Source organism: Epibacterium sp. ABV4_022 (assembly GCF_056159345.1).
Map to the genome: position 1 here is coordinate 57303 of NZ_JBSWVA010000004.1, position 46894 is coordinate 104196.

General features: G+C 62.7%; 47 protein-coding genes (1 of these 47 running past the window's edge). 20 read left to right on the forward strand and 27 right to left on the reverse strand.

From position 1 onward, the window contains the following. The 6 genes in view from ACXAF5_RS20565 to ACXAF5_RS20590 are tightly spaced (each overlapping or abutting the next) and all read left to right on the forward strand, a layout consistent with a single transcriptional unit that may run on beyond the window. Positions 1-472 carry the end of a sugar ABC transporter ATP-binding protein gene (locus tag ACXAF5_RS20565; protein WP_474948029.1) on the forward strand. It extends 1034 nt beyond the left edge of the window, so 472 of the gene's 1506 nt are visible here — the last part of the coding sequence; its start codon lies beyond the left edge, outside the window; it ends in the stop codon at positions 470-472. After that, positions 465-1457, forward strand: coding sequence for an ABC transporter permease (locus ACXAF5_RS20570; protein WP_474948030.1), 993 nt, complete (start codon positions 465-467; stop codon positions 1455-1457). The genes ACXAF5_RS20565 and ACXAF5_RS20570 overlap by 8 nt, the downstream gene beginning before the upstream one ends. After that, positions 1454-2464, forward strand: a complete 1011-nt coding sequence (locus tag ACXAF5_RS20575) for an ABC transporter permease (protein ID WP_474948031.1) — start codon at positions 1454-1456, stop codon at positions 2462-2464. Before ACXAF5_RS20570 ends, ACXAF5_RS20575 begins: the two co-directional genes overlap by 4 nt. Further along, positions 2464-3312 carry a sugar phosphate isomerase/epimerase family protein gene (locus ACXAF5_RS20580; protein ID WP_474948032.1) on the forward strand — a complete coding sequence of 283 codons (849 nt, stop codon included), beginning with the start codon at positions 2464-2466 and terminating at the stop codon, positions 3310-3312. Before ACXAF5_RS20575 ends, ACXAF5_RS20580 begins: the two co-directional genes overlap by 1 nt. Next, the gene (locus ACXAF5_RS20585; protein ID WP_474948033.1) at positions 3312-3965 is read left to right on the forward strand and encodes a nucleoside/nucleotide kinase family protein; all 654 of its coding nucleotides are present in this window, start codon (positions 3312-3314) and stop codon (positions 3963-3965) included. Before ACXAF5_RS20580 ends, ACXAF5_RS20585 begins: the two co-directional genes overlap by 1 nt. Next, entirely contained in the window at positions 3962-5581 is a 1620-nt protein-coding gene (locus ACXAF5_RS20590; RefSeq protein WP_474948034.1) for an FGGY-family carbohydrate kinase, read from the forward strand. Before ACXAF5_RS20585 ends, ACXAF5_RS20590 begins: the two co-directional genes overlap by 4 nt. Before the next feature lie 16 nt (positions 5582-5597). Here the strand turns inward: ACXAF5_RS20590 and bla are convergent, their stop codons facing one another. Next, entirely contained in the window at positions 5598-6482 is an 885-nt protein-coding gene (gene bla / locus ACXAF5_RS20595; RefSeq protein WP_474948035.1) for a class A beta-lactamase, read from the reverse strand. A gap of 183 nt (positions 6483-6665) precedes the next feature. On the opposite strand from bla, the gene ACXAF5_RS20600 reads away from it, so the two are divergent. Beyond that, on the forward strand, positions 6666-7535 hold the full coding sequence (locus ACXAF5_RS20600) for a LysR family transcriptional regulator (RefSeq protein ID WP_474948036.1): 870 nt from the start codon (positions 6666-6668) through the stop codon (positions 7533-7535). A gap of 176 nt (positions 7536-7711) precedes the next feature. Here the strand turns inward: ACXAF5_RS20600 and ACXAF5_RS20605 are convergent, their stop codons facing one another. From ACXAF5_RS20605 to ACXAF5_RS20625, 5 genes are read right to left on the reverse strand one after another with little or no spacing between them, the layout of a single operon-like run. Further along, entirely contained in the window at positions 7712-9244 is a 1533-nt protein-coding gene (locus ACXAF5_RS20605; protein WP_474948037.1) for a polyamine aminopropyltransferase, read from the reverse strand. Further along, positions 9241-9465, reverse strand: coding sequence for a DUF350 domain-containing protein (locus ACXAF5_RS20610; protein ID WP_239325256.1), 225 nt, complete (start codon positions 9463-9465; stop codon positions 9241-9243). Before ACXAF5_RS20610 ends, ACXAF5_RS20605 begins: the two co-directional genes overlap by 4 nt. Before the next feature lie 26 nt (positions 9466-9491). Further along, positions 9492-9656, reverse strand: coding sequence for a hypothetical protein (locus ACXAF5_RS20615; RefSeq protein ID WP_239368425.1), 165 nt, complete (start codon positions 9654-9656; stop codon positions 9492-9494). A 6-nt stretch (positions 9657-9662) separates the two neighbouring features. Then, on the reverse strand, positions 9663-10949 hold the full coding sequence (locus ACXAF5_RS20620) for a DUF4178 domain-containing protein (RefSeq protein WP_474948038.1): 1287 nt from the start codon (positions 10947-10949) through the stop codon (positions 9663-9665). Next, a complete protein-coding gene (locus ACXAF5_RS20625; RefSeq protein ID WP_474948039.1) occupies positions 10946-11581 on the reverse strand; it encodes a DUF4178 domain-containing protein in 636 nt (211 codons plus the stop codon). The genes ACXAF5_RS20620 and ACXAF5_RS20625 overlap by 4 nt, the downstream gene beginning before the upstream one ends. Positions 11582-11864: 283 nt before the next feature. Between ACXAF5_RS20625 and ACXAF5_RS20630 the strand changes: the two genes are divergently transcribed. Continuing rightward, positions 11865-12893 (forward strand): zinc-binding alcohol dehydrogenase family protein, encoded by a 1029-nt coding sequence (locus ACXAF5_RS20630; protein ID WP_474948040.1) that lies wholly within the window; start codon positions 11865-11867, stop codon positions 12891-12893. A 101-nt stretch (positions 12894-12994) separates the two neighbouring features. Here ACXAF5_RS20630 and ACXAF5_RS20635 read toward each other — a convergent pair whose 3' ends face one another. The 8 genes from ACXAF5_RS20635 to ACXAF5_RS20670 all read right to left on the reverse strand — a co-directional run bounded on the left by ACXAF5_RS20635 (position 12995) and on the right by ACXAF5_RS20670 (position 20403). Then, on the reverse strand, positions 12995-13720 hold the full coding sequence (locus ACXAF5_RS20635) for an SDR family oxidoreductase (RefSeq protein ID WP_474948041.1): 726 nt from the start codon (positions 13718-13720) through the stop codon (positions 12995-12997). A gap of 55 nt (positions 13721-13775) precedes the next feature. Next, complete coding sequence (locus ACXAF5_RS20640; protein WP_474948042.1) at positions 13776-14507, reverse strand: SDR family oxidoreductase; 732 nt, start codon at positions 14505-14507, stop codon at positions 13776-13778. Between the two features lie 80 nt (positions 14508-14587). Further along, positions 14588-15565 carry an ABC transporter permease gene (locus ACXAF5_RS20645; protein WP_065328229.1) on the reverse strand — a complete coding sequence of 326 codons (978 nt, stop codon included), beginning with the start codon at positions 15563-15565 and terminating at the stop codon, positions 14588-14590. Continuing rightward, entirely contained in the window at positions 15555-17057 is a 1503-nt protein-coding gene (locus tag ACXAF5_RS20650) for a sugar ABC transporter ATP-binding protein (RefSeq protein ID WP_474948043.1), read from the reverse strand. The genes ACXAF5_RS20645 and ACXAF5_RS20650 overlap by 11 nt, the downstream gene beginning before the upstream one ends. 68 nt (positions 17058-17125) lie before the next feature. Beyond that, positions 17126-18037, reverse strand: coding sequence for an ABC transporter substrate-binding protein (locus tag ACXAF5_RS20655; RefSeq protein ID WP_474948044.1), 912 nt, complete (start codon positions 18035-18037; stop codon positions 17126-17128). 96 nt (positions 18038-18133) lie between these two features. Next, positions 18134-19018, reverse strand: a complete 885-nt coding sequence (locus tag ACXAF5_RS20660) for an AraC family transcriptional regulator (protein WP_239325277.1) — start codon at positions 19016-19018, stop codon at positions 18134-18136. 167 nt (positions 19019-19185) lie between these two features. After that, positions 19186-19329 (reverse strand): hypothetical protein, encoded by a 144-nt coding sequence (locus tag ACXAF5_RS20665; RefSeq protein ID WP_474948045.1) that lies wholly within the window; start codon positions 19327-19329, stop codon positions 19186-19188. A 36-nt stretch (positions 19330-19365) separates the two neighbouring features. After that, positions 19366-20403, reverse strand: a complete 1038-nt coding sequence (locus tag ACXAF5_RS20670; protein WP_474948046.1) for an NAD(P)-dependent alcohol dehydrogenase — start codon at positions 20401-20403, stop codon at positions 19366-19368. Between the two features lie 495 nt (positions 20404-20898). On the opposite strand from ACXAF5_RS20670, the gene ACXAF5_RS20675 reads away from it, so the two are divergent. From ACXAF5_RS20675 to ACXAF5_RS20700, 6 genes are all read left to right on the forward strand, one after another. Next, a complete protein-coding gene (locus ACXAF5_RS20675) occupies positions 20899-21867 on the forward strand; it encodes a LysR family transcriptional regulator (protein ID WP_474948047.1) in 969 nt (322 codons plus the stop codon). A gap of 71 nt (positions 21868-21938) precedes the next feature. Next, positions 21939-22412, forward strand: a complete 474-nt coding sequence (gene tsaA / locus ACXAF5_RS20680; RefSeq protein ID WP_239325283.1) for a tRNA (N6-threonylcarbamoyladenosine(37)-N6)-methyltransferase TrmO — start codon at positions 21939-21941, stop codon at positions 22410-22412. 34 nt (positions 22413-22446) lie between these two features. After that, complete coding sequence (locus ACXAF5_RS20685) at positions 22447-24015, forward strand: ABC transporter substrate-binding protein (RefSeq protein ID WP_474948048.1); 1569 nt, start codon at positions 22447-22449, stop codon at positions 24013-24015. Positions 24016-24023: 8 nt separating this feature from the next. Beyond that, positions 24024-25049 carry an ABC transporter permease gene (locus ACXAF5_RS20690; RefSeq protein ID WP_474948049.1) on the forward strand — a complete coding sequence of 342 codons (1026 nt, stop codon included), beginning with the start codon at positions 24024-24026 and terminating at the stop codon, positions 25047-25049. 5 nt (positions 25050-25054) lie between these two features. After that, positions 25055-25912, forward strand: a complete 858-nt coding sequence (locus ACXAF5_RS20695; RefSeq protein ID WP_474948050.1) for an ABC transporter permease — start codon at positions 25055-25057, stop codon at positions 25910-25912. Then, complete coding sequence (locus ACXAF5_RS20700) at positions 25909-27450, forward strand: ABC transporter ATP-binding protein (protein ID WP_474948051.1); 1542 nt, start codon at positions 25909-25911, stop codon at positions 27448-27450. Before ACXAF5_RS20695 ends, ACXAF5_RS20700 begins: the two co-directional genes overlap by 4 nt. Before the next feature lie 53 nt (positions 27451-27503). Here ACXAF5_RS20700 and ACXAF5_RS20705 read toward each other — a convergent pair whose 3' ends face one another. Continuing rightward, positions 27504-28520, reverse strand: a complete 1017-nt coding sequence (locus tag ACXAF5_RS20705) for an NAD(P)H-binding protein (protein ID WP_474948052.1) — start codon at positions 28518-28520, stop codon at positions 27504-27506. A 222-nt stretch (positions 28521-28742) separates the two neighbouring features. Between ACXAF5_RS20705 and ACXAF5_RS20710 the strand changes: the two genes are divergently transcribed. Further along, positions 28743-30671, forward strand: a complete 1929-nt coding sequence (locus ACXAF5_RS20710; RefSeq protein ID WP_474948053.1) for a MaoC/PaaZ C-terminal domain-containing protein — start codon at positions 28743-28745, stop codon at positions 30669-30671. 41 nt (positions 30672-30712) lie between these two features. Then, positions 30713-31288: a flavoprotein gene (locus ACXAF5_RS20715; protein ID WP_474948054.1), complete on the forward strand. Its 576-nt coding sequence runs from the start codon at positions 30713-30715 to the stop codon at positions 31286-31288. A 289-nt stretch (positions 31289-31577) separates the two neighbouring features. On the opposite strand, the gene ACXAF5_RS20720 is transcribed toward ACXAF5_RS20715, so the two are convergent. The 12 genes from ACXAF5_RS20720 to gntR all read right to left on the reverse strand — a co-directional run bounded on the left by ACXAF5_RS20720 (position 31578) and on the right by gntR (position 43169). Further along, positions 31578-32111 (reverse strand): DUF2938 domain-containing protein, encoded by a 534-nt coding sequence (locus tag ACXAF5_RS20720; protein WP_474948055.1) that lies wholly within the window; start codon positions 32109-32111, stop codon positions 31578-31580. 105 nt (positions 32112-32216) lie between these two features. After that, a complete protein-coding gene (locus tag ACXAF5_RS20725; protein WP_474948056.1) occupies positions 32217-33512 on the reverse strand; it encodes a vanadium-dependent haloperoxidase in 1296 nt (431 codons plus the stop codon). Between the two features lie 124 nt (positions 33513-33636). Beyond that, the gene (locus ACXAF5_RS20730) at positions 33637-35079 is read right to left on the reverse strand and encodes an SLC13 family permease (RefSeq protein ID WP_474948057.1); all 1443 of its coding nucleotides are present in this window, start codon (positions 35077-35079) and stop codon (positions 33637-33639) included. 232 nt (positions 35080-35311) lie between these two features. Further along, positions 35312-35854 (reverse strand): gamma-glutamylcyclotransferase, encoded by a 543-nt coding sequence (locus tag ACXAF5_RS20735; protein WP_474948058.1) that lies wholly within the window; start codon positions 35852-35854, stop codon positions 35312-35314. Between the two features lie 30 nt (positions 35855-35884). Beyond that, positions 35885-36553, reverse strand: coding sequence for a M23 family metallopeptidase (locus ACXAF5_RS20740; RefSeq protein ID WP_474948059.1), 669 nt, complete (start codon positions 36551-36553; stop codon positions 35885-35887). After that, positions 36543-37109, reverse strand: coding sequence for a hypothetical protein (locus ACXAF5_RS20745; protein ID WP_474948060.1), 567 nt, complete (start codon positions 37107-37109; stop codon positions 36543-36545). Before ACXAF5_RS20745 ends, ACXAF5_RS20740 begins: the two co-directional genes overlap by 11 nt. Before the next feature lie 41 nt (positions 37110-37150). Next, entirely contained in the window at positions 37151-38341 is a 1191-nt protein-coding gene (locus ACXAF5_RS20750) for an acyl-CoA dehydrogenase family protein (RefSeq protein WP_474948061.1), read from the reverse strand. 44 nt (positions 38342-38385) lie between these two features. Further along, positions 38386-38802, reverse strand: coding sequence for an acyl-CoA thioesterase (locus tag ACXAF5_RS20755; RefSeq protein ID WP_239368373.1), 417 nt, complete (start codon positions 38800-38802; stop codon positions 38386-38388). Beyond that, entirely contained in the window at positions 38783-39436 is a 654-nt protein-coding gene (locus ACXAF5_RS20760; protein ID WP_474948062.1) for a prephenate dehydratase, read from the reverse strand. Before ACXAF5_RS20760 ends, ACXAF5_RS20755 begins: the two co-directional genes overlap by 20 nt. Positions 39437-39787: 351 nt before the next feature. Then, positions 39788-40471, reverse strand: a complete 684-nt coding sequence (locus ACXAF5_RS20765) for a glutathione S-transferase N-terminal domain-containing protein (RefSeq protein ID WP_474948063.1) — start codon at positions 40469-40471, stop codon at positions 39788-39790. Between the two features lie 255 nt (positions 40472-40726). Further along, positions 40727-41644: a LysR family transcriptional regulator gene (locus ACXAF5_RS20770; RefSeq protein WP_474948064.1), complete on the reverse strand. Its 918-nt coding sequence runs from the start codon at positions 41642-41644 to the stop codon at positions 40727-40729. Between the two features lie 496 nt (positions 41645-42140). Continuing rightward, positions 42141-43169, reverse strand: coding sequence for an HTH-type transcriptional regulator GntR (gene gntR, locus ACXAF5_RS20775; RefSeq protein WP_474948065.1), 1029 nt, complete (start codon positions 43167-43169; stop codon positions 42141-42143). Between the two features lie 126 nt (positions 43170-43295). On the opposite strand from gntR, the gene ACXAF5_RS20780 reads away from it, so the two are divergent. The 4 genes from ACXAF5_RS20780 to ACXAF5_RS20795 all read left to right on the forward strand — a co-directional run bounded on the left by ACXAF5_RS20780 (position 43296) and on the right by ACXAF5_RS20795 (position 46806). Further along, positions 43296-43802 carry a gluconokinase gene (locus ACXAF5_RS20780; protein WP_474948066.1) on the forward strand — a complete coding sequence of 169 codons (507 nt, stop codon included), beginning with the start codon at positions 43296-43298 and terminating at the stop codon, positions 43800-43802. 39 nt (positions 43803-43841) lie between these two features. Continuing rightward, positions 43842-44852 carry a TRAP transporter substrate-binding protein gene (locus ACXAF5_RS20785; protein WP_474948067.1) on the forward strand — a complete coding sequence of 337 codons (1011 nt, stop codon included), beginning with the start codon at positions 43842-43844 and terminating at the stop codon, positions 44850-44852. Between the two features lie 65 nt (positions 44853-44917). Continuing rightward, positions 44918-45490, forward strand: coding sequence for a TRAP transporter small permease subunit (locus ACXAF5_RS20790; RefSeq protein WP_474948068.1), 573 nt, complete (start codon positions 44918-44920; stop codon positions 45488-45490). Continuing rightward, positions 45487-46806, forward strand: a complete 1320-nt coding sequence (locus ACXAF5_RS20795) for a TRAP transporter large permease (RefSeq protein ID WP_239325325.1) — start codon at positions 45487-45489, stop codon at positions 46804-46806. Before ACXAF5_RS20790 ends, ACXAF5_RS20795 begins: the two co-directional genes overlap by 4 nt. Positions 46807-46894: the final 88 nt, after the last annotated feature.

A 46894-nucleotide genomic window follows, 5' to 3' on the forward strand; every position in this document is an offset into this window, starting at 1 on the left:
GTCGCTTGGTCTTCTTCAGAAACAATCGATTGCCGACAATACGGTGATTTCGATTTTGCAAAAGCTGACCACGGCAACCGGGCTGATCTCGGATCGCGACAAAGCGGCGACGGTCGGGCACTGGATCCGTGAATTGGGCGTCAAGATTGGCACGCCCGAAGATGCAATCTCGACTCTGTCCGGCGGCAATCAGCAGAAGGTGGTTCTCGCCAAATGGCTGGCCACGGAACCGCGCCTGTTGATCCTCGACAGCCCCACCGTGGGGGTCGATGTCGGCGCGCGCGCGGGGATTTTCCGCATCGTTCGCGCCTTGGCGGAAGAGGGGCTGGCGATCCTGTTGATCTCGGATGAGGTCACCGAGGTCATGTATCATTCCGACCGCATCCTGCACATGGCGGATGGCCGCATTCGCCAGACCTATGACCCGCGTGACATCACTGTCCCCCAACTTGAGGAGCGGATCTATGCGTGATCTCTTGCGACCCTATAAGATCGAGCTTCGGCTGGCCGTGGTGCTGGCGCTCATCTGTATCGCGCTGGCCGTGGCCGCGCCGCAATTTGCCACCCTGCCCAACCTGACCTCGCTCCTGAACAACAGCGCCGTGAACCTGATCTGGGCGGTTGGGCTGCTGGTCGTTCTGATTGCCGGCGGGATTGATATCTCTTTTGCGGTGGCCTCCTCGGTGGTGCAGTACATCGCCGCCAAGCTGTTGATCAGTGTCGGCGGCGGCAACTGGGTGCTGGGGTTCCTGTTTTGCGGTTCACTCGGCATCCTGCTTGGGCTGCTCAATGCGTGGCTGATCCACGGTTTCCGCATCATCTCGATCGTGGTGACCATCGCCACATTCAACGCCTTCTTCGGCCTGCTGATGTTCTTCAGCGGTGGACGCAACATCTACGATCTGCCCGATTGGTGGACCGCACGCATCTTCATCTTCGAGCATGAAAACGCGCAAGGCATCTGGTCTGAGCTGACACTGTCGGTCGCGGTGATGATCGGCTGCGTGATCGCCACCTGGGGCTTGATCCAGCGCAGTAATATTGGCCGTCAGCTTTATGCCTTTGGCGACAATCCCGAAGGTGCGCGCCGTGCCGGCGTCAATATCGCCGTGATGCAAGGGGTCGCCTTTGGCTGGATGGGGTTGATGGCGGGCATCGCCGGTCTCTGTCAGGTCAATATCGTAAAGGAGGTGGTGCCCAATGCGCTCTATGGCCGCGAGCTGGAGGTCCTGGCTGCGGTTGTTCTGGGGGGCGCTCGGCTGGGCGGCGGCAAGGGGACCATTTTGGGCTGCATCCTCGGCGTCATGTTTGTCGCCATCACGCAAAACGGGCTGAACCTGCTCGGGGTGTCGCCCTTTGCCTTCCAGATGATTATTGGCGCCGCCATCCTGATCGCCATTTCAACATCCAATATCGATCTGTCGCTGCGGCCACGTCGCAAGGAGGCCCGCTCATGACCGCGCTGTTGTCACGCATGTCCCGGATCAAAACCGGACCGAATGGAGAAAACCTCGGGTTGTTGGCTCTGCTGGGGCTGCTGGTGTTGCTCTTCTCACTGGCCTCGCCGCGGTTCCTGAGCGGCGCCAACCTGGGGTCGATGGGATTTCAGATGCCGCTCTTGGGCCTGCTGACCCTGGCGATGCTGGCGCCGATCCTGTCGGGGGGCCTGAACCTCGCCATCGTGTTTACCGCAAATATCTGCGGGCTGACGCTGGCGTGGACCATCATGCAGTTCGGTGGTGCCGAAGCGGGCATCGGGGCCTTTATACTCGGGGGCGCGCTTGCCTTGCTGGTCGGAGCGTTGGCCGGCGCTGCGATGGGGGCGGTGGTCGCCTATGTGGGCGCGCATCCGATCCTTGTGTCGCTTGCGATGATGATCTTTCTACGGGGGCTGGGCGAGTTCCTGACCCGCGGCGGCGACATATCCGGCTTTCCCGATTACATGCGTGTTCTGGGCCATGGCTCCCTGATCGGTATTCCCGTGCCGCTGATCCTGTTTGGCCTGATCGCGCTTGGATGGCATGTGTTGCTGCGCCGCACGCCACATGGGTTTTCGGTCTATATGACCGGCTCCAACATGCGGGCGGCGGAGTATGCAGGCCTCAATGCCAAGCGCACGCTGGTGCTGATCTACACGCTTTCCGGGGTGCTATGCGCGATCGCGGGTATCCTGATGGCGGCGCGATTCAATTCGGTGCGCGTGGGCCACGGTGAGGCCATGCTGCTGATCACGGTGCTGGCCTGTTTCCTCGGCGGGATCGATCCCTTTGGCGGGCATGGCCGCGTTGCCCCCGTCATCATCGCGCTGGTGATCCTTCAGGTGCTGTCTTCGGGCCTCAATCTGATCGGCGCCAATCAACATCTCGCAACGGCCGTATGGGGCCTGTTTCTGACCGCCGTCATGGTTCTGCGATCCGGCCGCCTGCGGCAAATATTCGACGTATTCTCCGGAAAGGATAAGTAATGCAAGGCTTTGGCGTACATACCAGCATGTGGACAATGAACTGGGATCGCGACGGCGCAGAGCGCGCGGTCGCAGGGGCAGAGGCCTATAGGGTCGATTTCATCGAAATCCCGATGCTGCGCCCCGCAGAGGTCGACACCGCCCATACTGCGGGCCTGCTGGACCGCAGCGGTCTGCGGGCGGTTTGCTCCCTCGGGTTGCCGGAACAATACTGGGCGTCGGTCAATCCCGAGGGTGCGACCGAGTATCTGAGGCTCGCCATCGACAAGACCAAGGCCTGCGGCGCCGAGGCCCTGTCCGGGGTGACGTTTGGCGGGATCGGGCAGCGCACCGGCACCTATCCGACCGAAGGGGAATACGACAACATCGCCCGCGTGCTGGAGGCCTCGGCGGCCTATGCGAAATCGGTCGGGCTGCTGTTTGGTATCGAGCCGGTGAACCGCTACGAGAACCATCTGATCAACACCGGCTGGCAGGCGCGCGACCTGATCGAGCGGGTGGGCTCGGACAACATCTTTATTCACCTCGACACCTATCACATGAACATCGAGGAAAAAGGCGCCGCGAACGGCATTCTCGATGCGCGGGAGTATCTGCGCTACATCCACCTGTCCGAAAGTGACCGTGGCACCCCGGGAGAGGGATGCTGCGATTGGGACGAAGTCTTTGCCACCTTGAAAGCGATTGATTTCAAAGGCGGGCTGGCGATGGAGAGCTTTATCAATATGCCGCCCGAGGTGGGGTTTGGTCTGGCCGTCTGGCGGCCGGTGGCGCGGGACCATGACGAGGTCATGTCCAAGGGCCTGCCGTTCCTGCGCAACAAGGCTGCGCAATACCGGCTGATCTGATGGCGCATGTGGTCGATATGCAGGGGCTCTGTGCCGAGGCGCTCGCTCTGATGACGACACCGGAGCGGCGGTTTCTGGCGATTGCCGGGGCGCCGGGCTCTGGCAAGAGCACCACCGCGGCGAGGCTGCATGCGTGGCTGGAGACCCAGCGCCCCGGCGAGAGCGCCGTGCTGCCGATGGACGGGTTCCATTTTGACGATGCCGTTCTGGAAGCAATGGGGCGGCGGCCGTCGAAGGGCGCGCCCGATACGTTCGATGTCGGCGGCCTGCATGCGATCTTGCGGCGGCTTCGGGACGATCACGAAGACAGGGTCGCCGTGCCGGTGTTTGATCGCGATCTGGAAATTTCACGCGGCTCGGCGCGTCTGATCGATCAACGGGCCCGGCTGGTGATCGTGGAGGGCAACTACCTGCTTCTTCGCCAATCCCCTTGGGATCGGGTGCAGGCCCTCTTTGACAGAACCGTGCTGATCGAGGTGCCAGAGCCTGTGCTGGCGGCAAGACTGCGGCAGCGTTGGCAGAGCTATCGGCTGAGCGACACCCAGATCCAACAGAAACTGGAGGCAAACGACTTGCCCAACGGGCGACTGGTGATCGCCCGGAGCGGGGCACCGGATCTGGTGTTCCGGGAGGAGGAAGAGGAAACCGTATGACCAAAGGCGACAGGATGCAGTATTTCGTCGGCGTGGATGTGGGCACGGGATCGGCCCGCGCGGGTGTTTTTGATGCCCTGGGTCATTTGCTCGGGAGCGCGAAACGCGAACTCGACATGTATCGCTCTGATGCGGGGCATTTCGAACAATCCAGCGCCCAGGTCTGGCAAGCGGTCTGTGACAGCGCGCGCGCGGCCGTGGCCGAAGCGGCGGTCGATCCGGATCTGATCGCAGGCATCGGGTTTGACGCCACCTGTTCGCTGGTGGTGCAGGGGGCGGTGTCCGGGGTCGGCCACCCCCGTCATCCGGAGCGCGACATTATCGTCTGGTCCGACCATCGCGCCCGTGCCCAGGCGGAGCGGATCAATGCCGGCGGTCATGCTGTGCTGGATTATGTCGGTGGTCGCATTTCCCCGGAGATGCAGACGCCCAAGCTGCTCTGGCTGCGCGAAAACCGGCCCGAGGTCTATGTGTCTGCGGCGCATTTCTTTGATCTGACGGATTTCCTGACCTGGAAAGCCAGCGGCGCAACCGACCGTTCGATCTGTACCGTGACCTGCAAATGGACCTATCTGGCACACGAGAACCGCTGGGACGCGACGTATTTCCAAAGCATCGGGCTTGGGGATCTGGCAGATCAGGGGTTTGCCCGGATCGGTACCGAGGTGGTGCCCGCGGGCACGTCGCTGGGCACCGGTCTGACGCCCGAGGCGGCGCGGGAAATGGGGCTGCGGCCGGGGATCGCGGTCGCTGCCGGCTTGATCGATGCGCATGCAGGGGGGGTGGGCACTGTCGGGGCCAGTGGCACTCCGAATGCCGCGCAGGACACCATGGCCTATGTGTTTGGCACCTCGTCCTGCACCATGACGTCCAGTGCGACGGCATGTTTCGTGCCCGGGGTCTGGGGGCCCTATCAGTCCGCGATGGTCCCGGGATTGTGGCTCAACGAGGGCGGCCAGTCGGCCGCGGGCGCGGCGCTGGATCAGCTGACAGCCTCGCACCCTGCAAGTGCCGAAGCCGCCCAACGTGCGGCGGAGCGCGGCATGGGGCTGACGCAGTGGCTGGCCGACGCGGCGCTGAGCAAGGTGGCGCATCCTGGCGATGCGGTCTCGCTGGCGCGCGGGCTGCATGTGGTGCCGGAATACCGGGGGAACCGGGCGCCCTTCGCCGATCCCGGTCGCCGCGCCGTTGTGGCGGGGCTGGGGTTGCAGCGAGGCGTCGATAGTCTTGTTGCGCTTTATGTCGCCGGGCTGTGCGGGTTGGCCTACGGGCTGCGCCAGATCCTCGACGCCCAGTCCGCCCAGGGCCTGGAGGTCAGCGCGCTGTCGGTGTCGGGCGGTGCGGGCACGCACCCGCTGTCCTGTCAGGTGCTGGCGGATGCCACCGGGCTGCCGGTGGATGTCACCGAAAGCGCAGAGCCGGTCTTGCTGGGGTCGGCCATGCTGGCGGCGGTTGCGGCAGGACGATATGGCGCTTTGGCAGATGCGATGCCGCAGATGTCGCGGGTGGCCCGGCGGGCGCTGCCCGATGCCGCGCGCGTCCGGATCCACCAGGACCGCTATGATGCCTTTGCAAGGCTGCAAGCGACGGCGGCAGAGCTGACACCGCAGAGTTGACGCCGCCGCCGGGCGGTCAGCGGCTTTGCAACAGGGTGGCGACCGCTTTGGACAGGTCGATCATCGCCGCGTTGCGGGTTTCAAATGGTGCCTGGGCGTCGGCCAGGTAAATGGCGATGAAATAGGGTTCATCCGCCGCGGGGGTGACCATGGCGATCAGGTTGCGGGTGGTGTCGCCACTGCCGGATTTGTCCGCCACCTGCCACGTGCCCGGAACGTAGGATCGCAACAGGGCGCCGGTCACGCCGCCATCGCTCATCCAGGTTCGGAGCTGCGCCTGCGATGCTCGGGACAACACGTCACCGGTGATCAGGGTCTGCAGCATTGCGGCCATGGCTGCGGGGGTCGAAGTGTCCTGCAGCCCGTCTTTGGCGGGGGTATTCAGCTCCGGTTCACGGCGGTCGAGCCGCCCGACAGTGTCGCCGCTGTCGCGTAAGAAGCGCGTCAACGCCGCCGGCCCGCCGATGCGGTCAAGCAGCAGGTTCGCGGCGGTATTGTCGCTCATGTCCAGCGTCGCCTGGCACAGCTCCGCCAGTGACATCTCCTGGCCGACCCGCGCCTGGGTGACGGGCGCATAGGAGAGAAGATCCTGTTCTGTAACGGGTACGGTGTCTTCCAGCTCCATCACTCCGTCATCGACGTCCTTCAGGACCTTGGCACACAACAACACCTTGAACGTACTGTTGAGCAGAACCCGGTCCTCCGCCCGATGGCGCCAGCGCCACTCCGAGCCGCTGTCCCGGATCACCAGCCCGATCCTTGCGTCCAGCTGCTGCTCTATGCGCCGCACGGTGTCGCTCAGTTCCGCCTCGGGGGTCTGTGCCGCGACGGGCGAAGCCGCCAGAAGAGCAAGGGCCAGGGCCGGGAGGGCCGGATGTCGCAGGGTTCGGAGAAGATGCATGTCTTGGGTTCCTTCGTGTCACGCGCAGGGCCGCACTCTGGCCGCGACGGCGGCCAGGGGCAGAGATGGATCTGCGGATTTTGTGGATGCGACATCACTTGATGTCATGGCAATGAGCTATAGAAAGCCGAAATGCATCACAAACGACAAATTATCACAGATGCCATAAGCTGAGGTAATGCCATGGACCGTCCGGATCTGCCCTTGAACGCGCTGCGGGTTTTTGAAGTGGCAATGCGACAGGGCAACTTTACGCGCGCGGCGATCATGTTGCGGGTGTCGCAGGCCGCCGTCAGCCATCAGATCGCGCGGCTCGAAGATCGGCTTGGCACCGCGCTGTTCTTGCGCACATCGGCAGGGCTGGTGGCCACGGACGAAGGCCGCGCCCTGTTCCCCGTGGTCGAACATGCGCTGGACACCATGGGGCGGGCCTTGGACCGCATCACCGGTCAGCACAATGTCGAAGTGCTGAAGCTGGGTGTGGTGACCACCTTTGCCGTTGGCTGGCTGCTGCCGCGGTTGACCGAGTTTCACCGACACCATCCGGATATTGAGGTGCGGGTTTCGACGCATAACAACCGGGTCGAGATCCTGCGCGAGGGTCTGGATATGGCGATCCGGTTTGGCGCGGGGCAGTGGACGGGGCTGGACAGTGTGCCGCTGTTGCAGACGCCGTTGGCACCGCTTTGTGCCCCCGAGATTGCAGCGCGCCTGCAGAGGCCCGAGGATCTGGGTCGTGCACCGCTGCTGCGCAGCTACCGGAGCGATGAGTGGCCACAGTGGTTTGCGACCGCGGGTCTGGCCTGTCCGGCGCTCACCGGGCCGACGCTGGATTCTTCTGTCGCTTTGGCGGATCTTGCGGAACGCGGTGACGGTGTCGCGTTGCTGCCTGTCGAAATGTTCCGCCAGCGTATTGACGCCCGGCGCCTGGTCCAGCCCTTCAATGCGACTGTATCAACGGGGCGCTATTTCCTCAGCTGGCCAAGTGATCGGCCGTTGACCCCGGCGATGAGTGTCTTCACGCGCTGGATCAGACAGATGTGCGAGGCCTGAGACGCCTGTCTCCCGCTTTGTGCGCCTATGGCGGAGGGCTGCCGGTCGTAGGCCCTCTGGCGGCACACCGCACCTTACAGCCTTACCGACAATTGGCGCTGCTCTTTTATTAACATAACTAAGATTATGTGGGTGCATGCATCCTGTGCAATTTGCGACCCTCCGGCGGTCTGCGCCTAGTCGAACCACTCGCTCCAACCGGCCAGATAATATTCCAGCAAGCGATGCGTTTGCAGGCTGTTCGCGGCCACGTCAACCGGACCGGTGTCAGCGCCAAAGGTCTGCGCCGCGGTCCAGACCTCTGGCGTCAGGTAGCCAAGCCCATCCGGAAAACGGAGTGACCGAGGCCGTTGTGGCTGAGGTGTCGCAAGCACGAAGCCCCAAGCGCCAAAGCTTGGCACATACGTGTGATACGGCAGGACATGAAGCCCGTCGCCGGGAGACTGCGGGTTGCGCGTGGTCCGAAGGGTCTTTACCACCGACCAGAACGCATCGCGTGCAAACAGGGGCGAGCCAGCCTGCGTGACCAGAACACCCTGCCCGCTCAGCCGTTCGACCAGAAGACCGTAGAACTGGCGCGAATAGAGACGCGACAACGCCAGAGACTTTGGATCCGGAAGGTCGAGGATCACCACATCAAAAATCTGGGTAGTGTCTTCGATAAATTGCCACGCATCCTGATTGACAACCGTCACACGGGAATCCGCGAAAGCGTGGCTGTTGAGTGCCGCCAGATGGGGTTGGGTGCTGAAGATTTCGGTGACCCGGGGGTCCAGATCCACCAGGGTGACGGCCTCCACATCCCGGTGGCGCAGGACCTCGCGCAGCGCCATGCCATCGCCGCCACCAAGAACAAGCACCTGATTGCGGCGCGGCGCCATCCCCATGGCGGGGTGGACCAGCGGTTCGTGATAGCGATGTTCGTCCATACTGTCGAACTGGATCGAATAATCCAGAAACAGCCGCGTGCGGTCCCGGAAACGGGTGACCGTGATCTGCTGATAGGGCGTCGCCTCGGAGAAGATCACGTCATCCTCGAACAGCTCCGCTTCGGTCAGCGTCACCATGCGATCCGCATGAAACAATGCGACCAGGGTCACCGCGAAGGCCACTACCCAGGCCGCAAGCTGGCCGATGTTGAGATGGGATCGGAACAGCCAGATTGAAAATCCCGCCACCGCCAGGTTCAGCGCGCCAAAGGCGAGGCTGGCCGCCATCAACCCCAGATGCGGAATGACAAAGAACGGAAAGGCCAGAGACGCCACCAGCGCGCCGATATAGTCGACACTCAGAACGTTCTCGAAGCGGAATTTGGCGGCGCCTGTGTGCTCCAGCACGCGGGCGATCAGCGGGATTTCCATGCCGGAAAACACCCCCGCCAACCCCAGCAGCGTATAGAGCGGCACCGCCACGTCACCGGACCACGCATAGGTGAAGAACAGAACCGGCGCCATGAAACCGCCGCAGATCCCAAGCAGGATCTGCACCCAGACAAAGGCGCGAAAGGCGTTGTCAAAGTAGCGCGACATCCACGCGCCAAGGCCCATGGCGGAGAGGAACAGGCCAATGACGATCGAGAACTGCCGCACGCTGTCGCCCAGCAGATAGCTCGACAAGGTGGCGGCGATCAGCTCGTAGATCAGGCCGGCGGCCGCGATCAGGAAGGTGGCAACAAGAAGCCAGATCTCGCGCCCGCGGGCCAGCGTCATGAGACCAGCACGGCCGCGATGATGATGGCCACGGCGATGAACAGCAGACCGATCAGGATGGCCAGTGCGATGTTCTGATCCTCCTCGATTTCCTTGATGATCGGGAAGGGTGTCAGCCAGTCGATGCATTTCCAGACCAGCCCCATCAGCGCGACACCGAGAATGGTGTAGAAGATGGTGCTGATCACTTCGGTGATCTGGATGGCAGAGAGATAATCCATGGCGGCCTCGCTGGAGTTACTGGGCGTCACTTGACGCGGGAATTGGCAGAATATCCGCCCCCGAAGGAGCCAATGCGGACGGAGCGGTCGAGATCGCGGCTCTCGCCACCGTAGCCCCAGTAGCCGACATAGGCAGAGGCGGACACGGCGGTGGCCACAAAGAGAAGGGCGATCAATCGGATCGGGGTCATGGCAGGTCAGTCCTCGTCGGTCCAGTCGCATCCTTGCCAGCGCCGCACATGGTGCAGAACCTGGCGCGCGGTCATCAGCGCAAACAATGCGACAAAAAACAGTCCGCTCCTCAGCGCCCAACTGCCGCTTGTCAGCCCCTCTCGCACTGTGAGCGATACCTCTCGGATCGGAGTGCCGGGCGCTGTGGCGGGCCAGTTGCCGGCCTCTGACAGGTCGAGGAACAGCGCATGTGTTCCCGAGGTCTCCGGTCGGAACCGGACGCGGGCGGTTCGGTTGCCCTCGCTCCATCTGCCGTCCTTGTCGCTGCCGGTGTAGTATTCGATGCCGCGCCCGATCCCGAACAGCGGGTCTTCCTCCGGTCCGGTCACTTCCATGTCGAAATAGGCCCAGCTGTTGTTGACGGGGCCGGAAAGTTTGATTTCCACCAACTGATCAGCGGTCGCAACCGCAAAGGGCACTTCCACGGGCAGGTCATTCACCGCATAGGTTGTGTTGAGCACGGTACTGCCGCGCCCCCCGCTGAGAAACAGGGTCAGCAGCAGGCAGAGGCCGGCACCCCAGAGCCAGAGACGACGCAGGAAGTCGTGGTTGGGTCCCTTGCGCAAGGGCTGTTCCGGGTGCACCCCGGAGGAGCGCAGTCCGAGATCGGTGCCAAAGGCGTCATTGGCCTCGGCGGGGGTTACGTAGGTGCTGATTTCGACCTCGTCCTCCTGCCCGGTGCGGCTGAAGTGCAATGCAGCCCGCGCGGCCACGACGGTCACGGTGGTCACCCGATCCGCGATTTGCGGCCGGTAGGAGAATTCCCCGGCCACATAGATCGCCTCGCTGGTGGAGGTTTCATAGTATTTGAACCACATGCCGCGAAATTTCAGCCGAGGTTGCGCATGCGCCCGCTCCACCTCGGCGGGGGTCAGCATCCGTGATGTGCGCACGCGGCGGCTCAGCGTCAGGTGGTCGTTTTCCAGCGTCAGCCAGACATAGCCATGGGTCGGCGAATAGAGTTGGAAATCCACCCAGAGCGCGCTTTGACCGGCCCAGCGTTCGTACTGCTCGATCAGGCCGATCACGGTATAGTCGACGCCGTGGAGGTGGCAGCGCATGCCGATCTCGATCGGCGTCGTGGTCTGGCGTTTGCGATCATGCTGGCCGAGGAGCTTGTAATTGTCCTGCGCGTTCAATGTGCTGCCGCAATAGGGGCAGATGTGAACCTCCACACGCCCACCGCCCAACACATCGAGCCCTGCCCCGCAGCAGGTGCAGTTGATCGCCACAAGCGCGGCACTGCGAGTCATGCGCCGGCCTCCCGGATCTGGAGCTCGAACGGATCGATCCAGCAGCCGACGAACCAGGCTTCTCCGCCGGGCCAGAATTCGGCTGACAGCAGGTTGCCATCGGGCCCCTGGGCATTCACGAAGTCATGCGCGTCCTGACATCGCAGCGCCTCGTCGAAACTGCCGCGCAGCGCTTCGCAGGTGGCTGTTTCGGCCTCCACAACGCGATACCGGCTGCCGTCCAGTGTCAGGTGCTCGCCCAGTTGAAACGGCGGGCGGTGCCGGGGGCGTTTCGCCGGCGCCAGCGGCCATTGCAGGACCAGATCGCCCTCGTCCACAGACAGCCAGCAGGAGCTGCCCTCCCCGTCCAGGCCCCAGAACTCGTCCCAGAAGCCGCGGCCATAGGAAAACCGGGCATGGCCCAAGACCTGCATTCTATAGCTGTGCCCCTTTTCCCAGTTGGGGAGGATCAGCTGCGCGCCCAATCCAAACATCATCGGTGCCGCGTGCATGTCGCCACCTGTCCCCAAGGGGGTGACGCCCGGCCCATCAAGAACGAGCGTTGTCCCACAGTGGGTACAGTTGGTCATCTTGATGAGCGCCAGTCGCACCGCAACCGATGATCCGCAATTGGGGCAGCTAAACTCTGTCATGGGCGCAACTTGCGCGATTGGTGCTGAATATCAAGTCTCCATTTGGCTGCGCTGGGGGGGGTGAGATCCGGCCGCGATGGCAAGCGCTGTTCCCCGACCACGACACCGGCCAGAACGCCGGGTTTGGCTGGCCCGGGTTGCTGTATTCGGAAGGGGCGAATTATCCCTTCAAGAATGGGTGCATTATCAGATGTGAAGTAATCACCAAATGTCTCCGTGCCGGGCGTGCTGGCGCTGACCAAGGACGCTTGAACCGGCGTCGCACCAACAAGAGACATATATCATGACGCTTATCAAACGCACCAAAGCCGTGGCCCTGACCCGCTATCTGCCTGCCGATGACCCCGATGCCTTTTTCGATACGGAATTGCCGGTGACGGCGCCGACGGGACGCGAGGTGCTGGTCGAAGTGAAGGCCATCTCCGTCAATCCGGTGGACACCAAGGTCCGCGCGCCAAAGGACAAGGTGGAAACGACCCCCCGGGTGCTGGGCTGGGATGCCTCCGGTGTTGTGGTGGCAACCGGCCCGGAGGCGACGCTGTTTCAACCCGGGGATGAGGTCTACTACGCCGGAGACATCACCCGCCCGGGCTGCAACCAGCACTATCATCGCGTGGACGAGAGAATTGTGGGACACAAGCCCCGCAGCCTGACCCACGCCGAAGCCGCCGCCCTGCCCCTGACCACGATCACCGCCTACGAGGCCCTGTTTGACCGGCTGGGGATCGACCGCGACGGTGCGGATGCGGGCCAGTCGGTCCTGCTGATCGGAGGCGCCGGTGGCGTCGGTTCGGTGGCGATCCAGTTGGCGAAACGCGCGGGATTGACGGTGATCGCCAGCGCCTCGCGCCCGGAAACCATCGCCTGGGTGCAGGACATGGGAGCCGATCACACGGTCAATCATCACGAAGACATGGTGGCGCAGACCCGGGCGCTCGGGTTCCATCACGTCGATCACATCGCGATCTTCAACGATATGCGCCATTGGGACACGGCGGTGGAACTGATCCGCCCGCAAGGGGGGATCGTGTCGATCGATGACACCGACCTGCCAATGCCGATGGCGGGCCTGAAGACCAAGGCGGCCTCCCTGCACTGGGAGTTCATGTTCGCCCGCGCCATGCATCAGACCGCAGATATGATCGAACAGCATAGATTGCTGAGTTTCGTCGCTGCCGAGATCGATGCCGGACGCCTGCGCAGCACGGTGGCGGAGATCCTGACACCGATCAATGCCGACACCTTGCGGCAGGCGCATCAGGCGATCGAGACCGGTTCTGCCAAAGGCAAGATTGTCCTGAGCGGGTTCTGATCCCGACAGAACGTCACCTCAACCGGCCGGGAGGCGGGGGACGCCTCTCCCCCTCGCCTTCGGGCTGGTGTGCGCGGGGCCTGGGGCGGCCTTGCGCCGCCTCAAACGGCGAGAAACCCGCCATCCACCGGCAGGACCGCGCCGGTGATCATGGCAGATCCCTCTGACAGCAGCAAAGCAACGCTGGCTGCGACCTCCTCCACCTCGGCAAAGCGACCGACAGGATGGCGGACCATCATGGGCTGGGATTTTTCCGGCGCGGACCATGCCTCCACCGCAAGGTCCGTAAGGGTGATGGTCGGCGCGATGCAATTGACGCGAATGCCGTGAGGGCCAAATTCCCTGGCCATGACCCGGCTGGCACCTTCCAGCCCGGCTTTTGAAGCCGCATAGCACAGGTGTTCGGCAAACCCCCGATGCCCCGCGATCGAGGTGATATTGACGATCGCGCCGCCCCCACCGGCGGCCACACGCGCGCGCGCAAACGCCTGACAGGTGATCAGGGCTGCCCGCAGGTTGATGCCCAGCACCGCCTCATAGCCCGCATCGGTCATGTCGAAACTGCTCTCCAGCACGTTGATGCCCGCGCTGTTGATCAGGAAATCTGCGGGCCCTGCCTCTGCCATCGCATCACGTGCGGCCTGCGGGTCAGACAGGTCGGCCTGCACCGTTCGGCAGCCGATTTCGGCGGCGAGGCTTGAGAGGTCGGCCTGCGTGCGGCTGATCGCGATAACGCGCGCGCCCTGCCCCGCCAGATAGAGGGCGCAGGCCCGGCCAATGCCCTTGCCCGCGCCGGTAATGATGACGCTTTTGCCGTCAAAACTCATAACTCTTCCTCCGCTTGATTGAGGTCACCTGTCCGCATTGTCCGTGGTTTGGGCGTTACATGCGCTCAAACGCGGTCGGCATCACGATCACATCGCGCACCGTGACTTGCCGCTTGCGGGTCAGCATGAATTCCAATGCATCGGCCACCTCTTCGGGGTCCATCAGCGCCCCGGCCTCTTTGGCCTTGCGCAGGTTTTCCTCGGGCCAATCGGCCAGCAACGCCGAGACCACAGGGCCGGGCGACACCTGCGCGACCTTCACGCCATACGGGATCATCTGGCGGCGAATGCCCTGCATAAAGCTGGTGATCGCCCATTTAGAGCCTGAATAGACCGGCTCCCAATAGGCCGGGTAATGTCCGGCAATCGAGTTTGTCACCACGATGTCGCCGCTCTTGCGCTGCATCATATGGGGCAACACCGCCTGAATGTTCTTCATCACCGCATTGACGTTGAGGTTCAGCATCCGGTCGATGGCCGCCGGATCGCTCTGCCACAGGTCGCCGCCGATATACGCGCCGGCATTGCAATATAGGATGTCGATCTGACCCACCTTGGCGAGGATCTCGGGCACCATCGCATTGCAGCTGTCCGCATCCAGCAGGTCGGTCACCTGCGCCACGGCGTGATCGCCATATTGTGCAACCAGATCCGCCAGCGCGGCGGCATTCCGGTCCACCATCACGACCTTGCAGTCATTCCTGAGAAGCATCTCGACGGCGGCCAGACCGATACCGGAGGCCGCACCGGTCACTACGGCGACCTTGCCCTTGAGCGATTGAGACATTCGCGAATTCTCCTGATTTTTGTTTTGGGGGAGATTTTGTGCAGAGGGAGCGGGCGACTACGCAGGGCCGCCCGAAGGACCTACCATTCGCGCCCGATGTAGATGGCGAGAAGGATGATAAGGCCCTTGATGACGTCCTGAAGGTAGGGGTTGATCCCCATCAGGTTGAGGCCGTTGTTGAGGATGCCCAAAAGCACCGCACCGATCAGCGTGCCGAGGATCAGCCCGCGTCCACCGGCAATCGCGGTTCCGCCCAGCACCACAGCCGCAATCGCATCCAGTTCAAAGCCAACGCCTGCGTTTGGCTGACCGGACATCAAGCGCCCGGTGAGGATGAGCGCCGCAAACGCCGAGGTCAGTCCGGAAATACCGTAGACCGTGAGCTTGATGAATTGGGTTTTCACGCCCGAGAGCTTGGCCGCGAGTTCATTGCCACCAATGGCATAGACGTGACGCCCAAAGGCCGTGCGCTGCAACAATACCCAAGCCAGGGCGTAGATCACCACCATGGCGATCACCGGAACGGGCACGATCCCGATGCGACCAATGCCAAACCAGGAAATCCACGACGGGATACCAGAGATGGGATAGCCGCCCGAATACAGAAGGCCCAACCCGCGCGCGATGCCCATGGTTGCAAGTGTCACGATGATCGCAGGCATGCGTCCCCATGCAACCATGGCACCGTTGAACAGACCAAGGCCGACACCAACGCCCAGCCCCGCCAGGAGCCCGACCCAACCGGGCATCGCCATATTGACCATCAGCCCGGCTGCCAATGTGCCCGACAACGCCATGACCGCGCCGACGGAGAGGTCGATCCCGCCGGTCAGAATGACAAAGGTCATGCCAACCGCGAGGATGCCGACAATCGACACCTGCCTGAGCACATTCATGATGTTTGAAACGGAAAAGAAGTTCTCGGAGGCAAATCCCATCAGGATGGACACCACGATCAGCCCGATCAGCGGCAGTGCCAGCGGTGAGTGCAAAATCCGGCGCAGATTGAAGGCGCGACCTGCGCGACCGGCCTCGGCCGTAGTGGTGTTATGCGACATGTCGAACCCTCCCCGTGGTGGCATGTGTCATGATGTCTTCTGAGGTTATGGCCGCGCCCTCGACAGTGGCGACGATGCCGCCCTGCCGGAACACGCAGACCCGGTCGGACATGCCGATCACCTCGGGTAGTTCCGAAGAGATCATGATGATGGCATAGCCCTGCGCCGTGAATGCCCGCATGAGCTGGTAAATTTCGGCCTTGGCACCGACGTCGATGCCCCGTGTGGGTTCATCAAAGATCAGCACTTTCATCTGGTGATTGAGCCAGCGCGCAATCACCACCTTTTGCTGGTTGCCGCCCGACAGGGTGTCGACACGGTCCATGGGGCCTTGTGCTTTGACACGCACCTGCTGCATCGCCGTTTCGGTGTCGGCGCGCTCTTTTTGCAGATCGAGGAACCAGTGCCCGCGGCGGTATTTGCCGTAGTTGTTGATGGAGATGTTTTGCAGGATCGAGAAGCTGGTAATCAGCCCCTGTTCCTTGCGGCTTTCGGGCAAGAGCCCGATCCCCCGTGCCAGCGCCTCTGCCGGTTCGCGAAACCTTATGTCTTCGCCTTCGACCTGAAGCGCGCATCTCGCGGCTGGATAGGCCCCCAGCAATGCCAACGCGGTTTCCGTGCGCCCCGATCCGACCAGCCCGGCAAAGCCGAGGATTTCACCTTCGCGCAATACAAAATCCGACACCGGACCACCGCGTCGCAACTGCAGCTCCTGGCAGTTCAACAGGACCGGCGCATCCTGCGGGATACTGGGTTTTTCCGGAAAGCTGTTTTCGATCCGGCGGCCCACCATCATCTCGACCAGACGGTCATTGTCGGTTTCAGAGACGAGGCAATCGCCCACATATTCCCCATCGCGCAACACGGTGATGCGGTCGCAGATTTCAAAGATCTCTTCGAGGTGATGCGAGATGAAAATGATCGCAACACCCTGCCGGCGCAGCTCGCGCATCACCTTGAACAGATGCGCCACCTCGGAGGGCGTCAGGGTTGCGGTGGGTTCATCCAACACGAGAATACGGGCGTTGAGCGAGAGCGCCTTGGCGATTTCGACAAATTGCTGCTCGGCCACCGACAGTTTCCGGATCGGCACATCAAGCGGCACATCGACCTCAAGCCGGGCCAGAATGTCTTCGGCGCGTTTGCGCATGGCTTTGCGGTCCAGCAGGCCAAACCGCGTGCGCAATTCGCGGGCCAGGAACATGTTTTCGACCGCATCCAGATAGGGGATGAGGCTGAATTCCTGAAAAACGATGCCGATCCCTGCGGCGATGGCCTCGTCGTAATTGGCGAACTGGCGCTCCTGACCCTCAATGAGGATGGACCCTGCACTAGGCTGCAAAATACCCGTGAGGATCTTCATCAGGGTGGATTTCCCGGCCCCGTTTTCCCCAAGCAGCGCATGAACTTCGCCAGCGTTGACCTCAAGATCGACACCGTGCAGCACCTGAATGGTGCCAAATCTCTTTTTGATTCCGCTCAGTTGCAGCATGACGCACCTGTTGTTGGCCATTGCGGGACAAACCACCCCCGACATCGTGCCGGGGGTGGCGGGTTGTTTTACCAGCTGAAGTCAGCGGCGTTCTCTGCGTCGACGACGCGCACATCGATCGGCACTTCGCTGGGCACAACACGCGCGCCCCACTTTTGCGCCAGCGCCATGGCAAGGCCGACGCGCACCTGATCGCGCGGGAACTGGGCCGTGGTCTCGATGAAGGGTCCGCCTGCGGCAATGGCGGCCACCGCTTCGGGAGCGCCATCAACCGAGGTCAGTTTGATGTCACGGCCCGATCCCTGGATTGCAGCCAATGCGCCCATCGCGCCGCCGTCATTCACCGAAAAGATCCCGGCAAGGTTCTGGTGCGATTGGATCATGTTCTCGACCACGCCGAGGGCGACGGACCGGTCCTGACGGCCGTTTTGGGTATCGACCAGCGTGATCCCGTCATATTCCGTAAGCGCGGCCTTGCAGCCTTCGACCCGCTGGAGGATCGGCACCACCGGGATACCGTCGAGGATTGCCACCTCGCCCGCCCCGCCAAGCGCATCGGCCAGATACTTGCAGGATTGATACCCCGCATCGCGGTTCTTGGAGCCAACAAACGTATCCACCGGACCATTGGCGTTTGCATCAACGGCGACGACGATCACGTCCTGCGCTTTGGCCATATGCACCGCGCTCTCGATCCCGGCGCTGTCGGTTGGGTTGAGCAGCAGAATGTCGATGCCCTGGGTCAGCATGTCCTCCACATCCGAGATCTGCTTGGCCACGTCATGACCGGCGTCGGTCACGACCACCTCGGCGCCCAGATCCTTGGCGGCATCGGTCAATGCCTCCTGCATCGAGACAAAGTAAGGATTATTCATTTCCTGAAATGTCATGCCGATCTTGAGACCGTCCTCGGCCATTGCCGGCACCGCCAAGGAGACGGCAAGCGCCGCCGCAGATACGGCTCCTATCATCTGTTTCATTATGGTTCCTCCCAAGTTGTTCCAACAGGCACAGCCTGTCCCTTTCCGAATGGCCCCTCGCCATTCGAATTCGCTAAATTCGAATTTCCGTCTGGTTCAGCCCGTTTCCGAGAACACCCCGTTCGCGGCAAAGGTTGCGCGGAATTGTGAGGGCGACATGCCCTTCAATCGCGCAAAATGACGGTTGAAGTTGGAGAGGTTGGAGAAGCCGACATCATAGCAGATCTCGGCCACTTTGGCCTCTGGTCGGGTCAGGAGCATCTGGCAGGCCAGATCCACCCTGAGTTGGTTTTTATATCGCACCAGCGTCGATCCCGTGTGCCGTTTGAAGGACCGCGAGAAGGCGCTGGGGCTTTGATTGACCATCTGCGCCAGGTCTTTTTCGTCGATGTTCTCGGTCAGGTTCTCACGCAGATAGGCAATCGCCTTGTTGACGCCGTTTTCCTGCAAGGACTCCAGATCCAGTTCGTAGCTGAGACTGGCCAGCACCTCCGGTTCCGGCGCGCAGGCCAGCACGTCGAGGATCGACCAGAACAGCGCCAGACGGCGCAGGCCCCGCGCCTCGAACAGCTCCATCATCAATGGTTTGATGCGGTCGGCGGTGGCCTCGTCAAACAGCAGCCCGCGATGGCTGCGATCCAGAAGCGGACGGATCGCGTCCATCTCCGGCATAGCGGCGGCGGCATCCTCGATAAAGGTTTCGGGAAACTGGAGCACAAAGGAACGTTCCGGCACCACCTGTCCCGGTTCGACTTCGGAGATCCAGTTCTGCGGCAGGTTGGGGCCGGTCATGATCAGCTGTCCGGGACCAAATTCGCCAATGTGGTCGCCGATATAGAAGGTGCCGTGCGTATTCACGACCAGATGGATTTCATACTCGGGGTGAAAGTGCCACCGCACGGTCCGGAACGGGTAGCCATGCATCCAGGCGGCAAAGCTCTCGCCTTTGCGAATATGCACGAGTTCCAGATCGGGTAGCATCGTTTCTCCTCCTCCGTGGCACCCCCTTCCGTCTCCACCCGGAAAGGACCACTCCCCAAACGGTAGCCCCTGCAACGCGGTGGCTCTACCTCAGAACGCGATTTTGGCAGATACTTTTTTGACCGTTGCCCTCGAATAAGCGCCCAGAGCAGGATCGCATGGGCCTGTCAGAAAAACCGAACCGCGCTGCATTGCAGCGCGGTTTGCTTGGGTACGTTGAGATCTGAGCGGTTTTCCGATGGTGCCGGGGCGTTGATGGCGTCACTCGCGCGCGGTGAAACGCACATGCCCGACTTGTACTTTTTCGGCATGCTGATCTCCATCGGGCGCGAGGCCGCGTCGACTTGTCATTCAGGCATCGCGATCTGTAGCTTCACATCGCTGTCGCGGGCCTCCGCCGCGCGATCAAAGCCCGCGATGCTGTCTTCGAATGGCACTGTCGCCGAAATCAGCGGCGTCAGGTCCACCTTGCCCGACGCCATCAGCGCAAGGGCCCGGTCGTAGACATTGGCATAGCGGAACACCGTCTCGACCCGCAGTTCCCGCGCCTGCAACCCGACAATATCAACGGGCACCGGATCAACCGGCATGCCCACCAGCACGATGGCCCCGCCGGGCCGGGCCAGTTCGTGCATGTGCAGAACCGCAGGCGCGGCGCCGGAGCATTCGAACACCACATCCGCACCCCAGCCATGTGTGGCCGCGGCAACCGCCTCTGCCAGAGGCTGGTTGCGGATGTTGACCGTCTCGATCCCGTCATAGGCGGCAATGATGTCCAGTTTTGGCTGTGCCAGATCGGCCACGATCACCCGCGCACAGCCCCCCGCCAGCGCCGCCAGTGCCACCATCATGCCAATGGGACCAGCGCCGGTCACGACCGCAATGTCGCCGGGCTGAATGCGGGCCCGCAGCGCCGCCTGCATGCCGATGGCAAAGGGCTCGACCATGGCGCCTTCGGCAAAACTCACGTGATCGGGCAACTTGTAGGTAAAGGCCGCCGGGTGGATCACCTCCGGCGTCAGGCAGCCATGCACCGGCGGGGTAGCCCAGAAACGGACCGCCGGATCGACATTGTAGAGCCCAAGCTTGCTGGCGCGCGACGTGGGATCAGGGATGCCGGGCTCCATGCAGACACGATCACCCGGTTTCAGATCGACGACCGCATCCCCGCATGCCAGCACCACGCCAGAGGCCTCGTGCCCCAACACCATCGGTTCCTGCACCACAAAGTGGCCGATCCTGCCATGGGTGTAGTAGTGAACATCCGATCCGCAGATGCCCACCGTATGGGTCTTGATCCGCACATCGCGCGGCCCGAGCGTGCCGGGGATCTCGAAATCGCGCAGGGCAAGCTTGCCCTTTTCCTCCAGAACCAACGCTTTCATCCCAACGGCCTCCATCTTGTTGTTGAGCGGCGGGCGCAGCGCACCCTCTTTCTGTGCTCCACCGGCGAGGCGCGGCTTGTAAACCAAAACCCGCCGCGGCCATGGCATTTTCCAGTGTCGCGGAAATTTCGTATCGGTGCGGTGGCGGGAACCGCATAGCCGCGCAGATGCTGGACGCTCACGACCAACCTCGCAGGAGGCGTATCCGGGATGATTCGCGGGTGGTCATGGCGGGACCCGATGCCAGGGCAGCGCCTCTCAACCGAGATCGACGTACCGGGAAAGCGCCGCACAGATACGCCCGGGCAGTGTTTCCCCTCGACCTTTGGCGCGTTGACGCGCATGCTGCCCCCGGTTCGCCTGATTCCGCCCGGGTCCGGTTGCACGTAGGCTTGCGTCGTCCCCCAGCCACAACAGGATAAACACCGTGCTGTGCGGGCAGTGCTCTGCCCGCGACAGCACAGAACGGTCTTCATTTTTGCTGGGTGGTTTTGAGTGTCCGCACGTCCCGATTACAATCTCCTGATAACCCTCGACGCCCTCCTGAAAGAGGGCAGCGTGCTTGGGGCGGCCAACCGCTTGCAACTCAGCCCCTCCGCCATGAGCCGGTCCCTGGCCCGATTGCGCGAAACCACCGGCGATCCGTTGTTGGTGCGCACCGGGCGCAAACTGGTGCCGACACCCCGCGCGGTGGAGTTGAGCCAGATCACCGCGCAGCTGGTCGACGAGATCGAGGCGGCCCTGAGCCCACGGCAAGACATCGACCTGAAGAGCGTTTCCCGCGTCTTCACGTTGCGCAGCAGCGACGGGTTTGTCGAAACCTTCGGCCCGAAACTGATTGCCCGGCTGGCAACAGAAGCCCCGGGGGTCCAACTGCGTTTCGTGCAGAAAGAGGCCGATAACAACCGCCCGCTGCGCGATGGCAATGTCGATATCGAAACCGGGGTCATCAGCGAAAACACCGATCCGAATTTTCAGAGCCAGGCGCTGCTGAAGGATCATTTTGTCTATGCCATGCGGCCCGGCCACCCCTGCGCCGCGTCACCATTGACCACCGCGCAATATGTCAGCTGCGAACATGTGGACGTCGCGCGTCATGCCGATGTCGACAACCAGCGCCGTGGTCCGATCAATGCCGCACTTGCTGACCTCGGCCACCAAAGCCGGGTCAAAGTGGTGGTCGGCGGCTTTGCCGCGGCACTGTCGCTGGCCCGCTGCACCGATCTGGTGGCAACGGTTCCCGCACATCACACCCGCAACCTTCGGCGCAACCTGCTCAGCCATGCGCTCCCCTTTGCGGTGCCTGGCATCACCGTGTCCATGCTGTGGCACCCCCGATTTGACGCGGACCCGCTGCACCGCTGGATGCGTGCGACCCTGCGCGAGATCTGCGCCCAGACCACGCAGGAGGCCTCCGACCGATCCCCGGACATGACGTCCGATGCAGCTGTGAAGTGCAGATGACGCAACTTCTGAATAGACGAGAGAACAAGTAAGGATTGTGCCGCTCCCTCAGATTGACCGGATGTGGCCTCATGACAAAATCCTCTGCCTCTAGCATTCACCTGGACCCGATCGGCTACCTGCGCACCGGGTTTGAGACGCTGGAGGAGTGTCCGGCCTCCATGATGGGCAACGATGACAGCAGTTATATCGAACTGCTGCCGCGATACGCAGCCGGGCTTCACAACATCGAGCTGGCATCACATGTGATCGTGCTCTACTGGCTGCATCTGTCGAACCGCAAACCGCATCTGGAATCTTCGGGATGCAATGGGCGCAAACGGGGCGTCTTTGCCAGCCGCACGCCAAACCGCCCCAATCCGATCGCGATGAGCGTCACGCGTCTGATCGCCCATGACCAGAACATTCTGCAGGTCGCGGGCCTCGACTGTGTCGACGGCACCGCCGTGCTCGACATCAAGCCTTACGTTCCCCAACTGGATCACATCACCGATGCGTCGATCAGCTGGACACCCCCGCATTCTTCGCCAGCTCTCAATCGCTAGCCCATTCCCTGAACTGACGTCTTTGGAGGATTAAATGGGACCACGATTGAGACCGGCCTTTGGTGTATTGAGCCTGTGCCTGGCGATGCTGGCACAGGCGCCACTGGTATCTGCCGACACTGCGAACCCCAGGCGCCTGGTGATTTCCAACAGCAATACCGACTGGGGCCTGGCCACGCCCTATCTGCAGGCCCGCGGCGGACTGGGCTATATGCTGACCCATTTTGTGTTCGACAATCTCGTGGGGCAGGACCGATCCGGGGCGTTAGCGCCGGAGCTGGCGCGCGAGTGGGAACTGTCGGACGACGGGCTGAGCCTTGATATCAGGCTGGACCCCGAGGCGCGTTGGCATGACGGCACCGACATCACCAGCAGCGATGTGGCGTTCACCTTTGCCTATATGGCGCAGCATCCGCATCCCTTTGTCTCGCTCGAAAACATTCGCGGCACCGAGATCCTGTCGGATGACACCCTGCGCATTACGCTGGCCCGCCCCGACGCAGGCGTCCTGACCAGTGTCATGGTCGGCATGCCGATCCTGCCCGAACATATCTACCGCGATCAGGACAATCCGCGCACCTTCTCCGAGCCGCGCGCCATGATCGGCTCCGGCCCCTATCGGCTCAGCTCCCATGAACGTGCCAAGGGCCGCTATGTTTTCTCCGCCGTGGAAAACTACTATGGCGGCGCGCAGAAATACGATGAAGTCATGATCGCAAAGCTCCAGCCCGAGGCCGCCATTCAAGCGGCCGCCAACGGTCAGGTGAATGTGATTTCGGATCTGCCCCACCGCCTGGTGGATTTTGCCAAAGAACAGGATCTGCAGGTGAAGACGTCGCCGTCGGGCCACCCGATCAAGCTGCGGTTCGATCATTCGGGGCCGTTTGCCGCCGTCCAGCGTCGGCAGGCGCTGGCCTACCTTCTCGACCGTGACGCTTTGGCCGCGATTGCCTATCGCGGTGGCGCCAGCCGCGCGAGCCTTGGGTATTTGCAGGACAATTCGGCCTGGTACGCCCCGGACAGCGTGCTGCGCTACCCGCATGACCCAGACCGGGCCGCTGCGCTTCTACGCGAATCCGGCTGGGCCCGCGACGACAGCGGGGCGTGGCAGCAGGATGACACGCCGGTCACATTGCGCCTGGTCACCAGCGGGCGCGAGGAGGCGCTGGCGCAGGTGATCAAAGACCAGCTGGAGGCCTTCGGACTGGAGCTCAGCGTGCGGGTGATGGAACGCGGCGCCTTGCGCAAACAGCAACCCGGCAAGGATTACGACCTGATCCTGGCGGGGGGCAGCACCCTGGGCGATCCGGTGACCATCCTGGAGCGGGTCTTTGGGACCCGCTGGAACAACGAGCGCTATCGCGGTGACGGCACCTTGCGCCAGCTGGCCATGGCGCAGGCTCAGAGCCTTGATCCGGATCGCCGCGCCGCCCTTCTGGCAGAGTTTCAACAGCTCTACTCCCGCGAACTGCCTGCGATCATGCTGGTCAATGTCAACCGCACCGTCGCCCATGACAGCGGAACCGAGCCGTGGTTCTTTGATGAGGGCCTCGCGATCGGCATTCCCGTGGCAACGCATAAATACATGCTGCTGGAAAACTGAGCGGTCGCATGTCAGGGCACATCTCCCCCACCGACCGGCAGGAGGCCGGCGCGTCGGCGCCGGCCAGTGTCGCCCTGACGCTGCTGCGCAGCCTGATGCATCGCATTGCCGTGTTTGGGTTTCTGCTGGTGCTGATGTCGGTGCTGCCACGGCTGCTGCCCGGCGACACGCTGGATGTGCTGATGGATTCCGACGTGCAACGCGAGCTTGCGGATGACGATCTGCACGCGCTGCGCGACCGGCTCGGGTTTGGTGGCTCCTTGGCGGAACAGGTTGGCCGGGATCTGCTGCGGCTGCTGCGCGGGGATCTGGGGTATTCCCTGCTCCACGGCGCACCTGTTCGCCGATTGCTCGCGGAGGCGCTGCCCTGGACGGGTTTGCTGATCGCGGCGGCCACCCCCGTTTTCCTCGGTCTCGGGATCATGCTCGGGGTCGAGGCCGGCCGGCAGCCCGGATCACGTGCCGATCGGGTGCTGACCGCCGGCATGAGCCTTCTGGCCAGTATTCCGCCCTTTGTGACCGCCATCGCGCTGCTTCTGGTTTTTGCGATCCTGTGCCCGGTGCTGCCTGCTGGCGGGGCTGAGCCGCTGTTTCCCGCCGCGACACCTTGGCTGCGCACATTTGAGATCGCCCGCCACGCGGTCCTGCCTGCCCTCGCCTTGGCGCTGCATGAGGTGGTGCGCTATTTCTTTGTGCTGCGCGGTGAGGCTGCGGTCCTGTCGCATCGCGCCTTTGTGGTGAACGCCCGCAGCCGCGGTATCAGCGGCTGGCGCGAGCGGCGCGACTATTTCAGCCGCAACCTGCTGCCGGTGATCTGCGCCCGGCTGGGCCAGTCCGTTGCCACGCTGTTTACCGCCAGCCTCTTTGTCGAGGTGATCTTCGCCTATCCCGGTATCGGGTCGCTGACCTATCAGGCGGTGCTGGATCGCGATTACGCCTTGTTGCAGGGGGCCATTGCAGTGCTCGCCGCGCTGGTGCTGAGCCTGAACTGGCTCTTTGATGCGCTCACCGAAACGCTCACGCGTAGAGGGTAGCCACCATGTCTGCCCCGGTTTACTTGGACCACGCCACAGAACGGGCCCGACCCCGCCTCACCCTTCAGCTGCTGGGCATCGTGGCGCTGAGCACGCTGGTGCTGCTGTTGCTGATCGCGACCCTTGGCAACCTGATCCCCCCCTATCTGACCAGCACCGAGACACTGCAACCGCCGTCGCCGCGCCATTGGCTCGGAACCAATGACATCGGCCAGAGCGTGTTGACCGGCCTCCTGCGCGCCGCTCCGATCACGATCGGGTTGGCGCTGGCCACCGCTGCCCTGGCCCTCTTGATCGGGATCACCATGGCCGGGCTGGCCGTCATGTTCCCCAAGGTGGGTCGCGCGATCGTGCTGCACCTGACCGATATGGCCGAGATCGTGCCGTCGATCCTGTTGCTACTGCTGCTGTCCGCCTGGCACCAACCCGGCGTGATCGAGATTATCCCGTTGATGGCGTTGCTGACGTGGCATGACGATGTGCGAATCCTGCGCTCCGTGCTGCTGCGCGAAATGGGGCGGGAAAACATCACGCTCACGCGGCACATGGGCGCGCGCTGGCCCTATCTGCTGCTGCATCACATCCTGCCCGCCATCCTGCCTACGCTCACCGGCCTCTACCTGCAGAACGTGGTACAGGCGACGATGCGGGTGGCGGGATTGGCGTTCCTCGGACTGACCGCCGCAGATCTGCTGACCTGGGGCAGCATGTTGCAGGACGCGATGGGCTATCTGCACACGACGGCCTGGACATGGCTGCTGCTGCCGCCGGCCTTCTGTCTCACCGGGTTTCTGCTGCTGCTGATGACGCTGGACCAGCAACAGGCACGCCGTAGCTCCCACCGACAAGGATCCGCCCCATGATCGAACTGCGAAACCTCTGCCTGCATGCAGGGGAGGACACGATCCTGAAGGACATCAACCTGACGGTTCGAACGGGCGAAACTCTGGCGCTCATCGGCCCCTCCGGCGCGGGCAAAAGCAGTCTCGCGCGCCTGTTGCTGCGGCTGCTGGATGGTCAGGGCGTCTGCCCGCACAAGCCTCTGTCCCCGCGTGCGCGGTTTCACTGGTCCGGACAGGCATGGATCGCGGGCACCGATGTGCTCAGGGCGCGCGCTGCCGAGGTTCATGCGCTGCGGGGGCGGCACATCGGTCTCATCGTGCAACGGCTCACCGATGCCCTGAACCCGCAGTTGACGGTGCGCGCGCATATTGCCGAAGTGCTTGCCCAGCACCGGATCACCGCCCCCACCCCCGAGGAGATTTGCGCCCGGTACAACCTGCCCCCGTGCGTTCTCGATCAGCGCCCCGCAAGCCTGAGCGGCGGAGAGACCCAGCGTGTTCTCACGGCGCTCGCCCTGTTGCCGCAGCCCAGTTGCCTCATCCTCGATGAACCCACCGCAGCGCTTGATCCGGCCAATCAGGCGCTCACGCTCAAGGCCATGCAGCACGGCCGCGCGGATCGGGCACAGATCCTCATCAGCCACGATCCGGCAGTTGCGGTCTCTCTTGCCGATCAGATCGCCGTTCTGGAGCGTGGTCGCATCATAGAAACCGGCCCCGCCCGCCAGATCCTGCGTGCCCCGCAGCAGGCGCTGACCCAAGCGCTGTTGGGGCGGGCCCCGAGGACGACGCCCCCGACCGCGCCTGCGCGGCCTGGTCCCGTCGTGCTTCGGGTGCATCGGCTGTCCCACAGCTACGGTGCGCGCCCGGTGCTGCGAAACCTGACCCTCAGCCTGCGCGCCGGGGCCTGTCTGGCTGTTGTCGGACGCAGCGGATGTGGCAAGTCCACTCTGGCAAAGCTGATCGCGGGACTGGAGCCGCTGCAATCCGGCCAGATCGACTGGCCCCGCCCGGATGCAATCGCGCACACCGCCCGGCACCGGGTTGGCTATGTGTCGCAATTCCCGCATCGCGCACTCACCGGGCATTTCTCCGTGGCCGAGACCCTGGCCGAAGCGCAGGCCCTGTCGCGGCACCGCCTGCGCTGGTTCCGGCGTCCCCGCCATGGTGACCCCGCGGATGAGCAGGCCATGACAGACGCGTTGAACGCGGTGTCGCTCCCCACCGGGGCGGCCTTTCGGGCGCGGCGCACCCGCGATCTTTCCGGGGGCGAGGCGCAACGGCTCTGCCTTGCGCGGGCGCTTATGGCCGACCCGACGGTCATCATCGCTGACGAACCCACCTCCGCCCTCGACGGTCGCTCCAAGGCCGAGGTGGTCCAGACCTTGCAGGATCTGAAATCACATCGGGGTAAGGCACTTCTGCTGGTGACCCATGACCCGTGGGTGGCCGACACTTTGGCCGATCAGCAGCTGGAGCTGCAGCAGATGTCACTGTCGCCGCGCGCGGTAGAAATGCCGCCGCAACCGCTCCCCTCTCCCACGCAGTCCCTGTCCTGAGCCGCGCCCAGGCGCACCCAGACGCGACACGGGATCGATGATCGAGCGATTGGCTAGTCGGCGACGGCATCTCGCAGTGGTGCATCCGCCGCCGTCAGGGACAGGCTCTGGAAAAAGCGGCCCAGCATGTCCTCGATCAGCGTGAACCTCACCCCAAGGCTGTCCCGGCGCGAAAAATCATACAGGGTGGGCAGATGTGGCACATCTCCGTTCGGCGCAGGCAGGGCCGTCGCGGGCACGTAGCGCGCGATTTCCTGATAGATCCGGGCCCAGGTCCAACTGTCGCTCAGGGTGAAGTATCGCCCCGAAATCGCCGGCCTATCGCAGGCGGCCAGCGCAAAACGCGCCAGATCGGCCGGATCCGTCAGGGACATAGAGCCGGAAGGCACCTGCCGATGCCAGCCCGGCTCCCCTCGGGCCAGCGCGGCCAGAAACCGCAACACATGTCCCTCCATGTGCCAGGGCAACAGGGCCGGTGCGACCATCATGCTCGACAGCAGCGTGGTCAGACGCAGACCCACCTGATCCGCCGCTTCCTGCGCGGCCTGTTCCAGTGCCGTCTTCTGCGCTTGCATGAATTTTCCCGTCGCGCGCTGATCTGCCAGCGAGGACACATCGCGCAGCTCGTTCAGGACGGGGGAGGGGGTGGCTGGCGCGGCAGAGGCGGTGCTGGAACACAGAACCGCCGCCGAGACCTCCGCCTGACCCGCGATCTGCAGGATTTGGCGGCAGGCGACCTTGGACGGGGCGACAATCTCGCGCCAGGCCCGCCCCGGCTCCAACTCCGCCACAGGTCGCCCGTCACGCCCGCTTCGCAGCGTCGGGAAACAGGCCAGAATGACCGCCTCAGCACCCGTCAGCGGTGCGATAAAACTGTCCGGCGATTCGGTATGTGCCTGAAAAATTTGCAAGAGGTCCGAGGCTCCCGGGAATTTCCGCAGCCGCTCGGCGCGTTGCACATCCCGAACGGTGGCATGAACCCGATATCCCTGGTGCAGGGCTTCGCGAACCATATACGCCCCGGCCAGTCCGGTTGCGCCCGCAATGCAAATGGTCTTTGGCTCCGTCATGTCAGGCACTGCCTTCTTGCTTTGGTTGAATCTGTAATTTTTCACACACTAGCAAGGTTGTACTCAATCGGGGCATCGATTTTCCTGAACACCCGTCTCAGCAGACCTGAAGCCGCCCGCAGCCCTCAGAAAACCTGAAGCGCGCCCTCCAATGAATCGATTGGTATTGCTGGCTGACTTCGCGCTCAATTCCAGCACCTGTGCATTGGAGTGGAGAGTGACATGGCTGATACCGCCGAAGCCAAGACCCTAATCCCCGCAGGTCGCGCTGCGACCGTTCTACGGGGGAGTCAGCTGGCCTTTGCGATCCAATCCGGCCCTCCAGACGACCCGATACAACGACCCGCCGCGCCACGGCCCGATCTGTCGGCCCTGCGCGCGCCCTACAATGACCGCCATGGCAACCTGCGCCAGCAGATCGTGCAGTGTCGCAATGCCGGAGCGCATGTTCTGCGCGCCCAGAGCTTTGCAGAGCGCGCCCGTCTGCTTTGGGATCTGCACGCCGGACTGACCGCCCTGGCCGAGGCCGAAACGGCGCAATGTCGTGCGCATCCGTCTCATGAAGGCGATACGTTGCTCTCGGATCCGGGCTTCTTGCAAGGGCTCTCCCGGATGCGGCGGTTGGCCTCCATGGCCCTGCGCAGCCTGCCCGACCAGAAGATGATCGTCTGTGATCCCGCACGCCCCTGTGCCCGTGGCGGCCCCCCCTGCCCGGATCGTCAGATGCGCATGCGGCTGAAACAACCGGGCAGCGGCCTCGCCGCGCATGTGGTGGCCAATGCGGCGTCCTTTCCAAACCTGCTGGAGCGGCTGAGCCTCGCCATTCTGGCCGGGCGCAGTGTTCTTCTTTGCGTGTCCGATACCGCGCAACAGGCCGCGCTTGGGCTGTGCCGCCTGCTCCGCGCCACCGGCGCGCTCCCCGATGGCGTCATGCATGTGGTGCCGGTGATCGAGGCAGAGACCCTGCTGCCGCATCTGGAACGGGGCGACGTGGTGACGCTCTGTGCCGAGCCCGGGCACACCGCCACCTTTCATGCCCACCCCAAGGTCCTGGAGGGCAGCGTGCGGTTGGGGTCGTGCCAGGCAAGCTACGCGGCGCTGCTCCTTGCCCCCGAGTACGACCCCGATGCGCCTGCGTGGGACCTGTTCCTCCGGGCGGTGCAGGCGCTGCATCGCAACGCCTCCTTTGCGACCTGCGTTCTGGTGCCGAAATCCTTGGAGGAAAGCGCCACGGATCGGCTGCTGACCCTGTATGACGAAGTCACCATCAGCCACGCGGAGCTGCCGATCACCCGGCCCTCTTCTGCGGCGTCGACCCGCCCCGGCAGCCCGCAGATTGCGGTGGTGCCCTATACCGACACCCGCTCGGCGCTGGAGATCCTGCGCAATTTTCCCGGCCGGCGCAATTTGACGGTTCTGTCGCGACAACACGGGTTTCTTGGCGATTTCCTCGCCACGCTGGCGCCCTGTCTGGACCAGATCAGCGTGGTCAGCCCGGAGATGGACACCGGCGCACCAGAGCTTGCCGAGGCGATGCCGGGCGGCAGCGGCGCGGACGAGAACATCCTGTCCCTGCTGGACTTCTATCTCGAAGAAAGCGAAATCACCGGCCCCGCGACGCTGCTGACCGAAGTGTCGGGCACCTGGATCGAAGGCGTGCCCGTGCGCGAAGGCGAACATCCCTTCCGCAAACCGCTGTCGCGCTTGCGGGTCGGAGATCACCTGCGCAGCGCGGATCGCATTGTCAGCGCCGAGGACGTCGAGGCCTTTGGTCATCTGACCGGAGACCTGTTCTATGCCCATATGGACGAAGCCGCCGCCCGCGCGCATCCGTTCTTTGACGGCAGAGTGGCGCATGGGCAGTTCATCATGGCGCTGGCCAACGGGTTGTTTGTCGACCCGGAACCGGGGCCGGTGCTCGCCAATCTCGGGGCGAAAGACCTACGGTTCCACGCCCCCGTCTATTTTGGCACGTCGCTCTATGTGACGCTGACCTGCTGCACCATCGGCCCGGTGGGCAAAGGCGGCTCTGCCGAAGTGCAATGGGCCTGCCAGGTGCGGCGCAGTGACGACGACACGCGCGTCGCCCAATTCGACCTGCTCACACTGGTGGCAGCGCAATGGCCCCTGCCCGCCGCCCCCGCTGTCTAGTTTTCACCCCCCCGTGACCCTCCGTTAGAAAAGGACCTCGCATGACCACCAACGCCTCATCGCCCCTCCCCCGCATCCTGATCGGCTCTTGCGGGTCGCTGGACCTGACGATGCTGCCGTTCTACCTGCGTGCGATAAAGGACAATATCGAATGCAGCCTGAGCCTGATGCTCACGCCAAACGCGGTGAAATTCGTCAACACCGACACGCTGGCGCTTCTGGTGGATCGCTTGATCCACGGCGATCATCCGCAGAACTGGAGCACCGACAAGCCGGGCCGGATCGCCGCAGAGCATGACCTGATGGCCGTCCTGCCCACCACCGCAAACACGCTGAGCGGCGTCGCGAATGGCTCCTCGCAAAACCGGCTGACCACGGTCATCCTCGCGGCAGAGTTTCCGGTCCTGTTCTTCCCGGTCATGGGTGGTCCGATGTGGGACAAGGCCTCTGTCCAGCGCAATGTGAGCCAGATCCGCGATGATGGTTATGAGGTTTTTCAGCCGGTCTGGCGCGAACACAACGACCCGCATATGCAAAAGATCCACGGGCATCATTCCCTGCCCGACCCTGCATCCGTTGTCGAAATCATCAAACATCGCCTGCCCGCAGGCGACTGAGGCCTCGGCCTCCCCGGTCCGTTTCAGGACTCCGTAAGCCGGGCCTCCCCGCCCGGCCGACTTCACGCCGCGAGGATCACCCCCTTGCGGCGTTTTTTATGGTCCGGAGCACGTGTTCCATCGCCCCCATGCGCCCCATGATCTTGCCCCCGGCGCCCTTGCCTCGTTCCCGCGTGCGTGCATGGGCCGCGCACAGGACCGGCGGGATATGGGCACCGCAAGCGCAAGCAAAACCACGCCTGCCTGACCGGGCGTGGCTGCAACATCAAATCGCTGAACGACAGGCTGGTCAGCCGGTCACATCCTTCAGCTGAGTGCGCCCGGGCGGCAACAGGGTCGCCTGAAGCCAGGCCGCCACATATAGCCCCACCCCGAAGGACAGATGCGACATCAGGCTCTTGAGTTGCGCAAAGGTCGGGTCAGGACGGTTGCTTGCCATGACACCGGCACCCATGGCCGGCTGCATGAGGAAGAACGGAAACACAATTGTCCCCACACCGATCATCAGCGCGATAACCACATTCGGCTGGCGCAACTGCCGCTGCCCGTCGACCCCGACATAGAATGCGGCAAAGATCACGCCGACCAGGTAATGTACCGCCCAGCCCAGCGTCGCTTCGCCGGTGATCGGGGCTGCCGCGCGAATACTGTCATGGCTGAAACTGCCCTGCGGCATATGGCCAAGCCATCGGCCAACCATGGCAAAATTGCTCTGCGGTATGGCAAATAGCGCCTCGGCGATCACGGCCCAAACGTCCATGATTGCCGCAGCGCCCACGCCGACCAGTATCACACGAAATATCAGTTGAGCTGCTGTCATCATGATGGGGGTCACTCCCTGTCTCCGGCGCGCCGATCCAACCTCGGCCGCGTGCGCGATAAATGATTGCCCGGCCCATGGTCGGACCGGGCTGGCTCTGGGGTGGTGCTATTGCAGGACCATGGTGCTGTCGAAGCCCTCACAGGTGTGCTGCGGAGCCGCATCGGCAGTGACCGGTTGCAGCGCGGTGTGGGCGACATGGTGACCGATCTGATAGCCCAGCATGTCGCCGACCGCATTCGACCGGCGATAGTGCACACCGCCGATCAGGCGCGATTCAGATTCTTCCTCGGCAAATTGCTGGAGGCTGTCATAGTCCTTGCTCAGATTGGCCGCGCCCTCGAACCGGATTGGAAACGGCTCGGCCCCGAAGACGGAGGTCATGACCTCCAGCGCGGCGCTGCCGCTGGTGCAGTGCTGGCAAGGGTATTCCGGATGCATCGGCGCGGGGATGCGCGATTCCCACACCATGCCCGCCTCCAAATCGGGATGGTTATAGGTCGTGCCAAGCGCCTCGACCGCGGTCTGCGGCCGCCACAGCGCATAGGAGTATTTTGCGTTGAAACCGGCAATCAGCGCGTCTGTCAGCGCGACGTTCAGCAGGGCAAGCATGCGGGTCTCTTCCAGCAGCGGCAGGGCGCAGGCGCGGCTGCTGTTGCGGGCCAGCTGGTTCCACGCGCCAGATCCGGATCCGGCGTGCAGTTTGGCGATCTCGATCTCTTCCGGCGTGGCGGGGCTGTCCTTGCCGCCGCGGGTCACCACTTCCAGAAGGCCCTGCTTATATTGTGCACTGTCGAGCGACGGCGGCGGTGGCACCCGGAAATGGGTTGCGGATGTCAGCACAAAGGGCGTCATCTCCTTGATCTTTGGCGCCACCATCGCACGCTCTGACGTGGGCTGATAGACACCGGCGTCCGCTTTGGCGGGCGTAAAATCGAGCGAGAAATCCGCGCCATCCTCAGCCCGGACAGCCAGGACCGCAGCCGCGGCGGCACTGCCGAGACGCCGCCCGGCTTCGCGCGCGGCCTCATCATCGGCGGCGTCAAAATAGGTCGCCGCCATCGCCTCGAAATCCTGCTGTTTCTCCGGCATCAGCTCCGACATCACCGACAGCGCCGCCTGTGCCACAGCGGCCTCTGCCGATGCGGAGGTGTCAACCTCGCCTTCATAGGCATAGGGCGTGTAGAGCCCCTGGGTGGCATTGGCGGCATCAAACATCGCCAGATGCAGTATGGTCAGCGTGCGCTGCCGCTCGGCCCCCGTCCATTTGGCTTCGATCAGGAGGGGCGCAACGCTGTCCTGCACATCCGACGCCACTTCCGCCCGGGCCAGCGGCGCCGATGCGAGGGTCGCCACAGCGCTGCAAAACAGCAAAGTTTTAACTTTTTGGAATCCAGAGTTCATAATCTCACCTCAAAAGACACAGTTCCCAGCCGAGTGTGAAACGGTCCGATTGTTCGCACAAATCGAAACACCGGAGGTCTGACCCCGGCAAATCCGAAGCCTCCACGCGGCTGGGACATGCGCGTCAGATCTGGCCCAATACGGCCCACCACAGGAAGTCCAGCGGCACCAGCAGGCAGAGGCTGATCGCAAACAGGGCGAGGCAAAACCGGATCACGGCACCGGCGCGCAGGTTGCCCGCCTGGATCGCCACCACCAGCGGCGGCGCCTGGAACGGCAGGAAAACATTGGAAAATGCCAGCACCTGCGTCATCAGCACCGTGCTCACCGGCAGGCCCGCGGCACTGGCCAGATCGCCGGCCATCGGGGTCATGACCGCAGGCACCCCCGGCAGGCTGGTCGCCATGGCCACCAGTGTCGACATGCCGGTCAGGACCGAGAGGTTCCACACCGGAGTGTCCGGCGACAGGTTGATCCAGTCCCCGGAGACCTGCACCAGCGCCTCTCCCAACCCGGCATGGCCGATCAGGGCCCCAAGCCCCATGATGCCCGCCACGAACAGCAGCGCCCCATAGCTGAGGTCCTGGTTGATACATTTTGGTCCGGTCATCCTGAGGCTTGGCCACAGGCACAGCAGCGCCGCCGCAAGACCGATCCAGGCGGGCGAGATCCCGTGCCAGGCATCCGCCAGCCACAGCGCCAGACACAGGGCAAGGATCGCGATCAGCATCCCCTGTTCCCGGGTCACGGGCTCTGCCTCTTGCGCCTCCAGATCCGTGCGGTTTGGCAACCGGTCCGGAAAGAACACCAGTGTCAGGCCGATGATCACACCGGATTTCAGCAGCCCCAGAACCGGGAAATGCAGCAGGAGGTAGTCGAAATAGGAGAACTCCAGCCCATATTGCGCTTCGCTCATCCCGACGAGGATCATGTTGGGCGCATTGGCAGGCAGAATGGTAAAGGCCGGCGCAAAGGTGGCAAAACACGCGGCAACCAGCATACCCGTGCGCCCGTTGGAACGGGCCTCAAAGCCAAGCTGCGCCGCCAGCGCCGAAATCACCGGGAGCAGGATCATGATGCGCCCGATCGAGGACGGCACCAGGAACGCCAGCGCCACGCTGCCCGCCACGATCCCGGCGAGGGTGCCGGTGTAGGTGCGGAACGGCAACCGGGTCAGCAGCCGCGCCACCTGCGTGTCGAGCCCGGTGAACTTGATCGCCGCGCCAAGCACAAGCCCGGCAAACAGCAGCCAGAAGGTCGAGGTTTCGAACCCCGAAAACACCGTCTCCGGCGGGGCGATCTGGGTCACCATCGCCACCAGGAAAAAGGCCAGCGCCGTCCAATACTCCGGCATCACCGCCGTGGCCCAGAACCCCAGGCACACAACCGCGATCGCCGCCACTGGGGCGAGATCGGGCGAGAGATACGTTTGCGCGGTGGTCCAGGCCAGGATACCGAGCATCACGATGATAAGGATCTTCCACACCGTTGCCGACAGGACCAAAGGCGGTTTTCCGATCGGGATGCTGGCGGACGACAGGGAGACCTGCTCTGCTTTCTTGCTCATGTCACGTTCAATCCAATGCTGAATATATCAAGCAATTCTGTGTCGAGCGTGACCGTGGAAATCCAATCGATTTATCCGAGATGAGGCCCCGGCAAACCAAATGCCTCTCGCGCGCAATCTGGTAAGAGGCTGTAAGATAAATAAAAAGGTCCCCCTGATGCCGCACGGCATGAGGGGGACGACAGACCGTTTTCACGAAAACTCGATGACGCCGCCGAAGCGATCATCCCGATCAGGTCAATTCCCGTTGCAGTTCCCGGACCTCATGTGCCAGCCGGTCCAGCATCGGATCGGCGATGCCCTGCGACGTCAGATGCTCGGCGGTGTTGAACAGATAATCGACGTTCGGGCCCCGCTCACCGGCGGCTGTCGCGATCATCCGGGCCTGTTGATCCGGGGTGAAATCCCCGTATTGTTCGTGGTCGCGGTTCACCACATAGGTAAACGCCTGCACCACCCGCCCGTCCTGCAACCGCAGCGGGGCGATGATTTCACGATAGGCCGGATTGAACAGCTCCCGCGCGCGGATGGAGGCCATGACCGGCTCTTCCTCGGCGGGAGGGATCGCCAGTGCCACCCCCTCGCAATAGCTGTCGTCACCCGCATCCAGCGCCAGCACCAATCCGGGGTCCGCAAAGGTGCCGCGATAGCGCAGCGAGCGCAGACAGAACCGTCGATGCCAGCCGTCCAGGCGCGCCACGACCTGTTCCTGCGGGACAAAGCCCGGATCCCAGATCAATGATCCATAGGCAAAGACCCAAATACATTCACTCATGTCGCCTCCAATCGGTTGCGGGCTTGGTGTTCAGTCCAGCTTTTCATAAGCGGCAACGAGACTGCTGTAGGGCGGCAGGAACAGCGCATGCACCTCCGCGCCGACCTGCACCGGCTGGCGAATGTCATAATGCAGATGGATGGGAATTTCGGTCAGCCAGCTGTTGCTGACGGTGCCGATGCGATCGCCCTGTTTCACGCGATCCAGTGGCTCTACGGTGACGCTGTCCATATCCAGATGCACATAGCGATGCAGCGCACCATCCGGCGACTGCACGGTCACCGCAAACCGCCCGATGTGAGAGACCACCCCGTCGGTCGCGGCGACCGTCCAGTGGACACCTTTCTCGCAGGTTGCAGGTCGCAGATCCTGTCCGCTGTGACCGCCCGAGCTGCACACCGCGATGTCGCTGCGGCGAAACTCACAGAAGTTGTCCCGCCACGGATAGCTGTAGTTGACGGCATCGCAGGAATCCCCCTCCGGGCCTTTGGCCCCGCCGATCGAAAACGCGTGCGAATTGGCATAGGCCGGGCCGCTCTCCATCGGAAAGCGCATATCAGGAAAGAACACCACCGGGCTCTTTACCCCTTCGCCGCTGTTTTCCACCAGGTCACCCGGCGCGTGAAAATGGGTGTCGGCGAGGCCCTGGCTGGCAGCCAAGGCTACAAAAGCCGTCGCGGTCAGAGATTTACATGCCATTGGCTTGTCCTTTCACGACAAAGAGGGTTTCGGCCAGGCTGGTCAGATAGTCGGGTTCCGTGCAGCGGGTGTCCGTGGTCGGCGCGTCGCAGGTGATGCGCAGGGTGTAGAAGGCTCCGAACCGCTCCAGGCTGTAATCGGCACCGGTGCCGATATTCTCATAGGCGGTGGGCTGATGATGCAGTGTCAGCGCATCCCCCGCCTGCAACACGGATTTTGAACCGGAAATCGACACCTGGATGTCCTCTTCGGCGTAGAACGCCGCATAGGCTGTCCCCTGACTGACGAAACCGGGGGTCGACAGCTCTGCCGCGCCGCCAAACAACATCACCGGCAGCGCGGTGGGATCTGCGCTGCCGGGCAAGGCGAGAAACGCATCGGTGACGGCCTGTTCCTGTTCGGCGGTCTGCACGGCGGCGGCTTCGGCGGCGGGCCAGTCGATGCCACGCTCGACCAGTTTCGCCTGTTGCGGCTCTGCCGCAGCCAGGGCCCCTGCCCCGGCAAGCAGCGCGATAGCGCCTGCGCACCAAGGGCTTTTGGTAATGATTTTCAACATGTTGATCTCCATTCTGTCCGGGTTTTCCACCCAATCCGCGCTCACGCGGTTTCCAGATTTCGGGACGCTGCCTTGGCCGGTTTCGCCGCCGGCCGGGCCTTGCGCATCATCTGGTTCATGATATTGCGCCGGTGCATTTCCTCGGTGCCGCCCACGCTGCAAAAGGCCAGAGCATCCCGAAGGAAGGTCGATACCTCGCCCTCGTGATAGCCCCGGCTGCCGTAGAGCTTGAGCAGATCCACGGCGCCTTCGGTGATGGCGCTGGCCCCCGCCAGCTTGGCGATCGAGCAGGTCATCACCGCATCGGGCGATTGCGTCAGCAGCTGATGCAATGCGCCGTAGGACACCCATTTGGCGGTATCCGCGGCGATGCGCATATCGGTCAGCTTCTTCTGCACATACTGGTGATCCACGATCGGCTGACCAAAGGTCTGCCGGGTCTTGGCATAGGACAGCGCCTCGGTCAGCATCGGGTCACACAGCGTCGCCGCCACCAACCCGTAGTAGAGCCGCCCGAGCGAGACAAACCGCACCAGGTTGCGCAGCCCTTCCCCCGGCACGCCCAGGATATGGCCATAGTGCAGCGGCACATCCTCGAACGTCAGCCCGCCGGTCGGCAGATCGAGATTACCGAGTTTGCGATCCTGCGGGCCGATGGTCACGCCCTTGCTGTTCTGGTCCACCAGCACCAGCGAAATACCGTCACGCGCATGGCCTTCCAGTTTGCAGACCACCAGCGTGAAACTTGCGACCGGCGCATGGGCGATATTGTACTTCTGACCATTGAGCACGAAGGTCTCGTTCGGACGCGGACTCAGGAAGGTGGAGCTGGCGCGCACATCGGTGCCGGTGTCGGGATCGGCGATCGCCGTGGCGCTCAGCTGGCCGCGCAGGATGCGCCGGAAATAATCCGATTTCTGCGCCGGTGTTCCAAACAGATCCAGCGCATAGGCCATGCCCGCCTGGGCGATCACCGACAGCAACAGGCCCGGCGTGCGGATGGTCGAGGCCAACCCCTCCAGCGCCGCAGTGAAATCCCACCAGTCGCCCCCGCGTCCGCCGTAATCCTTCGGCACGATCATGTGCCAAAGCCCGGCGCTGCCCAGTTGATCCCAGGTTTGTTGATCAAAAGCCCGCCGCCCCAGGTGCAGCTCATCCCGGTCGGTCCGGCTGCCAAGGGACGCAAATTCCGACCGGATCGCCAGCTGCTTTGATGTCCAACTCAAGTCCATTTGCGCTCTCTCCTTCTGTGATCACGCCTTGCGAGCCAGCGAGATCAGCTCTCGCCCTGAAAGTTCGATACGCGGGTCTTGAAGTCTTCGGGGATCGGGTAGGTGGATTGTTTTTCGTAGTCGAACATCACATGCACCGACAGCAGCTTGGCAACCACGCGCCCGTCGGCACTGCCGTGGCGGATCTCGTGCTCCATCTCGAAACTCTTGCCACCGAACTTGGACACGGTGCTCAGCACCACAACGGTGTCACCGTAGTGCGCCTGGCTGATGTATTCACAGGCGGTCTTGACCATGATGTGCGGCAGTTTCTGGTCCTTGGGCAGCTCCAGCAGTGCATGCATGTATTCCAGATAGGCCGACTGCATGTAGTCGTAGTAGATCGGGCTGCTGACATGGCCCATGGAATCGGTATCGCGGTAACGTACCTCGATGGCGGTCTCAAACGCGCGCTGTGTCATTGGGGGATACTCCTTTAGGGGTTGGTGCAGAAACTTCAAAAGTGGCGTCGCGACAGCCCGAGTGTTTCAACGGGCCATGGATGGTGAAGCCCATGGGGACCTGGCCAAAGGCCCGCAGCACGTGCAGGCCGTGTTTCTCGGCGGCAGCCAGAGTGGTGATGCAGCCATCACCACGCCCGGCCGCGACCTCGGCAGCGGCATGCGCGTTGCTGGCGGCGTAGATGCGCTCCATCTCGGGCGGCAGCAGTTTTTCGGGGGCAGGATGTGTCTGGCACAGGGTCGGCATCTCGCCGGTGACCGATGCCAGGACCATGTCATCGGTCATCATGATAAACACATCGAGAAGACCCAGATGCGCGATGTGCTCGTAGATGATCGAATGGAGCTGGGGATAGGCGACAACGCTGAGGAGCACCGAACAGCCGCAGGCCGCAACCTGTTCCGCCGCCTGTTCCATTGACCCGTGCAGGGCCAATTCGGCATTTCGGCATTTCAACGCGGCCCATTTCAAAGCGGCTTTTTCGCAATTAGTTCCGGCGGGCCCCAATGTATGTACTTTTTTAACCCAATCATAATTCCCGGAGGTTTTCTTGCTATATCGATCATCAGGATCATCCATAAGCGCGACGTCCATTCAAGATTCCTCCAAATGGGATCACCAATTGACTCATCTACATTTCACTAGACAGGCAAACATCTGCATCGGCCGATGTTTGTCTGTTTTCAATTTATCGAACCGAGCCATTTATCGCGGCCCCTGATCACATATGATCGAATGATGCACTATGTCACAATTCGGAAAACTTGAGGGCTCCTATCAGCTTTGGTGACACGGGTTTCAAGCACCTGCCACAGCACAAAAAGCGCGCTCGCAACCGAGCGCGCCAAACCTCTTCCAACCAGCTGATTTCAGCGATGTGTTACGATCACCATCCCGATTGTGCCCTGGGCATAGGGCCCCGGAACACAGACTGAGACGGGTGGCTTACGCTGCCAATCCGTCGCGCGCCGCAGCCCCGAACAGATCCTGACAACGCGAGAACCAATGCTGAACCGGATCATCCTTGTCCAGCAGGTCCCGGGCACCAACCACCCAGCACCATTGCATGGTTCCAAACACAATATAGTCTGGAAACAGAGGTTTATCGCCGCAAATCCAGGGCTGCTTCTCCAGCGTCTTACGCAAGGGGACGAGCCTTTCGGTCAGAACGTCGCGTTCTGAATCGCCGCGTTCGGCCAGGGTTTCCAGTGAGACACCGAATCGCTCTTCGCGCTTGGCCCGAAAATACGCCTGATCCGATTCGCTCATCACGTTGTACATATCCATCGCCACGATGACCGATAGCGGCGGATGCAGCATGGTCAGGCAATAGGTCTCAAAGAACCGCGCCATCCGGCGCCCTCCGTCACCTTCGAACAGGCTTGGTGCATCCGGGTAGGCCTCCTCCAGATACTCACAAATATCAAAACTATCGCCCAGCACCCGGTCCCCGTCCCGCAATACCGGGACACTGTTAAATGCGCCGTCTTCGATTCCCTTTATCGTGGAAAAATCGACTGGTTCTATGGAAAAATCCAATTGCTTGTGATGGAGCGCCATAATTACCTTCCACACATGTGGAGAGTAGCTTTCACCTGCTTTTCCACATAAGCTATACAGAGTTCTCATACCGGCCTCCTGCGCCAAATCATAATTTCACATGATTTTGGTTTAACGCGAAACATATCCCGCGGCACAAGACAAATTTCTGCCGTTGTCCAATTTTAACTCAACAACACAGATATTCATGAATTGAAGCGATGCGCAGATTTCAAGTTCACCCCGTGCACCGGGCGCGCGACAGAGACGGGGCACTCCCCCTCATCCACAGGACGACACACCCTCAGCGCCGGTGAGCCCATCAGGGCCCTGCGGGGCGCGCGCCTAAGCGAGTTGAAGCGCCGGCGGCTCTGCCAAGCTCCCCGACTTCATCAGATCGGAGAACAAGGCGTTGACGGCATCAATGGCCGGGTCGTTGATACGCGATGACAGAAAGCCCGACATGATACGCGCCGTCTTGCGCACCTCATGCAAGAGGGTGACATCCTCGGGTTTGGGAAACCCTTCCTCTGCATTGACATGAACCAGCCCGACACCGGCGCCACTGGCCACCAGCGTTCGGGTCACCGTCTCATCATCCACATTGATCACACGCTTTGGTTGTATATCGTGCTGCTCCATCAGCGCCTTGGCCCAGCGGCCGCAACAGCCATCCTGAGACGAGACAATCCAGACCATATCGGCGAGTTGCCCCCAATCAATCGCATTTCCGGCCTGGACCACCCCCACTGGCGCTGCCAGGTGAATGCTGAAACGTGAAACTTCCGTTAATGTCAGGTCGGGCATATCTCCCTCGGGCTCGGTGAAGAATCCCATGTCCAGTGTTTCGTTGCGCAGCCCGTCGATCACCTGCGCAGAGGTCAGATGCTTGAGCTCGATTTCCAGCTCGGGAAACCGCTCTGAAATCAGGTGCAGAAAGGAACTGACAAAACCGTTGCCAGAGTGGCGCCCGGCCCCAAGCGCAAATTTTCCGACGATACTGCCTTTCAGGCGTGTTGCTTCTTGTAGAAACCGCTTGTGGCGCTCCAGGAGCTGGGTCGCCTCGCCCAACAGCCGCTCTCCATCGGGGGTTACGCTCATGCCACGGGACGTACGCTCAAACAGGGCCAGCCCCAGCGCCATTTCGATTCCCTTGATCTGGGCGCTGACAGAGGGCTGACTGCGGCACAGGATGTCGGAGGCACGGGTGATGCTGCCTTCTTGGGCAACGGTAACAAAGACTCTTAGCTGTTGAATATCCAAAACTGTTCTCGTTCGTTTTTCACGCAAATACCCTTGATCGGTCCACGGGGTTGGCGGAGACGTTCGACCTGTTCAGCTCTGCGATGCGACCGTCCAGAGCGGACAGGCGCATGGCGTGGATGCTGATCCAGAACGTTGCACTTCGGCCCCCAGAATACAAGCTAAACGTGCAAAGCTATTGCTGTGGACAGGCACTATTCTCACGCCAACGACAATAATTGAGCATGAGATGCCGCAACTGCACGGTTTGCCGACGGCGCGCGCCAGATCACGCGAAATAGCGAGGCCGGAGCGAACGCTGCGCCGCAGCAAGGTATGCCGGGGATAGATGCATGCGCCACGGGGCGCGGCCCGCGCGAGGCGAAGGCTCCGCCGTGGGCGGGTACGGCGCTCTCGGCGATCCGCTCTCCGCCGAACCAGATACAGAAAACCGACAGGCGTTAGGCGGATCAACAGCCTGCACCAGACCTTCGCCCCACCCCTTGAAGGGTCGAACTCAGCCGATGTCGGCGCGCCTGGGCATGGTGCTTTGCCGCATCATCACCTCGTAGCCCAGATCGACCACGGCAGGGCCGGACCATGTGCCGTTCAGCTTTGCCAGCACAATTTCCAGCGCCATCTGCCCCATGTCGAACCGACGGGTCCGGACGCTGCTGAGAGAGGGATTCGCCGCCGACATCACCTCCAGATCATTGAATCCGCAAATCCCAAGCCGATCCGGGACGGACAGCCCCGCACGCTGTGCCTGGAACAAGGCGCCAAGCGCGAGGTCATCATTGTTGCAGAAGATCGCATCCACGTCCGGCGCCTGCGCCAACAACTGCTGCAACATCTCGGCACCTTTGGTGACCGATGACGCCTCGGGCGACGTCATCACGCGATCGGTGTGAAACACTCCGGCTGCCGTGGCTTCGGCGCGAAACCCGTCAAACCGGCGCCGGGTGCGCGGGTCCATTCGCGCGCCCAGAAACCCGGGCCGCCGGTAGCCCTGTGCCAGGAGATGCCGAGTCGCCGCCTGCGCCGCGTGAAAATGCGAAAACCCCACGCAGGCATCGACGGGGTTTTCTCCCGTCTCCATGATCTGCACCACCGGGCAGTCGAGGCTTTCCAACAGCGCACGGGCCGCTGTGCTCTGATCGAAGCCACTGACCACAAGACCGGCGGGTTTCTGGCTGGCAAACAGCCGCAGGGCGTTTTCCTCTGTCCGGGCGCAATAGCGGGTGTTGGCCAGCTGCACGTCATAATCCGAGGGCTCCGAGGCCGCGTAGATCCCTTTCAGCACTTCGGCAAAGACGCTGTTGGTGACCGACGGGATCAACACGCCGATGACGTTCGACCGCCCCGTCGCCAGATGCCGTGCGGCGGGATTTGGCACATAGCCGAGTTCCGCCACAGCCGAATCGATCCGCTTGCGCACGGCCTCGGAAACCATGCCGGGGCGGCGCAGCGCCCGCGACACGGTGATCGCACTGACGCCGGCCAGCCGGGCCACGTCATCCAAAGTTATTCTTTTCTTTTCGGACATTGGCGGAATTTGTCTCCCTTTGGGAAATATCTTTCTTGACGAATGACAGCGCTGTCAACATCATGACAGCGCTGTCATTTAATGGTGGCGCTATCAGACGGCGATTTGCGAGGAGGCAGGCACGCAGTGCGACATATTCTGGTCATGGGCGTTTGCGGTGTGGGGAAATCCAGCGTCGCGGAGGCAATCGCCGCCGCGCTCGACGCACCCTATGTGGAGGCCGACAGCTTCCATTCGCCCGACAATGTGGCGCATATGCAGGCTGGCCGGCCGCTGACCGATGAGATGCGGCGCGACTGGCTGGAGGTCATCGGCGCGGAGCTGGCGCACCAGCCCCGGCCCGCGGTTCTGGCCTGTTCGGCGCTCAAGCAACGCTACCGTGACCTGCTGGCAGCACAGGCGGGCGAGATGACCATCATCCACCTGACCGGCGCGCAGGATCTGCTCGAACATCGGGTTGCGTCCCGTCCGGGCCATTTCATGCCCCCCAGCCTCGTCCAGAGCCAACTTGACGCGCTGGAGCCGCCGTCGGGGCCCCATGTCACAGAAATCGACGTCGCGTTGTCACTGCCGCAGGTGGTGGCGCGGGCGCTCGACTTTGTCCGGAGCCGAGGAGGCGGCACCGGACGCTAAACCCAAACCTCACACAGAACACTCTCAGGGAGGAGACCCATGAACCATCTGATCAAAGCAACCCTCGTTGCCACCACCCTTGCCGGCGGCGCCCTGGCGCAGGACTACAGCCTGCGCTTCCAGTCGTCGGACCCGGCGGGCAACCCGAACTTCCAGCTGCAAACCCGCTGGACCGAGATGGTCGAGGAAAAGACCGGCGGCAAGGTCGCCATCGAACTGTTGCCGGTGGAAAGCATCGTCGCCCATAACGAAACCCAAGACGCGATCGCGGCGGGTATCCTCGACGGCCATGTCACCGACACCTCCTATTTCTCCGGCAAGGACCCGGCCTTTGGCCTGATCGCCAACCCGGTCGGCGCTTGGAGCGCGCCGGAGGAAATGTTCACCTTCATGCGGACCGGCGGCGGCAATGAGCTGATGCAGGAGCTGCTGGCCCCCTACGGCCTGCATTTCATCGGCGCCACCACGCCGGGGCTGGAAGCCTTTGTCTCTGCCGTGCCGCTGGAAGGCGTCGATGACCTCAAGGGGTTGAAGATGCGCGCGCCCGAGGGGCTGGTGCAGCAGGTCTTTGCCGCAGCCGGGGCCGCTCCGGTGAACCTGCCGGGCTCCGAGGTCTTCACCTCGCTCGACAAGAAGGTGATCGAGGCGGCGGATTACACCGTGTTCTCGACCAATCAGGCGCAGGGCATGCATGATGTGGCCAAACACCCGGTCTATCCCGGCTTCCACTCCATGCCGCTGGTCGAGATTTCGATGAACAAGGCCAAGTGGGACTCGATGCCCGCCGAGATTCAGACCGCGATCACCGAATCCGTCGAGGAATTCGCCGACCTTCAGGTCGCCACGCTGCGCGAGGCGGATCTGGCTGCGGTCGAGGCCGCCAAGGCCTCTGGTGAGGTTACGGTCCACGACTGGCCCGCCGCCGAGCGCGCCAAGTTCCGCAGCATCGCCACCGGCGAATGGGAACAGGTCGCCAGCCGCTCCGACAATGCGCAGAAAGTCTATGACACGCTGACCGCCTATCTGAAGGGCGCGGGCCTGTTGAACTGAGCCCAACCCCAACAGCGAGGGGGGGGGGCCGATGCGCCCCCCTCTACCATCACGCAACACCGATCATGACGGGAGGACCGGCCTTGGCCGAACAGGAACATGCAACAGCGCCGGATACCGAGGGCCCGGGTCCGATCCCGCAGGCCGGGCGTCTGGGGCGCTGGATCGACCGCGGCGGGCTGGCCTTTGCCGCCGGAATCGTGCTGGCCATGCTGATCCTCATCCAGGAGGTGATCCTGCGCTATGTCTTCAACGCGCCCACCATCTGGGCGCATGAGACGACGATTTTCCTGTGCGGCATCGCCTTTGTCTACGGCGGCCTCTATTGCACCGCCCGCGACCGCCATATCCGCGTGGTGCTGATCTATGACGCGCTTTCGCCGCGCTGGCGGCGACGGTTCAACGTCGCGATCTCTGTCATCAGCGGTGCGGCGGCGGCAATGTTTGCCTGGGCGGCCTGGACCATGGTGGCGCGCGCGATCTTCATGCCCGACGGCAGCTTCCGGCTGGAACGCTCGGGCAGCGCCTGGGACCCGGTCTATCCGGGCCTGTCGAAGCTCTTCCTGTTTCTCGTGCTCGCCGTCATGGCAGTGCAATTCGCGGTGCTCGCGGTGAACTACCTCAAGGACAAGAAATGACCGAACTGTTTGGCTCCTTTCAGGCCCTCGGCATCGAGAGCGCAACCCTGTTGATGTTCGTCATGCTGCTCGGTCTTCTGGTCACCGGCATGCCGCTCGCCTTTGTGACGCTGCTGGTGGCGCTGATCTTTGCGCTCGGGTGGACCGGGCCGATGGTGGTGCCGCTCATCACCAGCCGGGTCTATTCCTTTGTCGCCAGTTTTGTCTTTGTCTCGGTGCCGATGTTCGTCCTGATGGCGGCCATCCTGGACCGCTCCGGCATTGCCCGCGATCTCTTTGACGCGATGCGGCTGGTGGGCGGGCGGCTGCGCGGCGGCGTGGCGATCCAGACCATCATCGTGGCGGTGATCCTTGCCGCGATGTCCGGCATCATCGGCGGCGAAGTCGTCCTGCTGGGGTTGATCGCCCTGCCCCAGATGCTGCGGCTCGGATATGATCGCAAGCTGGCGATCGGCGTGGTCTGTGCAGGTGGGGCGCTCGGCACCATGGTGCCGCCCTCCATCGTGCTCATTATCTACGGGCTGACCGCAAATGTGTCGATCGGGGATCTCTTTACCGCGTCCTTCCTGCCCGGGCTGATGCTGGCCGGATTCTACGTCGCCTATGTGCTGATCCGTGCCTACCTGAACCCCGATGTCGCGCCGGTGGTCGAACGCGATGAGGTGCCGATGGCGGAGAAACTGCGTCTTCTCAAGGGTCTGGTGTTGCCCCTCCTGGTGGTGGCCATGGTGCTGGGCTCGATCTACGGCGGCATCGCCAGCGTCACCGAAGCCTCTGCCGTGGGGGTCGCGGGCGTCATCCTGTCGACACTGGTACGTGGCGAGTTTTCCGTGGAGCTGTTGAAAGGCGCCGCCCTTCAGACGCTTCAGACCGTTGGCATGATCGTCTGGATCGGGATCGGTGCCTCGGCCCTTGTGGGGGTGTTCAACTTCATGGGCGGCATCAACTTTGTCTCGGCGCTGATCACCGGCATTTCGGACAATCCCCATGTGGTGATCCTGTTCATGATGGCCATTCTCTTCGTGCTGGGCATGTTCCTCGACTGGGTCGGGATCGCGCTGCTGACCATGCCGATCTTTGTTCCCATCGTGACCAAGCTCGGCTTTGATCCGGTCTGGTTCGGCGTCGTCTTCTGCATGAACATGCAGGTGAGCTTCTTGTCGCCGCCCTTTGGTCCGGCGGCCTTCTACCTGAAATCGGTGGCCCCGGCGGACATCAGCCTTGGCGAGATCTTCCGGTCGCTCCTGCCGTTTATTGCGCTGCAGATCCTGGCGCTGGCCATGCTGATCGCCTTCCCCGGCATCACCGGCAGATAGAGCTGAAAAGCAGGAAAACACCGACATCCGGCATTGCCGAACTCAGTCTTCGTGATGCCCGAACGCGCACCCGGCCACAGCTGCACCG

What these genes read in the sequence shown, in the direction of transcription:
- ACXAF5_RS20645 (WP_065328229.1), bottom strand. Translation starts at nt 15,565, where the DNA reads ATGTCGCATAACACCACTACGGCCGAGGCCGGTCGCGCAGGTCGCGCC.
- ACXAF5_RS20650 (WP_474948043.1), bottom strand. Translation starts at nt 17,057, where the DNA reads ATGCTGCAACTGAGCGGAATCAAAAAGAGATTTGGCACCATTCAGGTG.
- ACXAF5_RS20685 (WP_474948048.1), top strand. Translation starts at nt 22,447, where the DNA reads ATGGGACCACGATTGAGACCGGCCTTTGGTGTATTGAGCCTGTGCCTG.
- ACXAF5_RS20635 (WP_474948041.1), bottom strand. Translation starts at nt 13,720, where the DNA reads ATGAGTTTTGACGGCAAAAGCGTCATCATTACCGGCGCGGGCAAGGGC.
- ACXAF5_RS20605 (WP_474948037.1), bottom strand. Translation starts at nt 9,244, where the DNA reads ATGACGCTGGCCCGCGGGCGCGAGATCTGGCTTCTTGTTGCCACCTTC.
- ACXAF5_RS20795 (WP_239325325.1), top strand. Translation starts at nt 45,487, where the DNA reads ATGACCGAACTGTTTGGCTCCTTTCAGGCCCTCGGCATCGAGAGCGCA.
- ACXAF5_RS20585 (WP_474948033.1), top strand. Translation starts at nt 3,312, where the DNA reads ATGGCGCATGTGGTCGATATGCAGGGGCTCTGTGCCGAGGCGCTCGCT.
- ACXAF5_RS20630 (WP_474948040.1), top strand. Translation starts at nt 11,865, where the DNA reads ATGACGCTTATCAAACGCACCAAAGCCGTGGCCCTGACCCGCTATCTG.
- ACXAF5_RS20665 (WP_474948045.1), bottom strand. Translation starts at nt 19,329, where the DNA reads ATGCCGAAAAAGTACAAGTCGGGCATGTGCGTTTCACCGCGCGCGAGT.
- bla (WP_474948035.1), bottom strand. Translation starts at nt 6,482, where the DNA reads ATGCATCTTCTCCGAACCCTGCGACATCCGGCCCTCCCGGCCCTGGCC.
- ACXAF5_RS20690 (WP_474948049.1), top strand. Translation starts at nt 24,024, where the DNA reads ATGTCAGGGCACATCTCCCCCACCGACCGGCAGGAGGCCGGCGCGTCG.
- ACXAF5_RS20715 (WP_474948054.1), top strand. Translation starts at nt 30,713, where the DNA reads ATGACCACCAACGCCTCATCGCCCCTCCCCCGCATCCTGATCGGCTCT.
- ACXAF5_RS20760 (WP_474948062.1), bottom strand. Translation starts at nt 39,436, where the DNA reads ATGGACGTCGCGCTTATGGATGATCCTGATGATCGATATAGCAAGAAA.
- ACXAF5_RS20625 (WP_474948039.1), bottom strand. Translation starts at nt 11,581, where the DNA reads ATGACAGAGTTTAGCTGCCCCAATTGCGGATCATCGGTTGCGGTGCGA.
- ACXAF5_RS20575 (WP_474948031.1), top strand. Translation starts at nt 1,454, where the DNA reads ATGACCGCGCTGTTGTCACGCATGTCCCGGATCAAAACCGGACCGAAT.
- ACXAF5_RS20660 (WP_239325277.1), bottom strand. Translation starts at nt 19,018, where the DNA reads ATGCTACCCGATCTGGAACTCGTGCATATTCGCAAAGGCGAGAGCTTT.
- ACXAF5_RS20755 (WP_239368373.1), bottom strand. Translation starts at nt 38,802, where the DNA reads ATGACACAGCGCGCGTTTGAGACCGCCATCGAGGTACGTTACCGCGAT.
- ACXAF5_RS20785 (WP_474948067.1), top strand. Translation starts at nt 43,842, where the DNA reads ATGAACCATCTGATCAAAGCAACCCTCGTTGCCACCACCCTTGCCGGC.
- ACXAF5_RS20590 (WP_474948034.1), top strand. Translation starts at nt 3,962, where the DNA reads ATGACCAAAGGCGACAGGATGCAGTATTTCGTCGGCGTGGATGTGGGC.
- gntR (WP_474948065.1), bottom strand. Translation starts at nt 43,169, where the DNA reads ATGTCCGAAAAGAAAAGAATAACTTTGGATGACGTGGCCCGGCTGGCC.
- ACXAF5_RS20705 (WP_474948052.1), bottom strand. Translation starts at nt 28,520, where the DNA reads ATGACGGAGCCAAAGACCATTTGCATTGCGGGCGCAACCGGACTGGCC.
- ACXAF5_RS20670 (WP_474948046.1), bottom strand. Translation starts at nt 20,403, where the DNA reads ATGAAAGCGTTGGTTCTGGAGGAAAAGGGCAAGCTTGCCCTGCGCGAT.
- ACXAF5_RS20610 (WP_239325256.1), bottom strand. Translation starts at nt 9,465, where the DNA reads ATGGATTATCTCTCTGCCATCCAGATCACCGAAGTGATCAGCACCATC.
- ACXAF5_RS20740 (WP_474948059.1), bottom strand. Translation starts at nt 36,553, where the DNA reads ATGGCATGTAAATCTCTGACCGCGACGGCTTTTGTAGCCTTGGCTGCC.
- ACXAF5_RS20600 (WP_474948036.1), top strand. Translation starts at nt 6,666, where the DNA reads ATGGACCGTCCGGATCTGCCCTTGAACGCGCTGCGGGTTTTTGAAGTG.
- ACXAF5_RS20765 (WP_474948063.1), bottom strand. Translation starts at nt 40,471, where the DNA reads ATGAGAACTCTGTATAGCTTATGTGGAAAAGCAGGTGAAAGCTACTCT.
- ACXAF5_RS20655 (WP_474948044.1), bottom strand. Translation starts at nt 18,037, where the DNA reads ATGAAACAGATGATAGGAGCCGTATCTGCGGCGGCGCTTGCCGTCTCC.
- ACXAF5_RS20735 (WP_474948058.1), bottom strand. Translation starts at nt 35,854, where the DNA reads ATGAGTGAATGTATTTGGGTCTTTGCCTATGGATCATTGATCTGGGAT.
- ACXAF5_RS20695 (WP_474948050.1), top strand. Translation starts at nt 25,055, where the DNA reads ATGTCTGCCCCGGTTTACTTGGACCACGCCACAGAACGGGCCCGACCC.
- ACXAF5_RS20725 (WP_474948056.1), bottom strand. Translation starts at nt 33,512, where the DNA reads ATGAACTCTGGATTCCAAAAAGTTAAAACTTTGCTGTTTTGCAGCGCT.
- ACXAF5_RS20615 (WP_239368425.1), bottom strand. Translation starts at nt 9,656, where the DNA reads ATGACCCCGATCCGATTGATCGCCCTTCTCTTTGTGGCCACCGCCGTG.
- ACXAF5_RS20745 (WP_474948060.1), bottom strand. Translation starts at nt 37,109, where the DNA reads ATGTTGAAAATCATTACCAAAAGCCCTTGGTGCGCAGGCGCTATCGCG.
- ACXAF5_RS20700 (WP_474948051.1), top strand. Translation starts at nt 25,909, where the DNA reads ATGATCGAACTGCGAAACCTCTGCCTGCATGCAGGGGAGGACACGATC.
- ACXAF5_RS20710 (WP_474948053.1), top strand. Translation starts at nt 28,743, where the DNA reads ATGGCTGATACCGCCGAAGCCAAGACCCTAATCCCCGCAGGTCGCGCT.
- ACXAF5_RS20720 (WP_474948055.1), bottom strand. Translation starts at nt 32,111, where the DNA reads ATGATGACAGCAGCTCAACTGATATTTCGTGTGATACTGGTCGGCGTG.
- tsaA (WP_239325283.1), top strand. Translation starts at nt 21,939, where the DNA reads ATGACAAAATCCTCTGCCTCTAGCATTCACCTGGACCCGATCGGCTAC.
- ACXAF5_RS20730 (WP_474948057.1), bottom strand. Translation starts at nt 35,079, where the DNA reads ATGAGCAAGAAAGCAGAGCAGGTCTCCCTGTCGTCCGCCAGCATCCCG.
- ACXAF5_RS20580 (WP_474948032.1), top strand. Translation starts at nt 2,464, where the DNA reads ATGCAAGGCTTTGGCGTACATACCAGCATGTGGACAATGAACTGGGAT.
- ACXAF5_RS20570 (WP_474948030.1), top strand. Translation starts at nt 465, where the DNA reads ATGCGTGATCTCTTGCGACCCTATAAGATCGAGCTTCGGCTGGCCGTG.
- ACXAF5_RS20790 (WP_474948068.1), top strand. Translation starts at nt 44,918, where the DNA reads ATGACGGGAGGACCGGCCTTGGCCGAACAGGAACATGCAACAGCGCCG.
- ACXAF5_RS20640 (WP_474948042.1), bottom strand. Translation starts at nt 14,507, where the DNA reads ATGTCTCAATCGCTCAAGGGCAAGGTCGCCGTAGTGACCGGTGCGGCC.
- ACXAF5_RS20620 (WP_474948038.1), bottom strand. Translation starts at nt 10,949, where the DNA reads ATGACTCGCAGTGCCGCGCTTGTGGCGATCAACTGCACCTGCTGCGGG.
- ACXAF5_RS20750 (WP_474948061.1), bottom strand. Translation starts at nt 38,341, where the DNA reads ATGGACTTGAGTTGGACATCAAAGCAGCTGGCGATCCGGTCGGAATTT.